This is a genomic window from Reyranella sp. CPCC 100927, assembly GCF_007859315.1.
Taxonomy (GTDB): domain Bacteria; phylum Pseudomonadota; class Alphaproteobacteria; order Reyranellales; family Reyranellaceae; genus Vineibacter.
Map to the genome: position 1 here is coordinate 56,545 of NZ_VOHA01000007.1, position 54,247 is coordinate 110,791.

Consider the following 54,247-nt stretch of genomic DNA (forward strand, 5'->3'; position numbering starts at 1 on the left):
ATCTCGCTGATGACTGAGTTCATCGGTCTGGCCTATTTCGCCGAGATTCCGGCGGTGATCATCAACGTGCAGCGCGGCGGTCCCTCGACCGGCATGCCCACCCGCACCCAGCAGGCCGACATCCTGTCGTGTGCGCTCGCCTCCAACGGTGACACGCGCCACGTAATGCTGTTCCCCGAAGACCCGAAAGAGTGTTTCGACTTCGGGGCGACGGCGCTGGATCTCGCCGACCGCCTGCAGACACCGGTCTTCGTCATGACCGACCTCGATATCGGCATGAACCATCGCTTGTGCGCGCCGTTCGAATGGGACGACTCCAGGGCTTATGACCGCGGCAAGGTGATGACGGCAGAAGATCTGCAAGCGGCCAGCGCCAAGTTCGGCCGCTATCTCGACGTCGATGGCGATGGCATCCCGTTCCGGACCTATCCCGGCACGCACCCGACCAAGGGCTCGTTCTTCACCCGCGGCACCACCAAGGACCGCTACGCCAAATACAGTGAGGAAGGGCCGGTCTACGTCGACAACATGGAGCGCCTGGTCCGCAAGTTCGAGACCGCCAAGAACATCGCGCCGCAGCCTGTCCTGCGGCCGGCGAAGGCGGCGACCCGGACCGGCGTGATCTATTTCGGCTCCACCAGCCCGGCGATGGCCGAGGCCCTGGACCGGCTGGAAGAGCAGGGCGTGCACATGAATGCCCTGCGGTTGCGTGCCTATCCGTTAAGCCCGGTCGTCGCCGACTTTGTCGAGGACCACGACACGGTGTTCCTGGTCGAGCAGAACCGCGACGGCCAGCTGCGCATGTTGCTGCTGAGCGACCTCGGTGCCGATCCGCGCAAGATCGTGCCCATCCTGCACTATGACGGCACGCCGATCACGGCGCGCTTCATCACCGATGCCATTCAAGGCCACCTGGCGCCCAAGCGCCTGGCGGCGGAGTAGGGTTGCGGAGTCCACGATGACCTACATCACCAAGCCCAAGCTGCATCATCCCTCCCTGCAGCGGAACAAGGCGGGCTACACGCGGCGCGACTATGAAGGATCGGTGTCGACCTTGTGCGCCGGCTGCGGTCACGACTCGATCAGTGCCGCCATCATCCAGGCCTGCTACGAACTCGACATCCAGCCGCACCAGATCGCCAAGCTGTCGGGCATCGGCTGCTCGTCGAAGACACCGACCTACTTCCTCGGCCATAGCCACGGCTTCAATACCGTGCATGGGCGCATGCCGTCGGTCATGACCGGTGCCAATCTCGCCAACCGCGACCTGGTCTATATGGGTGTGTCGGGCGACGGTGATTCGGCCTCGATCGGGTTGGGCCAGTTCGCCCACATCATGCGCCGCGGCGTGAACATGATGTACATCGTCATGAACAATGGCGTGTACGGCCTGACCAAGGGCCAGTTCTCGGCGACGGCCGACCGCGGTTCGGTCAGCAAGAAGGGCGCCGCCAATTCCGACTCGTCGATCGACATGGTGTCGCTGGCGATCCTGATGGGCGCTACCTTCGTGGCCCGCAGCTTCTCCGGCGACAAGCAGCAGCTCGTGCCGCTGATCAAGGCCGCCATCGATCACAAGGGCGCGGCGTTCCTCGACGTGATCAGCCCGTGCGTCGCCTTCAACAACCATGCCGGCTCGACCAAGAGCTACGAGTATGTGCGCCAGCACAACGAGGCGGTGAACCGGCTGGATTTCATCGAGACCCGCGAGGAGATCACGACGCAGTACGATCCCGGCACGATGCAGGAGGTGCAGCAGCACGACGGCTCGCTGCTGCGGCTGCGTAAGCTGGCGCCGGACTATGATCCCTGCGACAAGATCGCGGCCATGCAGTACATCCAGGCCGCCGAAGCCGCCGGCGAGGTGGCCACCGGCCTGCTCTATGTCGAGCCGATGCCGAAGGATCTGCACACCAACTTCAACACCGTCGACAAGCCGCTCAACCAGCTCAACGCACCGGACCTGTGTCCCGGCACGGCGGCGCTCGACAAGATCAACGCCTCGCTGCGCTAACGCTGCGTGCATCAGTCCAACCCGTGAGGCACCGGTCATGACGATCCCGCGCCGCACGGTGGCTGGTATTGCGCTTGTCCTGATGATGGGCGCCTGCGCCACGGCACCGCCGTGTCCGGCACCGGCAAAATCGGCGACCCAGGTCGACCTGTACTTCGGCCGCGATATCGGCGGTCGGGCCGAGGTGTCGGAGGCGCAGTGGACGCGGTTTGTCGACGAGGAAGTGACACCGCGGTTCCCGGCAGGCCTGACCGTGACGGATGCACGGGGGCAGTATCGCGACACCCAGACCGGCAAGATCGATCGCGAGCGCAGCAAGCGGCTGACCGTGCTTGTCGATGACCTGGCGGCATCACGACCCAAGTTCGAGGCCATCGCCACTGCCTATAAGCAGCGGTTCAAGCAGCAGTCCGTTCTGAAGATCGAAGCACCGATCTGCGCCGCCTTCTAAACCTGGAGCTACCGCCGGCCGCCGATACCAGCAGGGATGTCGACGCCCTAATGGTGTCAAGGAATTCTTGACAAACGCTATGTCAAGGAATACCTGACAAATTCTGGAGGGCCTATCATGTTCAAGTTCTCCCGCCAGAAACGGCTGTACTGTTCATTTTGCCGCAAACCAGAGAAACAGGTCGCGAAGCTCATCGCCGGTCCAGGTGTCTACATCTGCGACGCGTGCGTCGGGTTGTGTAATGACATTCTGGGTAACCGACCGACGCCCGGGTTTGCCGGGTGGGACTCGCTCAGCGATGACCAGTTGCTTGCGGCTCTGCCACCATCGGAGACCATGGTGGACAGCACGCGGGCCGTGCTTCAGACGCAGGTCGAGGTTTTGCGACAGCGGGGTATCAGCTGGGCCGCCATTGGAGAAGCGCTGGGCATTTCACGTCAGGCGGCGTGGGAGCGCTTTTCCTGAGGGGGCGAGCCCATGACGGGCGGATCGCCGTGGTGTCGCAAGCGTAAGGTTCGTTGCGCAGCGTCGGGAAACCGCTGCGCATGTTGTCTCAGAATGATCGCGTGCTGGCAGCCCAGCGGTGGGTAGGCTACGCTTTTCGCGCGTCCATCGGGTGGGACCGGACCAGGCATGGACGCATACTCAGACCACGTGTGGGAGGGCATGACCATGGCGGACGCGTACAAAGGGAAATGCTTTTGCGGCAACGTCGAGTTCGAGGTCAGCGGATCGCCCGTATTGATGGGCTATTGCCATTGCAAGGATTGCACTGGCTGGTTGGGCGCACCCATCCATGCCTTCAGCCTGTGGCCGAAGGATACTGTGAAAGTCACCAAGGGCGAGTCGGGCGTCGGCACTTTCAACAAGACCGAGAACTCGTACCGGAAGTTCTGCAAGAACTGCGGCGGCACGCTGATGGTTGATCATCCCGGCATGGGGGTGGTCGATGTGCCGCCGGCCGTCGTGGACGGCCTCAAGCATGTGCCGGCGGCGCACGTCTTCTACGCTACCAAGACGATCTCGATGAAGGACGGGCTGCCGAAGTTCAAGGATCTGCCCGCCCAGAACGGCGGGTCCGGCGAGACGCTGCCGGACTGACAGGGCGATCGTCTCGCATGACCGCGCGCCGCCAGGCCGTGGCGCGCGGTTCGAGCCCATGTCGGATGCAAACCAGTCATACTGTCGTGGCCGAACATCGGCGTCCCATGCCGGGTCCGGACGTGACAGTATGGCGGCCGCATCACCGCTCGAGGAGAGACCGGCATGGAATCGCGGATGGATGGCCGCGTTGCGCTGATCACCGGCGCGAGCATGGGATTGGGCAGGGCCATGGCGCTGAAGTTCGCGGCCGCGGGCGCGAACGTGGCGTTGCTGGCACGTCGGCCAGATGTGCTGGCCGAAGCCAAGGCCGAAATCGGCAAGGCCGGCACGAAGGTCGAGGCCTATAGCTGCGATGTGTCCGACAAGGCGGCGCTGGAGACGACGTGGGCGAAAGTGGTCGCCGACTTCGGCCAGGTCGACGTGCTGGTGAACAACGCCGGCGCCTCGGCGGCCAAGCCGTTCGAGAGCGTGACCGACGCTGAGTGGGAGGCCGACTTTGCGATCAAGGTCTGGCCGGCGATCCGCCTTTGCCGCCTGGCCTTCCCCGGCATGAAGCAGCGGCGCTGGGGCCGCATCATCAACGTGCTGAACACACATGCCAAGGCGCCGGCTGCCAACTCGGCGCCGACCAGCGTCTCGCGCGCCGCCGGCCTGGCGCTCACCAAGGTGCTGGCCAACGAAGGGGCCGAGCACAACGTGCTGGTCAACGCGTTGCTGGTCGGCCTCATCGACAGCGACCAGTGGATGCGTCGCTATAAGCAGAACCCCGGCACCAACACGTCGTACAAGGACTTCCTCGACGAATTCGCCAAGGCGCGCGGCCTTCGCATCGGCCGCATGGGCGAGGCGGAAGAGTTCGCCAACGCCGCCTGCTTCCTGGCGTCGAACTCGGGCTCCTACATCAATGGCGTGGCGATCAACGTCGATGGCGGCATGTCGCCCGTGGTGTAGCCGATCAGACCCTCCCCGTTGTCGCGCCCGCCAGGTCAGCATAACCTGTCGCCAACAAGAGATCGGAGGAAGTCATGCCCGTCATCGTCAATCCGATCACCGAAAGCTTCGCCGCCGAGATCGGCGGGCTCGATCTGCGCCGGCCCGTGGAGCGCGGCGACCTGCAGGTGATCGAGGACGCCTTCAACCGCTTTTCAGTCCTGATCTTCGTCGAGCAGGATCTGACCGATCAGCAGCAGGTCGATTTCAGCCTCAGTTTCGGCCCGCTCGAAACCAGCATGGGCACCATCCGCAAGGATACCCGGCAGCGGCTGCGCCCCGACCTGGCCGACGTCTCGAACCTGGATGAGAACAACGAGGTGCTGAAAGCCGACGATCGGCGCCGCATGTTCAACCTCGGCAACCAGCTGTGGCACACCGACAGTTCCTTCAAGCGCGTGCCGGCCAAGTGCTCGCTGCTCTATGCCAAGGCCATTCCGCCGATCGGCGGCTTCACCGAGTTCGCCGACCTGCGCGCGGCCTATGACGCCCTGCCGGATGACATGAAGCGCCGGCTCGAAGGGCTGGTGGCCGAGCATTCGATCTTCGTCTCGCGCGCCAAGACCGGCTACGGCAACTTCAGCCAGGAGGAGTACGACCAGCTGCCGCCGGTGCCGCAGGTGGTCGTGCGCACCCACGCCGGCTCCAAGCGCAAGACGCTGTACCTGGCCTCGCACGCCGGGCGCATCCTCAACATGGACGAGGGCGAAGGCCGGACACTGCTGGCCGACCTGATCCGCCACGCTACACAGCGGCAATTCGTCTACACCCATCGTTATCGGGTCGGCGACCTTGTGATGTGGGACGACCGTTGCACCATGCACCGCGGCCGGCCGTTCGACGATCTGGCCTATAAGCGCAGCCTGCAGCGCACGACCGTGGCCGATGTCGCGCCGACGGTGGAGCAGGAGGGCATCCGCCTCGTCGCGTGACGTCTCTCTGCCGGGCATCCATGGCGGACGATCGTTCAAGCCATCGCACCCCTGAGCGGCAGCGACAGGTGGATCTGGAACTGCGTGACCGGCTCGACCGCCGGCCGTTCGGCGCCGACTTGGCGACTGCGCTATGGTCGGCGCTGATGCGCCAGTCGCCGGGCAAGGGTGTGATCGTCGATTTTCACCGCGACTTCTGCGGTCAGGGCCTGATCCGCACCAGCGACGGCGTCATGCTGTGCGATATCCAGGATGCCGGCGCATTCACGGGGCCGGCCATCGCGGCCTGGCGGCAGCAGGAGACCTTCGTCGACTTCTTTGCCCGGCAGTCGGACTTCACCTGCAGCGGCTGGGATCCGGCTGAACCGGTGTTCGCCACTGACGATGCGTGGTACCGCAACAACCAGCGCCTGACACGCGCGGTCCTCGAGACGTTCCTGGGACGCCGCCGGCGCTGACGGTCGGCGGCCGCGCACCGTCCGTCCGCAAGCGTCCTACTGCGCTGACAGGGCCGATTTGCGCAATGACCGAGGAAGAATGCTACGGTCATGCCTGGAGGCTGTGATGGATATCAGCAAAATTCCGACCGGCAGGACGCCGCCCTGGGACGTCAATGCGGTCATCGAGGTGCCGCAAGGCGGGGAGCCGGTGAAGTACGAGATGGACAAGGTGTCGGGCGCGATGTTCGTCGATCGCTTCCTGCACACCGCCATGTTTTATCCCGGCAACTATGGCTTCATTCCGCACACCCTGTCGGGGGACGGCGATCCGGTCGATGTGCTGGTGGTCGGGCAGGTGCCGGTGGTGCCCGGCGCCGTCATCCGTTGCCGGCCCATCGGCGGGCTGATGATGGAAGACGAGGCGGGGCCGGATGAAAAACTGATCGCCGTGCCGGTCGACGTGTTGCACCCGTTCTACACCGGCGTCACCAGTCATGAGCAGCTGCCGCAGATCCTGCGCGACCAGGTCGCGCATTTCTTCCAGCACTACAAGGACCTGGAAAAAGGCAAGTGGGTGACCATCGCGCGCTGGGTCGATGCCGAGGCGGCCGCCAGGATGATCACCGACGGTATCGCCCGGGCACAGGCGGCGGGCTGAGGATTGTCATCCCGAGCGCAGCGAGGGATCTCCCCCCGAGGACGCACGGTGCGTCAATCGAGGGAGATCCCTCGCTGCGCTCGGGATGACGAGTTCCTAATACCTGAACTTCTCGATGCGGTCCGGGTCGCCGACATACTCTTCGTCGGCGAAGGCGCCGCCGATCACGCGCGGGCCCACCTTGTCGGGATCCTCGGGCGCTTCCTTGGCCAGGACCTCGACCGCGTAGTCCTCCGCACGGTCCTGCGGCCGGTAGCCGAGCTGGTAGGCGGTGGCGTTGTCGAACCAGGAGCGCTCGTTGTCCGAGACGCCGTAGACGATCTCGAAATGGATCTCGGGATGATCCAGCCCGATGCGCACGAGTTGCGCCAGGTCGCGCCAGCTGATCCAGATGCTGAGGCGACGCTTGTCGATCGGTTTGTCGTTGGCGTTGCCGATGCGAATGCACAGCGAGCCGATGCCGTACTTGTCGGCGTACATCGCCGCCACCAGTTCGCCGAAGGCCTTGCTGATGCCGTAGCGTCCGTCGGGGCGGAAGACGGTACGCGCGCCGACACGCCGGTTGCGCGGATAGAAGCCGACGGCGTGGTTGCTGCTGGGATAGATGATGCGCTTTACGCCGGCGCTGCGGGCGGCCTCATAGAGGTTATAGAGCCCGACGATGTTCTGGCGGTGCACCGTGTCCCAGTCGGCCTCGATCGATTGCCCGGCCATGTGGATCACGCCGTCAACGCCCTTCATGGCCGCATTGATCGCGCCGGCATCGGCGATATCCAGCCGATGAAACGACTCGCCCGGCCCGACATCGTTGATCGCCTTGATATCGGCCAGCCGCAACTCGCCGTAGACGCCCTTCAGTTCACGGCGCAAGGCAGACCCGATCGACCCGGCGGCGCCGGTCAGCAGCACAGTCTTCATGGATGACCTCCAAGGATGGGGACCATATTGCCAGTTCCCGGCGGGGGCGCGATAGTCACCCGACAGAATAAGCATTCGGGAGGAGGGCGCCATGCCCTGTGTGCTCAGTCCGGCGCAGGTCGCCGAATACAATGAACGCAGTTTCGTGATCGCGCGTGGCATGTTCAAGCCGGCGGAAATCGACCTGCTGGTGCGGGCGATGGAAGAGGACCCGGCGGTGCGCGGCCATGTTCTCGACCGGCTCGACGGCGAGGGGCGCTCCACGCGCATCGCGCTGTGGAATCGGGCCGGCGACAGCGTCTACGGGCTGGCAGCGCGCGCGGCGCGCATCGTCGACACCAGCGAGACGCTGTTGGGCGGCGCCGTCTATCACTACCAGTCCAAGCTCACGGCCAAGGATCCGGCGGTCGGTGGCGCCTGGGAATGGCACCAGGACTACGGCTACTGGTACTACAACGGCTGCCTGCGGCCGGACATGCTGTCGTGCATGATTGCGCTCGATCGCACGACCAAGGAGAACGGTTGCCTGCAGATCGTCGAGGGCAGCCACAAGCTGGGCCGCATCGATCATACGCCGTTGACCCAGGGTCAGAACGAGGTCGATCCCCAGCGGATGACCCATATCCTGGAACGCCATCCCGTCGTCCATTGCGAACTCGAGGTGGGCGATGTGCTGATCTTCCATGCCAACGCGATCCATCGCAGCGACGCCAATCGCTCCGACAAGCGCCGCTGGACCCTGCTTGTCTGCTACAATCGCGTCGACAACGACACGATCACCAAGGACGACGATCGCTACTACGTGCCGCTCGACAAGGTCGACGACGGCGCCATCCTGCGGGCCGGCCTTGCCTTCTCGCAAAGCGACCAGGAGCATTTTGCGTCCCGGCCGTACGTGCCGAAGCTGCCGACGGCGGCGGAGTAGCGGGCCACGCGTCGAGGGCGCACCATGCGTGCCGAGATCTTCCACCGCGACTTCAAGGCCACGCCGTGGTGGTGGGAGTGGTGGCATCCGTCCAACGACCTGTCGCAGGATCCTCCGCGCGCGACCGATGTCTTGATCGTCGGTGCCGGCTACGGCGGGCTGTCGACGGCCCTTGAACTGCGGCGCGGCGGGATCGACGCCGTCGTGCTGGAAAAGGGCGATTTCGGCGTTGGTGCCAGTTCGCGCAACGGCGGCATGGTGAGCGGCGGGGTGAATCTCGGCAAGGGCATCTCGGGCAAGAACCGCGACTCCGAAGCCTGGCAGGCGCACAAGCGAGCCCTGCTGGCCAGCGGCGTCGAATCAATGACGGCGATCGAGGACATCATCGCCCGCGAAGGCCTGCAGGCCCACTACATCAAGCACGGGCGCTTCCTGGGCGCGTTCACGCCGGGACACTATGCCGACCTGGCCAGCAAGGTCGATGACTTCAATGTGCTGGCCGGGGCCGGCGCCGAGATGCTGCCGCGTGAACGCCAGCGCGAGGCGCTGGCGTCGGACTACTATCACGGCGGGATGCTGATCGAACGGGCAGGGCATCTGCATCCTGCCTGCTACTACGGCAGCCTGCTGGCGGCGGCGCACAAGGCCGGTGCTGTCCTCTGCGCCCAAACCGAAGCGCTGGCCTACGAGCGGGTGCAGGGCGGCGGATTCGTCGTCAAGACCAGCAAGGGCGATATCAAGGCCCGCGAGGTCGTGGTGGCGACCAACGGCTACACCGGTGACGTCACGCCCTACCTGAAGCGCCGGCTGGTGCCGGTGGCCAGCCACATCATCGCCACCGAAGAGCTGGCAGAGGGGCAGGCGGAGGCATTGATCCCGCGCAGCCGTGCCGTCGCCGATACCAAGCGTGTGCTCACATACTACCGGCTGTCGCCGGACGGCAAGCGGCTGATCTTCGGCGGGCGGGCCCGCTTTACCCAGGCACCGCCTGAGGTCAGCGCGCCGGTGCTGTACCGCTACATGACCGACCGCTTTCCCCAGCTCAAGGGCGTGAAGATCACGCACGCCTGGACTGGCAACGTCGCGTTTGCCTTCGACTGGCTGCCCCATATGGGGCGTACGCCCGACGGGTTGCGCTATCTGATGGCATGCAATGGCAACGGCGTGGCCATGATGACCTATCTGGGGCGTGAGACCGCGCGCAAGATCCGGGGCGGATCCAATGCGCCGGCCAATGCCTTCGATACCGACGACTTCCCGACACGCCGCTTCTATGGCGGCGACCCAGCTTGGGCGTTGCCGTTCGTCGGTGCCTGGTACCGGTTCCGCGATTGGTGGGATCGCCGCGCCGCCTAGGCGGCGGTGTGTTGCAGTGCTCCCGCCTGTCGTGTGCAGGGCAGCATGAGCGGTCGCTCCCGGCTCCCGTATAGCTGGCATCCAAATTGCGTTGACGTATACTTAGTCAAACGTGCTGCTGCAGGGGGGATGGTATGAACGAAAAAGAACTACGTGGCCTGATCGACGACGTGAAGATCGGCAAGCTGTCGCGTCGCTCGTTTGTCAGTCGCATGGTGGCGTTGGGGCTGACCGCGCCATTGGCAAGTCAGATGCTGACCTATGCTGGCGTTGCGCAGGCGCAGACCAAATCGACCTACAAGCCGACCAAACGCGGCGGCGGCGGTGCGCTGAAGGTGCTGTGGTGGCAGGGCGCGACCCTGCTCAATCCGCATTTTGCCGTCGGCACCAAGGATCAGGAGGGCTCGCGCATCTTCTACGAGCCGCTGGCGGGATGGGATCCCAACGGCAACCTGGTGCCGATGCTGGCCGCCGAGATCCCCAACCTCGAGGACGGCACGCTGGCCAAGGACGGCATGTCGGTCACGTGGAAGCTCAAGAAGAACGTCGTGTGGCACGACGGCAAGCCCTTCACGGCCGACGACTGCGTCTTCACCTGGGAATACGCGCGCGATCCAGCGACGGCGACCTACACGATCTCGACGTACCAGGAAGTCACCGTCGAGAAGATCGATTCGCATACCATCCGGGTGAAGTTCCAGAAGCCGACGCCGTTCTGGGCCGATGCTTTCGTCGGCACGCGCGGCATGATCATCCCCAAGCACCTCTTCGAGGCGTACAAAGGGGCCGCATCACGCGATGCGCCGACCAATCTCAAGCCGGTGGGCACTGGTCCCTACAAGTTCGTCGACTTCAAGCCCGGCGACATGGTGCGCGGCGAACTCAACCCCAACTACCATGAGCCCAACCGTCCGTATTTCGACACCATCGAAATGAAGGGCGGCGGCGATGCCGTGTCGGCCGCGCGCGCGGTGATCCAGACCGGCGAATACGACTATGCCTGGAACATGCAGGTCGAGGACGAGATCCTTCTGCGCATGGAGAAAGGCGGCAAGGGTCGTGCCGAGATCACGCAAGGCGGCAACATCGAATATATTGCGGTCAATTTCACCGACCCGTGGACCGAGGTCGATGGCGAGCGCGCCAGCATCAAGACCAAGCATCCGTCGCTGTCCGATCCCGCCGTGCGCCAGGCGCTGGCCCTGCTGGTCGACCGCAAGTCTGTGCAGGAGCACATCTACGGGCGCACCGGCGTCGCCACTGGCAATTTCGTGAACGGACCGGAGCGCTTCCGGTCACCGAACACGAAGTGGGAGTTCAACATCGAGAAGGCGAACCAGGTCCTGGAGGAGGCGGGCTGGAAACGCGGCACCGACGGCATCCGGGCCAAGGACGGCAAGAAACTGAAGTTCGTGTACCAGACCTCGATCAACGCGCCGCGCCAGAAGACCCAGGCGATCGTTAAGCAGGCCTGCCAGAAGGCCGGCATCGATCTTGAACTGAAGTCGGTGACGGCCTCGGTGTTCTTCTCCTCCGATGTCGCCAACCCGGACACCTACACGAAGTTCTTCTGCGACATCGAGATGTACACCACCACCATGGTGCAGCCCGATCCCGAGCAGTTCATGCTGCAGTTCCTGACGGTCGAGGTCGCGACCAAGGAGAACAAGTGGCAGGGCCGCAACATCACGCGCTGGCGCAACGAGGAGTACGACAAGCTGCACCGCGCCGGCCAGGGTGAGCTCGACCCGGTCAAACGAGCTGCCCTGTTCATCAAGATGAACGACATGGTCTGCAACGACAACGCCGTCATCCCGGTGGTCTACCGTCCCCGCGTGGCGGCAATCTCCACCAAGCTGCAGGCCTCGATCAGCGGTTGGGACAACGATCTCTGGAACCTGAGGGACTGGTACCGGGACGCCTGAAGCCGCTGCGCGGATAGCGATATAGACTGGGTGCTTCGTGACCCACTACCTGCTGCGGCGCCTCATCATTGCAATTCCGAGCCTGCTCGGAATCAGCATCGTGTTGTTCACCGTGCTGGCGTTGGCGCCCGGTGATCCGTTTGACGAACTGGCGACCAATCCCGCGGTGCCACCGGAGGTACGGGCGGCGCTGCGTGCCAAGTTCGGGCTCGATGACCCGGTCTACCTGCGCTACCTGCATTGGCTCACGGCCATGCTGCAGGGCGACTGGGGTTTTTCCTTCGCCAGCCGCGTCGATGCCGATACGCTGATCCTGCAACGCCTGCCGACCACGCTGTTCGTGATCGGCTCGGCCCAGATCCTGTCGCTGCTGATCGCCTTGCCGGTCGGCGTCTACGCCGCGACGCGGCCGTACTCGATCTTCGACCAGATCGCCAACACGCTGGCGTTCGTCGGCTTCTCGCTGCCAACGTTCTTCACTGGCCTGCTGTTCATCCTGGTGTTCAGTATCTATCTCGACTGGCTGCCGTTCGTGTACAGCGACGTCACCGCCACCGGCTGGCGCTGGTACTGGGAGCATCTGCGCCAGGCGCTGATGCCGATCGCCGTGCTGGGCCTGTTTCAGGGTGCGTCCATGACGCGCTATGTCCGGTCCTCCGTGCTCGACATGATCCGCCTGGATCATGTCACCACGGCGCGGTCCAAGGGGCTGCCCGAAGGCACCGTGGTGGTGAAGCACGTCGTGCGCAATGCCATGATCCCGGTAGTGACCTTGGTCGCCCTGCAGATGCCGATCGTGTTCGGCGGCGCCATCGTCACCGAGCAGATCTTTCGCATTCCCGGCATCGGCTCGCTGCTGATCAGCGCGATCCTGGCCAACGATACGCCCGTGATCATGGCCGTGACGTTCGTGTTTGCGTGCCTGGTCATCTTCTTCAACCTGATTGCCGACGTGCTCTATGGCTGGCTCGACCCTCGTATCGCCTACCGCTAGCGCCCAGGCGCGGGCGGCCGGTCGCAAGCACGTTTCGCCCTGGCGAGAGGCGTGGCGCCGCTTCCGTCGGCATCGGTTGGCCGTGGTGAGCGTCGTTGTCCTGGGCTTGATGGTCCTGCTGGTGCTGTTCGGGCCGCTGATCTGGCGCGTGCCGGTAAACGAGATCGACTTTTCGGCGAAGCTGCAGGGACCAAGCTGGCAGCATCCCTTGGGTACTGACGATCTGGGCCAGGATCTGCTGGCGCGCATGCTCTATGGCGGTCGCATCTCGCTGGCGGTCGGTCTGGCGGCGATGACGGTCGCGATACTGGTCGGAGTCGTGATCGGCGCCATCGCCGGCATTTCCCGCGGTGGCGTCGATGCAGCGCTGATGTGGCTTACCGACCTGTTCCTGTCGCTGCCGCAATTGCCGCTTCTGCTGCTGGTGATCTACCTGTTCCGCGACAAGCTGAAGGATATCGCCGGACCGGAGTTCGGCATGTTCGTCCTGATCGTCATCGTCATCGGCGGCTTCCGCTGGATGCCGGTAGCGCGGCTGGTGCGGGCACAATTCTTCTCGCTGCGCGAGAAGGAATTCGTCGAGGCGGCGCGCGCGCTGGGCGCCTCGACGCCGCGCCTGGTGGTACGCCACATCCTGCCCAACGCCCTGGGACCGGTGATCGTCGCCGGCACGATCGACGTCGCCGCCGCCATCATCGCCGAATCGACCCTGTCGTTTCTCGGTCTCGGTTTTCCGCCCGACATTCCGACCTGGGGCCGCATCCTGTTCGATGCCAAGGACAATATCGACTTTGCGCCGCATTGGGTGCTGGCGCCCGGCATTGCGATCTTCCTGGCCGTGTTGACGATCAACTTCATTGGCGACGGCCTGCGCGATGCGCTGGACCCTCGCAAGGTGATGTAGAACGCATGAATATGCTGGGCCACCTGTCCTTTGGTGTCGAAGACCTCGAGCGGGCGGCGCGCTTCTACGACCATATCCTGGCGCCCCTGGGCTTTGAGCGCGTCTGGAGCAATGAGCGCGGTGCTGGCTTCGGCGAGCGGGGCAAGGGCGACAAGCTGGCGTTGTTTGCCAAGCCCGGGCAGGTCGTGGCGCCCGGTGCGGGATTTCATCTGGCGTTCGACGCGCCCGATCGTGCCGCTGTCGATGCTTTCCACGCCGCGGCTCTGGCAGCCGGTGGCCGGGATGCCGGTGCACCCGGCCTGCGGCCGCACTATGGCGCCAGCTATTATGCGGCGTTCGTGATCGATCTCGACGGCTACAAGCTCGAAGCCGTTCACCAATAAACGACAATGATCAGGGTGGTTTCATGGCCGAGCGTTTGCTCGAGATACGTGGGTTGAAAACGCACTTCGCCACCGATGACGGCATGGTGCACGCTGTCGATGGTGTCGATATCAGGATCGATCGCGGTGAGACGGTTGGCGTGGTGGGCGAGTCGGGATGCGGCAAGACGGTTACCGCGCTGTCGGCCCTGAAGCTGATTGCAATGCCGCCGGGCCGCATCGTCGACGGCCAAATCCTGTGGCAGGGGCGGGATCTGGTGCCGTTGCCCCCCGAGGAAATGCGCAAGATCCGGGCCAAGGAAATCGCCATCGTCTTTCAGGAGCCGATGACATCGCTCAATCCGGTCTACACCGTGGGTGACCAGATCGCCGAGGTGATCCGCCTGCACGAAGGCCTGGGCCGCAAGGCGGCGCTCGACCGGGCCGCCGAGATGCTGCGCGTGGTCAATATTCCCAATCCGCAGCGCCGGGTCCGCGACTATCCGCACCAGTTTTCCGGCGGCATGCGCCAACGGGTCATGATCGCCATGGCGCTGTCATGCAATCCCAAGCTGCTGATCGCCGATGAGCCCACGACGGCGCTCGACGTCACCATCCAGGCCCAGATCCTGGAACTGCTGGCCGACATGAAGTCCAGGTTCGGCATGGCGGTGATGCTGATCACCCACGCGATGGGCGTGGTGGCCGAAACCGCGCAGCGGGTCGTGGTGATGTATGCCGGCAAGGTGGTCGAGGAGGCCCCGGTCGGCGAGCTGTTCCGCGCACCGCGCCATCCCTATACGCAGGGGCTCATTCGTTCGATCCCGCGCATCGATACGGCATCCGTGAAGAAGACCCGCCTCGAAGCGATCGCCGGCGTGGTGCCGAGCCTGCTCAATCCGCCCGTCGGCTGCCGCTTTGCGCCGCGCTGCCGTCACGCCCAGCCGACCTGTGTCGAGGCCACCCCGCCGCTGCGCGAGGTCGGCCCCGGGCACAAGGTCGCCTGTATCCTCTGACGCTTCGCAAGGGAACGTGCCGATGACCGAGCCGCTGCTGCGCGTCAAGGATCTGGTGAAACACTTCTCGGTCAAGGGTGGCCTGTTCGCCCGCGAGGTCGATCGCGTGCATGCCGTCGATGGCGTCAGCTTCGAGGTCGGGGCGGGCGAAACATTGGGCCTGGTGGGGGAGTCAGGCTGCGGCAAGTCGACCACCGGACGCTGCATCCTGCGCCTGATCGAGCCGACCTCGGGTGAGGTGTGGTTCGAGGGCAAGGACGTGCCGGCGCTGGACAGGAGCGCGCTGCGCGCACTGTGCCGCGACATGCAGATCATCTTCCAGGACCCGTACGCCTCGCTCAATCCGCGCATGACGGTGGGCGCCATCATCGGCGAGGCGCTGACCATCCATAATCTGGCCAAGAACCAGCGCGAGTTCGAAGACCGTATCGTCCAGCTGCTGGAGACCGTGGGCCTGAACGCCGACCACATGCGGCGCTATCCGCACGAATTCTCGGGCGGCCAGCGGCAGCGCATCGGCATCGCGCGGGCGCTCGCGGTATCGCCCAAGCTGATCGTGTGCGACGAGCCTGTGTCGGCACTGGACGTATCGATCCAGGCACAGGTGATCAACCTGCTCGAGGACCTGCAGCAGCAATTCAATCTGACGTACGTGTTCATCGCCCACGACCTGTCGGTGGTTGAGCACATCAGCACGCGCGTTGCCGTCATGTATCTGGGGCGGATTGTCGAGATCGCATCGGCACGGGATCTCTATACGAGGCCGCTGCATCCCTATACCGAGGCCCTGCTGTCGGCGGTGCCGATTCCCGACCCATCGGTGAAACGCCAGCGCATCATGCTGCAGGGCGACGTGCCGAGCCCCCTGCGGCCGCCCTCGGGTTGCCATTTCCACACGCGCTGTCCGATCCGCCAGCTGCCTCTGTGCAGCACCGAAGTCCCCAAGCTCAAGGCTGGCCCCGACGGTCACCAGGTGGCCTGCCATTTGCGCGGATAGCTGCTCGACCGACGGCGCAGGACTGTCAGCCTTACGCAGTGGACCTCGTGCGCTACGCTCCGGACGATCAATGGTTCGGAGGAGGAAGCGATGTCCACGCACACCCATGTTCTCGTCGATGCGCCACGGGCTGGCGTCAGCCGGATCACTCTGAACCGGCCAGAGAAACGCAACGCGCTCAACAATCTCCTGCGAACCGAGATCTTCCAGACGCTCGAAGCCAATGATCGCGACCCGGACGTTCGTGTGACGGTCATCCGCGGCGCCGGTCCGGCATTCAGCGCCGGCTACGATCTGTCGGCGGACAACCGTGTCGACCAGCCGTTCCACACCGCTGGCGGGCTTGGACAGTGGCCACGGCATGTGGTCGACGGCTGGTTTCGCGTGTGGGACCTCGCCAAGCCGGTGATCGCCCAGGTTCACGGCTATTGCCTGGCCGGTGGCACGGAACTCGCGACCGCCTGCGACCTGGTCTATGTCGCCGAGGACGCCCAGATCGGCTATCCGCCCGTTCGACTGATGAGCCCGCCTGACATGCAGTTCCACCCCTGGCTGATGGGCATGCGCCAGGCCATGGAGTCGATGCTGACCGGTGATTCGCTGAGCGGTGCCGAGGCTGCCGCGCGCGGGTGGGCCAACCGTGCCTGGGCTGCCGACCAGCTTGAAGCCGAGGTGCTGAAAGTCGCCGAGCGTATCGCCAAAATCCCAAGTGATATCCAGCAGATCAACAAGCGCAGCGTGCATCGTGCCATGGAGATCATGGGCATGCGTGCGGCTATCCGGGCTGGTACCGAGCTTCAGGCTCTGTGCTTCAACACCGAGTCGAGCCGGGCCTACATGAGCCGCTTCCGGCGCGATGGCGAAAGCGTGTCCAAGCTGCTGAGCGAACGCGACGCGATGTTCGGGGACTATCGGGAACGCCAGAAGTAGGATTCCCGTACCCGAGCGCGCCACCCCGCCGGGTGGCGCGCTCGGTTAAACAATTTCTTATCAAGCCTTAAGTTATTCTCGGTGGCGAACCGGGCGGGAAGGGCAGACATCTTGGGTCACGCTGCACTGTAACGTTGGTGCATGGAGGACCTGATCATGCCCCTGGATGAGACCTCGCTGCTGGATCCTGGTGTTGTCGCCACGCTGCCGCACGTCGATGCCGATGTGCACTACCTGGCACCCATCGCCGAGCGGCCTCGCAACTATACCTTCGATCCGCCCGGCGGTGCGCCGCGCAGCAACACCGAGCCTGACACGCACCGGGTCGCTATCCATGACCTGCGGCCGATCGCCGACTCGATCTCGCTCGACAGCAACGGCTTCGCGCTGGTCCAGCACCAGAGCGCCGTGAGCGACTTCTACGACGATGCGGAGGTGCGCCGCGTCTACTACCCGGAAGTCGAGCGGGTGATCAAGGAAGCCACCGGCGCCGATCGGGTGTACGTCTTCGACCATGTCGTGCGCCGGCATGTCCCCAAAGCCGAGGATCGCGCGGTTGATGCGCCGCGCCAGCCGGCCTGGCGCGTGCATATCGATCATACCGTGCGTTCCGGCCCCCAACGCGCCCGCGACCTGCTGCCCGATGATGCGGACGAACTGCTGCGCGGCCGGGTCCAGGTGATCAACCTGTGGCGGCCGATCCGCGGCCCCCTGCAGGATGCGCCGCTGGCCGTGTGCGATGCGACCAGCATCAATGCCGAAGATCTGGTTCCCTCGGATCTTGTCTATCCGAGCCGGGTGGGCGAGACCTACTCGGTGAAGTACAACCCCTCGCATCGCTGGTTCTATGTGCCCCGGATGCAGCCCAGCGAGGCGCTGCTGTTGAAATGCACGGACTCCTCGACCAGCGTCGCTGCCCGGCATACACCGCACACGGCTTTCGTCGATCCGACGACCGCACCCGACGCGCCGCCGCGCGAGAGCATCGAAGTCAGGACCCTGGTGTTTCACAGCGCCTAGAAGCGGATCGACACGAGGATGATCGGACACCTTCCCTGCCGACGGGGAAGGTGTCCGCGCATATGGACATCGGCTGTCCAAAAGACGAAGAATCGCCCGCGCCGAGATCGATCCGCGCCGATAAGAGGTAAGATATGGCCAGCTCGCGTCAATTGCGTCTCGGCGCCTTCATGCGACCCGTCAGCATCCATACGGCTGCCTGGCGCTATCCCGGTGCCTATCCGGATGCCAATTTCAACTTCGCACACCTGAAGCGTTTCGCGCAGACCCTGGAGCGCGGCCGGTTCGACGCGTTCTTCATGGCCGATCACCTGGCCGTGCTGAACATGCCGATGGACGCGCTGAAGCGCAGTGCGACCGTCACCTCGTTCGATCCGCCCACCCTGCTGCCGGCGCTGGCGGTGGTGACGGAGCATCTCGGGCTGATTGCCACCGGCTCGACGACATTCGATGCGCCGTATCATCTGGCGCGCCGCTTCGCCTCGCTCGACCACCTGAGCGGCGGCCGTGCCGGCTGGAACATCGTGACCACGTCCAACCCGGATGCAGCGCTGAATTTCGGGCTCGATGATCATGTCGAGCATGACGAACGCTACAGACGCGCGCGCGAATTCTACGACGTCGTGACTGGTCTCTGGGACAGTTGGGCGGACGATGCCTTCATCCGCGACGTCGAGAGCGGCACCTATTTCGACCCCGACAAGCTGCACGTGCTCGACCACAAGGGTGAGCACTATTCCGTGCGCGGCCCGCTCAACGTGGCGCGCCCGGTCCAGGGCTGGCCGGTGATCGTACAGGCCGGTGCCTCCGAGGCCGGCCGCCAGCTGGCAGCCGAGACGGCCGAGGTGGTGTTCGCCGGCACCGGCAGCCTGGCCGACGGCCAGCGGCTCTATGCCGACATCAAGGGCCGCATGAAGAAGATCGGCCGCGACCCCGACCACCTGAAAATTCTGCCCGGCTGTTTCGTCGTCGTCGGCGATACTGCGGAGGAGGCGCGCCGGAAGCGGCTGCATCTCGACAGCCTCGTGCATTACGACAGCGCCATCGCGTCGCTCTCGATCGCGCTGGGCACCGATGCGTCGAAGTTCGATCCCGACGGACCGTTGCCCGAGATTCCTGAGACCAACGCCAGCAAGAGCGGGCGCGAGCGCGCGATTGCACTGGCCGCGCGCGACAACCTGACGGTGCGGCAACTCGCGCAACGCCTGGGCGGCTTTTCCGGTACGGCGATGGTCGGCACGCCCACCATGATCGCCGACCAGATGGAGGAATGGCTGCTCAGCGAAGGCAGTGACGGGTTCAACGTGATGTTCCCCTATCTGCCCGAAGGGCTCGACGACTTCGTCAATCGCGTGGTGCCGGAGCTGCAACGCCGCGGCCTGTTGCGGCGCGAGTATGAGGGCAAGACCTTACGCGAAAACCTCGGCCTGCCGCGGCCGGAGAACCGCTTCTTCCCCAAACAGGCTGATCGTCCCGCAGAGCGCGACGTCGCCTGAACCGTCACTGTCCCTGCCCAGGCGCGGGCGCGTATACAGTGCCTGGGTCTCGACAGGGATGACGTGACGATGCGGGTGGTTCAAGCGGATCGGCTGGATTCATTGGAAGAGTATGCGGCCATCGAGGCGCCGACGCCGACGCCGTCGGCGACCGAGGTGCGCATCAAGGTGGCGGCGTGCGGCGTCGGCTACGTCGATGCGTTGGTGGCGCTGGGTCGCTATCAGGTCAAGCCACCCTTGCCGCATGTTCCGGGCGCTGAGGTCGCCGGCCATATCGACGCGGTCGGCGCCGATGTCCGTGATGTCGCCGTCGGCGATCGCGTCATGGCACAGGTACGGGGTGGATTCGCCGAGTATGCGATCGCGCCGGCGGCTGCGGTGAATCGCATTCCCGACAACCTGACTTTCGAGCGCGCGGCGGGCTTTCGCACCAACTACCTGACCGCCCTGCATGGTCTGCGCGATCGGGCGCATCTGGCGGCGGGCGAGCGGTTGCTGGTGATCGGGGCTGCCGGCGGCGTCGGCCTTGCCGCCGTACAGATCGGCCGCCTGATGGGCGCCACGGTGATCGCGGTCGCCTCCAGCCCGGAAAAGCGCGCGCTGACCGTGCAGCATGGCGCGGATATCACCCTGGACCGCGAGGTCGACGGCTGGCGCGATCGGCTGAAGGCGGCGGCCGGCGGTGGTATCGATGTCGTCTTCGATCCGGTATGCGGTCCACTCTTCCAGCCTGCGTTCCGGTCGCTGAATTGGGGTGGCCGCCATCTCGTCGTCGGCTTTGTCGGTGGCCCCATCCCCGCATTGCCGGCCAACCTGCCCCTGATGAAGGGCGCGGCCCTGGTGGGCGTCGACGTGCGCCAGTTCGCGCAGGTCTTCGAAGCCGACAAGGCGAAGGCACAGGTGCAGGAACTGCTGGGCTGGGTGCGCGATGATCGGCTCGCGCCGCCGGTGGGGCGCGTCTTTCCATTCGCGCAATACCGTGAGGCGCTGAGCTTTGCCTTCAGCGGCCAAGGCGTCGCCAAGACGGTGCTTGCCGTCGGTTGATCCCGCTCTACAGGCCCTTGGTATCGAGCTGCGTCGCCAGGAAGTCGACGAAGAGACGCACCTTCGCCGATGGCAACCTGGTTGCCGGCCAGACCGCGTGGATCGGCACGGGAGGCGATTCGAAGGCGACCAGGATCGGTTCGACCACGCCCTGGTCGACCAGATCGCGGATCTGCCATAGCGGCGTGAAGCCGATACCCAACCCGCGCGCGACGGCGGCGTAGACGGCCGCCGTGTTGTCGGCTCGCAGGCGCCCGCTTACGCGGATGGTCTTGCGCTTGCCGCCGACGCGAAACGGCCATGTATCGGTATCGCCGTCGAAGGTCCGCACGACGCACTGATGCCGCACCAGGTCTTCGGGCCGTTGCGGCCGGCCGTGCTGCGCGAAGTAGGCGGGCGCGCCGAACACCACGCGCCGCAGCTTGCCCAGCCGCCTGGCCTTGAGCAGTGAGTCCGGCAAGTCACCGATGCGCACCGCCAGGTCGATGTTCTCGGTGATCAGATCGACGAAACGATCCGACAGCTTGAGTTCGACGTCGATGCGCGGGTAGCGCGCCATGAACGCGGCGACGGCTGGCACCAGGTAGGGCGGTGCGAACAACACCGGGGCGCTGATGCGCAGCAGTCCCGAAGGCTCGGTGCGCTGGCTGGCGGCTTCGAGCCGGGCATCGGCTATTTCCTGCAAAGCCGGTTTGACGCGCCGATGGAAGGCGAGCCCGGCCTCGGTTGGAGTCGACTGGCGCGTCGTGCGGCGCACCAGTTCGATACCGACGCCACGTTCCAGCGCCGCCAACGATCGGCTGACCGACTGTAGCGACCGGCGCAGGTGGCGTGCCGCGGCCGTGAGCCCGCCATGATCGACGATCGCCAGGAAGGCTTCTACATCCTCGAATCGCTGCACCGGTATTCTCCCGATAATCGGAAGAATATATCCGATTTCGCCTTAATTATCACGACTGTCGATAGGACGCATGTTGCGGCTCTACCTTGGAGGAGATCGCATGTCCCTATCGAATCCCGTCGTTTTGGTCGTGGGCGCCGCGGGCCGGGTTGCCGGTCTTGTCGTCCCGGAACTGGTGCGTCACGGCGCAGTCGTGCGTGGTTTTGTGCGTAGTGACACTAAGGTGGCTGCCGCACGCGACAGGGGCGCGAGTGACGTTGTCATCGGCGATCTGCGGGACCGGCGCAGCGTGGAAGCCGCGGTTCGCGGGGTCGATGGCGTGTTTCACATCGGCCCGGCCTTTTTGGAGGACGAGGCTGAACTGGGCGTCGGCGTGGTGGCAGCGGCCCGCCGTGCCGGTGTACGCAAGATTGTGTTCTCCTCGGCGATCCATCCGACGAACACCGTGCTGCAGAACCACGCATCCAAGCTGCCGGTCGAGCAGGCGATCTTCCAGTCCGGAATCGACTACACCATCCTGCATCCAGCGACGTTCTTCCAGAACATCGCCGCCGGCTGGAATACGGTCCTCGACACCGGCGTGTTCGGCGAGCCTTTCCCGGCATCGACCCGTATCGCCCGCGTCGACTACCGCGACGTGGCGGAAGCCGCTGCGATCGCGTTCACCACGGATCGTCTGGCGTATGGCACGTTCGAACTCTGCGCCGGCATGACCAGCCGCGACGACATCGTGGCCATCATGAGCGACGTCCTGGGGCGACCGGTCACGGCTGCGGCGCCACCGTTCGAGGCCTGGAGCGCCAGGCTGCCGCTCGATGCACGCCAGAAGGCGTTGCTGGCGAAGGTCCATGCGTCCTATGCCGCGTACGGCTCGGGCGGCAACAGTCTGGCGCTGCGCGCCATCCTGCAACGCGAACCGCGGACGCTGCGCCAGTACATCGAACTTCTGGCGGGCAGGGCGTGAGCGTCAAACCGTCACGACGATTTTGCCGAACTGTTCGTTCGACTCCAGGAAGCGATGCGCCTCGACGATCTGGTCGAACGGGAACGTTCTGGCAATGACGGGCCGCAGCGAGCCCGAGCCCAGTCCATCGAGCACGAACGCCACGGCCGCCGCGCGGCGCGTCGGATCACCGATGGTCTCGTGAACGACGTAGCCGCGCAGCGTCAGGCCCTTGCTGAGCACGGCAAACAGCGGGAAGGGAGTCACGTCGGCACTGAGGCCGCCATAGGCGACGAGGATGCCGCCGCGTGACATCGCGGCGGTCAGCGGCTCGAAGGATCGACCGCCGACCGGATCGAGGACGACGCGGACACCCGGTGCGCCGGCGATAGCCTTCAGCCGGGCTTCGAGATCTTCCTCGGCCGAGGCGATGACGTGCGTGGCGCCGGCTGCGAGCAGGGCCTGCTTCTTGCCGGATGTGCGTGTGACGGCGATGGGCGTTGCGCCGATCAGATTGGCGATCTGGATCACGGCCAGCCCGACACTGCTGGACGCTGCCGTGATGACAACGAAATCGTCCCGGCGAAGGCCGGCGATCTCGATCAACGCTCCGTAGGCGGTCAGGTACTGGACCCAGGTGGCCGCGGCTGCCTCCCAGTCCAGCGATGACGGGTGCTTGATGATGTGCTGGGCCGGAAAAAGAGCGAGTTCGCCGTAGGCGGGCCACCGGACCATCGACGGCAGCGGAATGACGCTGACGGCATCGCCGGGTACCAGGTCGGTCACGCCGTCGCCGATGGCGTCGACGATGCCGGCGGCTTCCAGGCCAAGACCGGACGGCAATATCGGCGTCTCGATGTTGGTGTTCTGCCGCAGCAATGCTTCGGCGCGATTGAGGCCCAGTGCCTTGACGCGCAGCCGGACCTCGCCCGGACCTGGCCTGGGAACATCGACAGTATCGATGCGCAGGACCTCGGGGCCCCCGATCCGGTGAAAGCGAATCACGCGTGCCATCGCTCCAACTCCAAAACAAGTGAATTGAATGAGCTATGGCAGGAGGAAAAAGGCGGATAAATAGCGGCCTGGGAAGAACAGTGGAAACGAATGGTTTCGAATATGGATCGTCTTACGAGCATGGCCGTGTTCGTCAAAGCCGTCGACCTGGGGTCGTTCGCGGCCGCCGCCGCGGCGCTCGATCTGTCCGGGCCGATGGTCGGCAAGCACGTGCGGTTTCTCGAAGAGCGCCTGGGCGTGCGCCTCATCAACCGGACCACGCGCCGCCAGAGTCTCACCGACGTCGGTCGTGCCTATTATGAACGCTGTCGGGCGGTGCTGACGGAAGCCGATGTTGCCGAGGCATTGGCGGCCGATCAACGCGCCGAACCCAGCGGCAGGCTGCGTGTCTCGATGCCCGTGCATTTCGGCCGCCGCTGCGTGAGCCCCGTCCTGTTGGCCCTGGCGCAGCGCTATCCCGCCCTGGAGCTGGATCTATCGTTCAACGACCGCATGGTCGATCTGGTGGAGGACGGCTTCGATCTGGTCATCCGGAGCGGCGATCTGGAGGACAGGGCCGGGGTGATCGCGCGGCGCGTGGCGCGTCAGCGCATGGTCGTCTGCGCATCGCCATCCTACCTCAAGAAGCATGGCCGACCGCGACAGGTCGATGATCTCGCCCGGCATGACGGCGTGATCTACCGCCAGTCAGGCCGTATCCGCCCGTGGCTGTTCCCGAGTCCTGATCAGCCGGTCGCGGTCACGCCCGTCAATCGGCTGCGGCTCGACGACCTCGATGCCATCGCCGACGTGGCGAGCGCCGGCATGGGGGTCGCCTGGTTGCCGTACTGGCTGGTGCGCGACCGTGTCCAGGCCGGCGCGCTTGTCCTGCTGCTGCCGAAGCAACCGGAATTCCTCTACGACTGCCACGCGCTCTGGCTGCAGACGCCGCACCTGCCCACGAAGGTGCGCCTTGCCGTCGACGCGCTGGCCGCTCGACTGCCCACGTTCATGGCGTGACGTTCGGGGTTAAAGGGCCAGCGCGGTCCGCGTCGTCGGTTGAGCGCCCGGGTCTTTGCCGGCGATCGCCTCGCGCACGGTTTGGACAACGATGGTGGCCAGCCGGGCGGCCGGCGGAGCGAGATCGGCGGTTGCCTGGTGCAGGGCCAGGGTGAGGCGGGGCAGGGGCGGCAGGCCCAACTCCCGCGGCGCCAGGGCGCGCACGCGTGGCGGCAACCCCAGCGGGGTGCGGATGCTGACTCCCAGCCCGGCCGCTGCGGCGGCCCACAACCCGCTGAGGTTGGGGCTGGTGAACGCCACCCGCCAGGGGATGCCGGCGCGATCGAGGGCTGCGGTGGCGGCCGTGCGGAACAGGCAAGGTGCCTCGAACGCCAGCAGCGGCAGCGGCGCGCTCTGCGGCTCCGTCCATGCCAGCTCTTCATCAGCAGGGCCGATCCAGCGCAACGGCAGTTCCGTGACGGTCTCGCCGTGGCCACCGCCATCGCGGCCGCCCCAGGCGAGGGCCAGGTCAAGGCGGCCGGCGCTGACGCGCTCCAGCAGGTCGGCATTGCGGGCAACCCTGGCTTCGATCTTGACCTTGGGGTGGGCGCGGGCGAAGCGTCCGAGGACTGCCGGCAACAGGGTTTCGCCGAAATCCTCCTGCAGGCCGAGCCGGATCCAGCCTTCCAGGTCCACGCCGCGCACCGCGGCGGCGGCTTCATCGTTGAGGTCCAGCAGGCGACGGGCATAGGCCAGCATCGTTTCGCCGGCGTCGGTCAGCGCCAACCCGCGGCCCGCCTTGCGCAGCACCGGTGCGCCGACCTGCTCCTCGAGCTTGCGCAGTTGGGCACTGACCGCCGACGTGGACCGGCCCAGCCGGTCGGCGGCTTTGGCGAAACTGCCCAGCTCCACCCCCAGGGCGAAGCTGCGCAGGACGTCCAGATCGAATGTGCGCATCAAAAATAGTCCTGATTTTTCGAACTATCAGTTTAATATTTCCTGATTTTCGGGATCATCATGCGCCCTTATATGAAGGCAGATCAAGGCCCGTACATCGGGCTCCACCAGAGGATCTCGCCATGCCCTTCGCCCGCATTTCGCTCCTGAAAGGCAAGTCGCCCGAGTACATCCGGGCCCTCTCCAACAGCGTCTATCAGGCCATGGTGGACGCGTTCGACGTGCCGGCCGACGACCGGTTCCAGGTCATCCACCAGCACGAGCCGGGTGAACTGGTGTTCGACCGTAACTACATGGGCGGTCCGCGCTCGGACGACTATGTCCTGATCTGCATCACGGCCGGCAAGCCGCGCAGCACCCCGGTCAAGCAGGCGTTCTACAAGCGCCTGGTCACGCTGCTGGAGCAGGCGCCGGGCATCCGGCCGCAGGACGTGATGGTGATCATCACCACGACCCAGTCCGAAGACTGGTCCTTCAGCGGCGGCGACGCCTGGATCAGGAACGCGCCGGTCGCGGCATAAGCGCCGGGCCGTCGGCGACACGACGCCAGACGCCGGCGTACTCGGTCGGCAGTCCGTCGGCATCGACGTCCACCAGCGCTTCGAAGCCGCTGGTAAGGCTGCGATAGCGGTAGCGCGTCTCGGCGGTTCGTTCGTAGGACTGCCGCGCCGGAACGATCTGAAGGCTCGGGAAGCGCACCCAGGCGGCGCGGATGAGCTGCGCGCCGCCGATCGCCAGCCGCAGCCGGTTGACCGGCAGGGCGTTGGTGGACGGGCTGACACCGAGGTCGACATCGGTGCAGCCGTCGAGATCGGGTGCCGGCTGGCCGCCCACCGTCCAATGGCCGGCCCCATCGTGAGTCAGCCGCAGGGTCCGGCGTTCGCCCTGGTGTGCCTGCTCGACGTCCACCGACTCTGTCTGCCACGCCGAATCGCAGGTGATCCGGTAGTCGATCCGCAGCGGCGCGCCGGCTTCGGCGATCAGCACGACTCCGCGCAATTCAGGGCCGGCGGCCGTGCGCTGCAACTGCGCGTGTTCGAAGCTCAGATCATCCATGATGCGCCGCCACATGATCTCGCGGCCTGATAGATCGGTCATCGTCGCACTCCGTCGGTTAGCGAAACGCCGCGAAACAACCGCGCAACCACGCAACGACGGCCTGCGCTGCCTGATCGCGCTTCAGATGGTTCTGCGCCAGGAGCCAGATCGGCCGCATCTCCCGCAGTCGCGTGGCGATGAGTGCCGGGTTGCTGCGCAGATCGGCACAGAGATACTCCGGCAGGATGCCCATGGCGTTGCCTGAGGCGACAAGGGCACGAATGATGCGGACGCGGTCGGTGACAAGGCGGGCCGTTCCCTGCAGGCCGGCGGCATCGAGGTGACGGCTCTCGGGGGTGAAGGCCAGGTCATCGGGGTAGGCGCACACGATCGGCGGGTTGCCATCGGCGCGATGGCTGGGCTTGAACGACCACAGCCGATACTCGCCGAGCTTGCTGATGGTGAAATCACCGCGTTGCGGTTGGCGCAGCCGCAACGCGAAGTCCGCCTCCCACCGGGAGAAATTGACGTTCTCACTCGCGGTGACCACCTGCAGCCGGATGCCCGGATGCTGGCGCAGGAAATCCCCGGTTTGCGGCGCCAGGATCTCTTCGGCCAGCGATGCCGTGGCGGCGATGCGGAAATTACCGCCAAGACCTTCCTGCGTCTGGCCGATGCGCCGGATTTCACCGATCTGCCGGGCGACGGTCTCGATGCGGTTGACGATCGCGGCGCCCGCCGATGTCGGTCGCCGCCTGCCATCGACGGCCTCGAACAAGGTCACGCCCAGGGTCTTCTGGGCCCGGGCGATGCGGCGGGCCACCGTCGTCTCGTCGATGCGCAGGCTGCTGGCGGCGGCCGCATACGTGCCGCCGTCGCGAACCGCGAGGATGATCCGCAGGTCGTCCCAGTTCATGGCCGTGATCCTAGGCGCGGCGCGGGTGGACCTGCAAGAATGCAGCCCACCGCCGCGAAGTCTCGGCGTGAATGCAGGACCAGGATCAGGCATTGCCGGATGGGCGTTGTCCTTTCCAGCACGGGAGTTCCGACATGGCCAAGACCCTTCTGCAGCTCGCCAATGCCGACCTCACGCCCGCCAAGGTGGGTGAGGCAGCTATCGTGCTGATCGACATCCAGAACGAATATCTCGAAGGGCCGATCGCGCTGCCCGACGCCCAGCCGGCGGTCGCGGCGGCGCGCCGCCTGCTTGATCTTGCCCGTCGCGCCAACGCCCCGATCTTCCACATCGCCCATCGTGGCCGGCCCGGGAGTCTGTTCGACCGCGAGGGCAAACGCGGCCAGATCGTCGACGAACTCGCACCACTCGCAGGCGAAGCGATCGTGGAGAAGGGACTGCCCAACAGCTTCGCCGACACCAACCTGCATGCGCTGCTGAGCGCGAGCGGCCGCAAGAACCTGATCATGGCCGGCTTCATGACCCACATGTGCGTCAGCTCGACGGCCCGCGTGGCCGTCGATCTCGGCTATCGCGTCACCATCGACGCGAGCGCCTGTGCGACCCGCGATCTGCCTGGCCTCGGCGGCAAGATCGTGCCTGCCCGGATCCTGCACGAGGTCGCGCTGACGGAATTGGCCGACCGCTTCGCCATCATCGCCAACGGCAGTCACGAATTGGCGTGAACGCTAATGTGCCCTGATCGCGACAGCGATGGTCAATGCGATCAGCCCAACCGCCGATAGACCCGCGCGCGCGACATGGGAATATTCCCAACGGTCGCGCAAACGGATCCACAGGCGCGCTGGATCTGTGTCCGGCTGCACAGGCCCTCGCCGCGATCCGAAAAAGCGGGCGCCGAGTGCCGGCAAGTCCTGATCCTTCAGCCAGAACCGGTTCACCGGATGCGTGACGATCCAGTACGTGGCGTGATTGGCGGCGAGCGCAGCAAGGCCGACCAGCGTCCATGCGAACGCAGGGACGTCGACCGGCGTTTGTAACAGAAGCGCGAGCGCGGCCATGATGCCCAGGCCTTCGGCCATGCCGCCAAATGTGAAGCCAGGGTAGTAGATCGGCTGCACGGCGCAGTAGGTCGCCTTGTCCAGCCGCAGCTTTCCGGGAAGCTCGAGCGCGTGTGCCAGGGCCAGCGACATGGTCACGGCCGCCAGGAAAATGCCGAGGACCTGCGTGATCAGCAACATGGGATTTCCCGAACTTTCCGGGATCAACAATATGATCGGCGCAAAGTTCCGCGACTGCCGGTCACGACTTGGACGTACCATGGCGAGAGGGTCGCGTGCCTCCATGCTGTCGGTGCAACCCAGATCTCTCCAAATGTTTCGAGCAGAGGAGGCCGGCGTGGACCCTGAACAGGGTTACGTCCCGTGCGTTGACAAAGCCGAAAGGAACAATCCGCCGTCTTTTGCGGGAGGATGAAGCGGCCGCTGACGTCCGCCGGTTGCGCCGCGTGGAGCCCTGCACTGATGCCAATGTCGATAGGGCGTCCTCGGCCGTGGATTTCCCGGAGCGTGTTCACGCGCGAGCCGGGGCGTGCCGAAGTATCTACTGACGGTTGTCCAAGGTGCCAGGGAGGTCTTGGCGGCGGCTGGCGCAGCGTCGCTGTCGTGGCCCAGGCCGCTTCTGTTCCTCCGTCACAACCGGAATGAACGAGATTGAGCGCTGGCGCTTTCAATGTCGATTTCAAGACTGTAATAGAGAGGTTCCAACTCCACCCTGCAGTTCGAACAATGTGTGGTGGTCGGCTCGCCTGACTCCGAAGGAGGCGGTGCGGTCGAACCTCGCGTTGTTTGCTGCATGAATTCGGACGTCCCGGCCGAAGAACTGCTCGAACATTGCCGCCACACTCAAACGCACAACATTCGCCACAAGGCGTCGTGTTCAGCGACGTCCCGCGCGGGAACCGGGGCGGTGCCCCATGAGCGCCGCGGCGCCGTTGCTGGAGGTACGTAATGTGGCGCGCCGCTACGGCGGTGTGACGGCGATCGCCAACGTCGACATGACCGTGGATGTCGGCGAGATCACCGGCGTGATCGGCCCGAACGGCGCTGGCAAGACGACCCTGTTCAACGTCATCAGCGGCTTCACGCCGCCGTCGGAAGGGCAGGTGTTCTGGAAGGGCAAGCCGATCGTGCGGCTGAGCACGCATCGTATCGCTCAGCTCGGCATCGGCCGCACGTTCCAGAACCTGCGTGTCTTTCCCAACATGACCGTGTTCGACAACGTCTGCGTCGGCGCATTGGGGCGCGTCGGGTTCCCCGCCTGGCGCGCGCTGATCCCGGGCGCAGGCCGGCCGCGCACGCAGGCGATCATCCGCAAGACGTGGGATGCGCTCGATACGGTCGGCCTTGCCGATCGCGCCGGCGAACTGGCGGCAAACCTGTCCTACGGTCGCCGGCGTTATCTCGAGATTGCGCGCGCGTTGGCGACGGCGCCCGAATTACTGATTCTCGATGAGCCTGCCGCCGGCCTCAACGACTCGGAGACCGCCGAACTGGCCGACCTGATTCGCCGGCTGAACGGCAGTGGTGCCACCATCCTGCTGGTCGAGCATGACATGACGTTGGTGATGGGCGTCTGTCATCGCGTTGTCGTACTGGCGGCCGGCCGCAAGATCGCCGACGGGCCACCGGCCGTCGTCCAGGAAGACGCCACCGTTCGTCAGGCCTACCTGGGAGCCAGCGATGACGGCGCTTGAGGTCCGCGATCTCCACCTGCCGATCGGCGGTCAGGAGATTCTCAAGGGCGTCAACGTGACGGTGGCGGCCGATGGTATCGTCTGCATTCTCGGCAGCAACGGGGTGGGCAAGACCACGCTGATGCGCACCATCGGCGGCGTCTATCGCAATGCGCAGGGCAGCGTGCGTGTCGCCGGCGTGGATATTACCAACCGGCCGCCGCACGAGATCGTGCGCGCCGGCGTTTCGCAGGCGCCCGAGGGCCGCCACATCTTCGGCTCCATGACGGTCGAGGAGAACCTGCGCATCGGCGCGCTCTCGCGCCCGGCAGGCGAGCTGCGTCAGAACGTCGATCGCGTCTGCAGCCTGTTTCCGATCCTGCGCGAGCGTCTGCGCCAGAAGGGCGGTTCGCTGTCGGGCGGCGAGCAGCAGATGCTGTGCATCGGCCGGGCGCTGATGGCGGGGCCGAAGCTCCTGATGCTCGACGAACCATCGCTGGGCCTGGCGCCCATGGTCGTGCGCACGATCTTCGCCCTGCTGGAGGAGATCAGGCGCAGCGGCACGGCGATCCTGCTGGTCGAGCAGAACGCCAACGCAGCCCTGCGCATCGCCGATTACGCCTACGTGATGGAAGGTGGGCGCATCCAGCTCGAAGGCGCGCCGGCCGATCTGAAGGCCGACGAAAGAATCGTCGCGGCCTATCTGGGAGGCCAGTCTCAGCGCACGCCAGCACCAGGCGATGCGCCGGCATAGGAGGAGAGTGATGCACTTGGGGAAGAAGATACTCGTGGCCGCCGGACTGGTCCTGGCGACGATCGGGGCCGGCAATGCCGTAGCCCAGGACAAGACCTATACGATCGGCTGCTCGCTGCCGCTGTCGGGCCGGCTGGTCGGCTTCGGCGAGCCGATCAAGCGCGGCATGGACCTCGCCATCGAGCACTACAACGAGCGCAAGACGATCGCCGGTGCCCGCTTCGAACTCGCCTGCAACGACAGCAAGGGCGATGCGAAGGAGACCGTGAACATCGGCCAGAAACTGGCGGATAACGCCGCCGTGCTGGCCTCGATCAGCGATTTCAGCTCGACCGCCACCATGGCTGCGGCCGAGACCTACAGCAAGGCCGGCCTGGTGCAGATCACGCCGTCGGCGTCGCATCCCGAGCTCACGAAGGTGAACAAGTGGATGTTCCGCGCCAGCGAGACGGTGCCGGTCTATGTGCAGCCCATGGCCGACTTTGCCGTCAAGACCCTCGGCAAGAAGAAGGTCGCCGTCATCCAGGTGCAGACCGACTGGGGCGTCAGTGTCGGCAACACCTTCATTGCCCATCTGAAGAAGATCGGCGGCGAGCTCACCACGCATGAGATCTACAACGAGGGCACGACCGATTTCCGCGGCGTGCTCAACAAGCTGCGCCGCTCACCGCCGGATGCGATCTACATCGCCATGCTGGAAGAGGAGGCTGCCAACTTCATGAAGCAGCGCAAGCAGCTGGGCATGACCGCCATCCCCGTCGTCGATTCTGGCGTCGGGTTGACCCAGCGCTCGCTGAAGCTTGCCGACGATGCCTTCGAGGGCATGTACTCCATGAGCATCTTCAACCCGACGCGCGACACCGCCGAGGTGAAGGCCTTCGTGAAGGAGTTCGAGGCGAAGTACGGCAAGATCCCCGACGTCTGGTCGGCCTACGGCTACGACGCCGCGTCGCTGGTCATGAATGCCATCGGCAAAGCCGGCCCGTCACCGACTCGGGCGGCGGTGCGCGATGCACTGGCCGCGACCGGACGCTATTCGGGCGCCAACGGGCCGATGTCGATTGATCCCGAGACGCGCGAAGTCGTGCGCGACGAAGTCACCAAGGTCCAGGTCAAGGACGGCAAGGTGACGTTCCTGCCTGCCAAGCAGTAACCGCTGCCTGTCAGCCCGAGCGCAGCGAGGGATCCAGGCCTTGCGTTGCCGGACCCTCGCATCACTCGGGATGACAGCGGCGCTGCGGTGACATCAACGTAGAACAATCGTGACGGGGTGATCATGGATGCCGTCCTGCTGCAGGGCATCGTCAACGGCCTGAGCCTCGGCCTGTGCTATGCGCTGATCGCCATCGGTTTCACGTTGATCTTCGGCGTGCTCAACGCCGTGAACTTCGCGCATTCCGAAGTCTACATGCTGGGCGCCTTCGCCGGGCTGGTCATCATCCAGGCCTTCGCCCCGCCGTTCCTGGCCGTGGTGTTCGCGGTCGCCGCGGTCGGTGCGCTGCTGGGCTTCGGCCTGGAGCGCATCGCGTTCCGGCCGTTGCGGCGCGCGCGCGACGAGGCGTCCCTGAAGTCGCGGGCGCTGCGCGAAGCCACGCTGATGTCGTCGCTGGCCGTTGGCATCCTGGTGCGCGAGTTCGCCGAACTGCGCTTCGGCGGCGATATGCAGCCCATTCCCTCGGGCGCCATGCTGAACACGCCGATCGCGCTGGGGCCCGTCATCCTGACCACGGGCGACTTCTACATCTTCGGCATGGCGGCGGCGATGTTGCTGCTGCTGCAGTTCCTGCTCTATCGCACCAAGATCGGCCTCTCGATCCGGGCGCTGTCGGACGATCTGATCGGGGCGCTCTATGTCGGCATCAACACCGACCGGGTGATCGTCTGGACCTTCATGATCGGCTCCTCGTTCGGCGCCCTGGCGGGCCTGATGGTGGGCCTGTACTACGGAACGATCTTTCCCTACATGGGCTTCGCGCCGACCTTGAAGGCGTTCATCGCCATGCTGATGGGCGGCCTCAACAACATTCCCGGCGCCGTGCTGTGCGCGCTGCTGATCGGGCTCAGCGAAAGCTTGGCGCCGGAGATCATGCCGACGCGTTGGGTCGACCTGATCGCCTACGTGTTCCTGCTGGTGACCCTGATCTTCTTCCCGGCCGGTATCTTCGGCCGCAAGGCGGAGCGCGTCTGATGGCCGCCATCCTCGCCCGCGCGCGACCCTACGGGGTTGTCATCCTGCTGGCGTTCGTGCTGGGCGTCGTGCCGGCGCTGCTGGCCGCGGTCAACCTCGGCTATCCTTTCCGCCTGGCCCAGCTGACGATGATCTTCATCATCCTCGCGGCCAGCCTCAACCTGGTCTCCGGCGTCGCCGGCCTGCTGTCGCTGGGCCACGCGGCATTCTACGGCGTGGGCGCCTATACGGCGGCACTGCTGTCGGCGCGCTTCGGTACCGATCTGGTGGTCAACCTGGTAGCCAGCGCCGCCGTTGCCGGCGGTATCGGTTTCCTCGTCGCTATCCCCACGATCCGCCTGGTCAAGATCTTCTTCGCCGTCGCCACCTTAAGCGTCGGTGAGATCATCATCCTGGTGATCACCAACTGGTATGACCTGACACGCGGTCCGATGGGGGTGCGCGATATCCCCGGCTTCGTCGTGCTGGGCATGGATCTCGGCAGCCCGCTGCGGTCCTACTATGTCGTGGCGGTTGTCACCCTGGTATGCATCTGGATCGTGCACCGGCTCAGCCACACGGTGTATGGCAATGCGTTGCGCGCCCTGCGCGAGGACGATCAGGCCGCCGGCGCGATGGGCCTGAACGTCGGCATGATGAAACTGGTGATCTTCGCCATCAGCACGGCACTGGCCGGTGTCGCCGGCGCGCTGTTGGCGCACAGCACCAACTTCATCAGCCCCGACATGTTCCGCCTGCCCGAGTCAATTCTGATCCTGACCATGGTGGTGGTGGGTGGCCTGGGCAGCCTGCCGGGCGCCGTCCTCGGCGCCATCGTCCTCATCATCCTGCCGGAACTGGGCCGTGACTTCGGCCAGCTGCGCATGGTGCTGGTCGGTGCCGTGCTGTTCCTGTCGATCCTGCTGATGCCGAAAGGCCTCATCGGCGAGGTCACCGCCTTCGACCTGCTGCGCGGCAAGCCAAGCCGCTGAAGCGGTCTAGGGCAGGGTTCACGCGGTAGCGACATGGGGGGCGCTGTGAGTGTACAATGCACCAGAAGGTCGCACATGCTGCCGTGAATGAGCATTGAGAGTGGAAGCATGCGCCGCGCGATCGTTCGTTCGGTATCTGCCGTGCTCAGTCTGTTTGCTGGTGGGGCCAAGGCCATTGACCTTTCCACGCCAGAAAAGGCCGTGGCGTCCTTCTACGGAGCCTATGCACGGCAAAATGTTGACGAGGTTGTTGCTGCTCGAGATTTTGAATTTGAGGCCCGCGAGCAGCTTGGTTCCGCGGCAGACGATGAAGTTGTAAGGCAAACGGCCCGTCGCCTGGAAGCTGATTTCAGGGAAGAAATTCGATCCAGGGGCTTCCCAAAGGGTTCGCCGTCCAACTGCCATGCTATCAGCCACCGGATGCTGCGGCATGATTTGGTGCAGGTCTTTTGGGAATGCCCGGGTCCGGGCAACGGCAGCGTCTTCGTCCCAATTTACGCAGCGAGGAACGAGACTGGGTGGCGTGTCGCGTTGTTGCGCCGGCCGCCAAGGTAGTTGCCGGGAAACCTTAGGGGACCGAAGCCGACGGCACATCATTCGGCTGACTTCGGTCCGGTCAACGAGCGGCTACAGCCGGTCCAGGTACTGCTTCACGAAATCGCAGCCCACGGCGGCGATATAGGCGTCGGTCAGGCGCTGGGTGATGGGGCCGGGGACCTTGCCGTCGCCGACCTTCTGGCCGTTGAAGCTGCGCACCGGCAGGATGCACAGGCTGGTCGAGGTCAGGAAGATCTCATCGGCGTTGGCGGCATCGAACAGGTCGATGTCGCGCTCCTCGCAGGGAATGCTCAGCCGGGCGGCAAGGTCCATGGTCATCTGACGGCTGACGCCGGGCAGAACGTACTTCTCGCGCGGCGTCTGCAGGCGGCCGTCGCGCACGACGAAGATGTTGCTGCCCAGTCCCTCGGCCAGGTTGCCGTTGACGTCCAACAGCACGGCCCAGGCATTGGGATTCGCGGTCTTCACCGGCTGCTCGGCCACGATCATGTTGAGGTAGTTGTGGGTCTTGGCGCGCGGGCTCAGCATGTCGGGCGCCGTGCGGCGCACCGGCGGGATGACGACGTCGGCGCCGTCGCGGAAGTGGCGGGCGCGTTCCTTCAGCGGCAGCGGGATCACCTCGACGACGACGTTCGGCCCGGTGTGTTCCCAGCCTTCGTCGCCCACGGCATCGACGCCGCGGCTGACGCGCTGGCCGACCCACCAGTCGCCGTGCTGCCCGCGCAGGTGCTCGTTGCGGGCCACGATCTCCTCGCTGACGGCCAGCATTTCCTTGGGCGACACGCCGGGATCGATCTGAAGATAGCGCAGCGAGCGATAGAAGCGGTCGATGTGCTCCTTCAGCCGGAACGGCTTGCCCTCGAAGGTACGGGTCATGTCGAAGGCGCCGTCGCCGTACTTCCAGCTGCGGTCGCGAAACGGGATCATGACCTGGGCTTCGGGCATGAAGGTGCCGTTGAACCAGGCGACGCGTGTATTCGACAGGGCAGTCATGATGCGCTCCGGGTGACTTCAGGCGTTTCCTGGGCCAAGCTAGCGCAGATCGGCCGGCACAGCTACGCGATGTGCCATGCGCTGTCGTCGTAGCCAGAATGCGGAGTACTTGAATCATGAACCTGCCCAAGCGCGTGCGACTGGTCGAGGTGGGCCCGCGTGATGGCCTGCAGAACGAAGCCAAGCCGGTACCGGTCGAGGTCAAGGTCGCGCTGATCGACCGGCTGACGGCGGCGGGTCACACGGCCGTCGAATCCGGCAGCTTCGTGTCACCCAAATGGGTGCCGCAGATGGCCAGCACCGATGCGGTGATGGCGCAGATCAAGCGCAAGCCGGGCGTGTCCTATCCCGTGCTGGTGCCCAACAAGCAGGGCATGAACGGCGCCATCGAGGCCAAGTGCGAGGAGGTGGCGGTCTTCACGGCCGCGTCCGAGGCCTTCTGCCGCAAGAACACCAACTGCTCGATCGACGAGAGTTTCGAGCGCTTCGCGCCGGTGATCGAGGCGGCGCAGAAACACGGCATGCGGGTGCGCGGCTACATCTCGACCGTGATCGCCTGTCCGTATGACGGTGACGTCGCGCCGGCGACGGTGGCGGACCTGGCCGAACGGCTGTTGCGCATGGGTTGCTACGAGATCTCGCTGGGGGACACGATCGGCGTCGCCACGCCGGCCAAGTGCGTGGCCATGGTCGATGCGGTGGCCCAGCGCGTGCCGCGCGAGAAGCTCGCGGCGCACTTCCACGACACCTACGGCCAGTCGCTGGCCAACATCCTGGCGGTGATGGAGCGCGGCATCACTGTGTTCGATACCGCCGTCGCCGGCCTGGGCGGCTGTCCCTACGCCAAGGGCGCGTCCGGCAATGTCGGCACCGAGGACGTGATCTACATGCTGAACGGACTGGACGTCACGCACGGCGTCGATCTCGACGCCATTGCCGACACCGGCCGCTTCATCTGCGCCGCCCTGGGGCGTGAGCCGGCCTCCAAGGTGGCCCAGGCGCTGAAGGCCAAGTGCGCGGCGTGATGTGACCTCTCCCCACCGGGAAGAGGTGAATACCTCACTGGCCGAACATGGTGCCGGGCAGCCAGGTGGCGATGCCCGGCACGGCGATGATCAGCAGCATGAACAGGCCCATCATCACCATGTAGGGGATCGCGGCGCGGTCGATGTCCTTGAGCGGCGCGCCGGTGATCGACTTGATGACGACCAGGTTCATCGCCACCGGCGGCGAGATCAGCGCCAGCTCCAGGTTGATGGTCAGCAGCACCCCGTACCACACCGGCTCGATGCCCAGCGCCTTTAGCACCGGCAGCACGATCGGCGTGGTGATCAGAATGATGGAGATCGACTCCAGCACCAGCCCCAGCACGAAGATCAGGGCCATCATGGCGATCAGGAACGGGTATTTGCCGATATCGTGCCGGACGACCAGCTCGACCAGCTCCTGGGGGATGCGCAGCTTGGTCAGCATGTAGCCGAACAGGGCGGCGCCGATGATGATCATGAACAGCATCGCCGTGGTGCGGGCGGCTTCCTGGGCGCCGGCCCACAGGTCACGCCAGCCCAGGGTCTTGTAGATGACGGCCGCGATCAGCAAGGCCCACAGCGCCCCGGTACCGGCCGCCTCGGTAGCGGTGAAGACGCCGAAATAAATGCCCAACAGCACGAAAGGCGGCAGGGTCAGAGCCCAGAACGAGCGGCGCAGCGCAGTGCCCATCTCGGGACCGCTGGCGCGCGCCGGCCGGACGTAGGCCGGGCCCAGTCGGCGCTCGCGGCGCCCTTCGGTCACCATGCAGTACACGGCGAAGATCGCCGCCAGCAGCAAGCCGGGCACGACACCGGCCATGAACAAGGCGCCGATCGAGGTGTCGGACACGAAGCCGTAGAGCACCATGGGCGCCGAGGGCGGGATCAGGATCCCCAGGGTGCCGCCGCCGGCGACGACACCATAGGCGCCCAGCCGGTCGTAGTTGTAGCGCAGCATCTGCGGGATCGCGACCTTGCCGACGGTCAGCGCGGTGGCGACGCTGGAGCCCGAGATGGCGGCGAAGACGGCGCAGGCGAACACCGTGGCAATGCCCAGGCCGCCCGGCAGGTGGCGCACCAGGGTATGGGCGGTGTCGTACAGGTCGTCGACGACCTTGCCGCGCACCATGAAGTGCGCCATCAGCATGAACAGCGGGATGGCGACCAGCAGGTAGACGTTGAGCTTCTCGAAGACGAACTCGCCCAGCGTGCCGACATTGCCGAAGAAGTAGAGCAGGACGGCGCCGGAAAACAGGAACATGCCCGAAAACATCGGGATTCCCGTGTAGAGCAGCGCCAGCAGGAGCAGCAGGACGATGACGAAGGTCACTCGTGCCGTCCCGGTCCGCCGGCTTCCGTTTCGACCGGGGGCAGTCCCGCCGCCCAGCGCAGGAGCTGGGCCAGCGCCACCACCAGCATCAGGCCGGCGCCGATCGGCACCAGGGCCTGGATCGCCCACAGCGGCACGTCGGGCAGGGCATTCGATTTCACCCCCATCATGACCGTGAAGCGGACAGTCTCGACGCCCTCGTAGATCAAGACCGCGCAGACGACCGCCACCGACAGGGCGCCCAGGCCCAGCACGGCGTTGCGCCGGGCGCCCGTCCAGCGGTCGACCAGCCAGTCGACGCCGATATGCTCGCCGCGACGCTGGGCTTCGGCCACCGCGAACATCACGGTGGCCACGACCAGCCAGCCGACGACTTCATCGCTCCACGCCTGGGGCCGGTCGAAGAAGTACCGGGCGGCCACGGCGACGCTCACCAGCGCCAGGCAGCCCAGGCAGGCCGCGGCCGCCAATCCCTGCGCCAGGCGCGCAATCACCGCCGCCAGCCGGTCCACCGCCAACACGAACCGGCGCATGTCAGCGGGGAGCGCGGGCGTCCCGCCCGCATTCGCCTGTAGCGCGACCAGAGGGCGACGCGTTCATCCCTCGGCGCTGACGCGCCGATGCGGGCAGGATGCCCGCGCTCCCAGGTGAGGCGGTGTGTTGCCGCCACAGGGCCAGCGGTCGGCTCACAGCTTGCCCAGCAGGTCGATCAGCGCCGGCCCACCCTCCGGGGCCGCCTTGATGAAGGCATCCATCACCGGCTTCTGCATCGCCGCTTTCCAGGTCTCGATCTGGCCGGGGCCATGGACGGTGAGCTGCATGCCCTTGTCCTGCAGCTGTTTGAGCGCCTCGGCCGCGGTCGCCTCGGTGATGGTGATCGCATCCTGCTCGGCCTTGCGGGCGGCCGTCTCGAGGATGGTTCGATGCTCCGGCTTCAGCCCAGCCCACCAGCGCGGATTGACATAGAGGTGGAAGTAGACGGTCAGCGACGGCGTCACCGTGCCGTACTTCTGTACCTCGTAAAAGCGCCTGGAGTAGGCGGCCGACAGGTCGGTCAGGCCGGCATCGAGCACACCGGTCTGCAGGGCGTTGTAGACCTCGGGCCCGGGCATGGCCGAGGGTGCGGCGCCCAGCGCCTCCAGGGCGGCATCGGCGATCCGGTTGAAGCCGCGGATCTTCAGGCCTTTGAAGTCGGCAGGCTCCAGGATCGCCTTCTTCTGCGACGTGTAGATGGCCTGGCGGGTGATGTAGAACCAGGCGAGGTGCTTGACGCCTTTCTCCTCGATCTTCTTTTCGAGCCGATGGGCGGCCTCGGAGCCGACGAATTTCCGGATCTTGTCGAGCTCGCCGAACAGGTAGGGGATCACCACCACCTGCATTTCCGGAATGGTATTGCCCCATTGCTGATTGACCGACAGGGCGGCCTCGACGACACCGCGGGCCACCGCGGGATGGTTCTCGCCGGCCTTGTGCAATTGCTCGGCCGGGAAGAGCTGGACGTCGATGTCGCCCTTCGCCGTGTCCTTCACGTATTGCTGGAAATTGAGCAGCATCTTGTGCAGGTGGTGCGCCGTCGGGACCTGATGGCTGATGCGCATGGTCACGGTTTGCGCCATGGCCGGCAGGGTCCATGCCATGGTGCCCATCGTCGTGGCGCCCACCGTCAGGGCACTCATCGCCAGTGCCGCCAGAGCAGCCCGTCGCAGCCTCATCCGTTCCCCCCGCCCAAGCCTTGTTGGTGCGCAGGATCATGGTCACGCTGCGTCGCGTCAAGCATTGCCGGGCCTGTCGCGTTCCGCGCATCGCGGGCTATGGTGCCGGCCGCAATCGATCGGGAGGAATGATGACCACTGCCACTGCTGTCGCCCCACGGCCGACCTGGCGCGAACTGCTGGCGCGCGAGCGGCCGCTGGTACTGCCGGGTGCCTACGATGCGCTGTCGGCGCGGCTGATCCAGCGCGCCGGTTTTCCGGCCTACATCATCGGTGGCTACCCCGTGGTGGGCGCACGCTACGGCCTGCCCGATGTCGGTCTCTGCGGCCTGGGCGAGATCTCGGCCGGTATCCGCGACATCATGGATGCCTGCACCTTGCCGGTGCTGATCGATGCCGACGACGGCTACGGCGACGTCAAGAACGTGACGCGCACCATCCGCACCTATGAGCGCATGGGCGCCGCCGCCATCTTCATCGAGGACCAGGTCTCGCCCAAGCGCTGCGGCCATATGGAAGGCAAGGACGTGGTGCCGGCCGAGGTGATGGAGCGCAAGATCCGGGCGGCGGCGGCAGCCCGCGAGAACAAGGAGACCTTCCTGATCGCGCGTACCGATGCCCGCGCCATCGAGGGCCTTGATGGTGCGCTGCGGCGGGCCGAGCGCTATGTGCGGGCCGGGGCCGACGGCATTTTCGTCGAGGCGCCGCTGAGCGTGGCGGAACTGGAGCGTATCGGCCGCGAGATCGACGTACCCCAGTTCTGCAACATGCTCGACGGCGGCAAGACGCCGATCCTCAGCAACCGCGAGCTCTACGAGATGGGCTTCGAGATGGTGGTGCTGGGGACCACGCTGATCATGCGGGTGGCACGACTGCTGCGCGATACCCTGGCCGATCTGCGCCAGGATCAGCTGTCATGGACAGGAACCTCGGTCACCTTCGACGAGTACAAGGACATGGTCGGCTTTCCGGCGTGGACGGATATCGAGACCCGCTTCAGCTGATACAGCGATCCTTGCCTGTGCATTGTCGTGCAATGCCATCGATGTTGTGTGAGTCGCGGGATGTCGCGCGATGAATCGCGAGTAGTGAACAGTCTTCGATGCGCACGCGAGTTGACTTCCCAACGCGGCGCGATACTCTGCTTTCAAATGAGAACGAGAACGAATGCGATGCGGGGAGTTCGGTGACGGCGCATGCTGCTGTTGATCGGGTGACGGCATCGTCTCTCCCGGCCAATCAGCGGATCAATGACCGGCACCGAAGAATGTCTGTAGCAGAGAGCCGTGCCGATGTATTTGCAGCGGTCCGGTCCTTGCTAACTCCCCTTGGGCCAGTGGGCCGGCGGTCAGGGATGCCATCGGCTTGATTGGATCGGCCCGGCACCTCCGATGATGGTCATCGGTTGCCGTGGCTGAAGCGGGTAGGGCGCCGGCCCGACTCTCGGCGCAGCGGTGGTGGCTTCGGCTCCCAGTAGGGAGGAGTGGATGATTGTGGAATCAGGCAATCTCGACGACAGCGGCGGCCCTAATCCTTACACCCCGGCAATCGGCGCAGACCCCGATTCGCCCATGGAGTTGCCCGGCGTGCCGGTCGCGGCCCCGCCACCTGCTGTGCCTCGCCCCCGGCGGGCGGCCGCCAAGAAGAAGGCGGTGAAGAAGGCGACAAAGAAGGCCGTGAAGAAAGCCGCGAAGAAGGCTGCCAAGAAGGTCGCGAAAAAGGCCGTCAGGAAGGTCGCTAAAAAGGCGGGCAAGAAAGCGGCCAAGAAGAAAGTCGCGAAGAAAAAGGCAGGCAAGAAGGCAGCCAAAAAGAAGGCGGCCAAGAAGAAGAGCTAGATCGTCATTCGCGACGCCCACCCGCCGCGGCTGGGCGTTTCATACGGCATACGGACGGGACGTCTCCATCGTCCTGCGTGACGCAAAGGCTCTGCGGTCGCTGGCTGCGGGTGGTGCCGATGATCGGCGCCACGGTTGCTCGCCATGGCAGGGCCTTTCGCCGCGCAAGAGTGGCGTGGGACGAGACCGTGTAGCAGCCCGATCCGCGCTGCGGAGCAAGCCTCTTGCCTTGCGATTGCAGATGGTTACGGTGCGATAGCATCCACTTGCCGAGCGCCCATGTCCGTTTTCAGGTCCTCCCTCGACACCCGTTCCACCGCCTTCAAGGATAACGTCGCCGCCATGCAGGGGCGCGTCGACGAACTTCGGGCCAAGGTGGAGGAGGTGCGGCGTGGCGGCGGTGAGGCGGCCCGCGAGCGCCATATCAAGCGTGGCAAGCTGCTGCCGCGCGAGCGCGTACGGACGCTGCTCGACCCGGGCGCGCCGTTTCTCGAGCTTTCCCAGCTCGCCGCCTATGAGATGTACGACAACGCCGCGCCGTCGGCGGGGGTGATCACCGGCGTCGGCCGGGTGTCCGGCGTCGAATGCGTCATCGTGTGCAACGATGCCACGGTGAAGGGCGGCACCTATTACGCGATGACGGTCAAAAAGCACCTGCGGGCGCAGGAGATTGCGCTGCAGAATCGCCTGCCGTGCATCTATCTGGTCGACTCCGGCGGCGCCAACCTGCCGGAATGGCCCGACGTCTTCCCGGACCGGGACCATTTCGGCCGCATCTTCTACAACCAGGCCAACCTCAGCGCGCAGGGCATCCCGCAGATCGCAGTGGTGATGGGCAGCTGCACCGCGGGCGGCGCCTACGTGCCGGCCATGAGCGACGAGACCGTGATCGTGCGCCGCCAGGGGACGATCTTCCTGGGCGGTCCGCCGCTGGTGAAGGCGGCCACCGGCGAAGTGGTGAGCGCCGAGGATCTCGGCGGCGCCGACGTGCACGCCCGGACCTCAGGCGTGGCCGACCACTATGCGCTGGACGACACCCACGCGCTGGGCATCGCGCGTCGCATCGTGGCCAACCTCAACTGGCGCAAGCAGCCGACCCTGCTGGTGCAGGCGCCGCGCGCGCCGCTCTATCCGACCGAGGAGCTCTACGGCATCATCCCGACCGATCCGCGCATTCCCTATGATGTGCGCGAGGTCATCGCGCGTCTGGTCGACGGCAGCGAACTCGACGAGTTCAAGCAGCTCTACGGCACCACCCTGGTGTGCGGCTTCGCCCACATCCATGGCTATCCCGTCGGCATCGTGGCCAACAACGGCATCCTCTTCAGCGAGTCGGCGCTGAAGGCGGCGCATTTCATCGAGCTGTGCGGCCAGCGCGGCATTCCGCTTCTGTTCCTGCAGAACATCACCGGCTTCATGGTCGGGCGTAAATACGAGGCCGGCGGCATCGCCAAGGATGGCGCCAAGATGGTGACCGCCGTGGCGACCGTGCAGGTGCCGAAATTCACGGTCGTGATCGGCGGCAGCTACGGGGCCGGCAACTATGGCATGTGCGGCCGTGCCTACAGCCCGCGCTTCCTGTGGATGTGGCCGACCGGCAAGGTGGCCTTGATGGGCAGCGAGCAGGCGGCCAGCGTGCTGGCCACCGTGCGCCGCGACAATATCGAGGCCAAGGGCGGCGCCTGGCCGGCCGACGAGGAAGAGGCTTTCAAGAAGCCGATCCGCGATCAGTTCGACGACCAGAGCCGGCCGTATTTCGCCACCGCCCGCCTGTGGGACGACGGCATCCTCGACCCGCTCGATACCCGCATGACCCTGGGACTGGCCATGTCGGCCACGCTCAACCAGCCGATCGGCCCGACCCGGTTCGGCGTGTTCCGCATGTAGTACCTCCCCGCGCCGTGGGGAGGAAGGCAACTGAAATGCCCAAGCCGCGAACACTAAAAGCCGCGACGCCCGCCGTCACGATCAAGGTCCAGCGCAAGGCGGCCCGCAAGGACCTGCAGTTCGTGTGGCGGGGGCTGCGTCGCTTCAATCGCCAGGCCCTCGGCGGCAACCAGCGATACGCCCACTTCCTGGTCGAGGCGCGTTCGCCGCGCGGTGCGCTGCTGGGTGGGCTGCAGGGCATGGTCTATTACGAGTGGCTGTTCATCGCCAACTTCTTCCTGTCCGAGCGCATCCGCGGCGGCGGCGTCGGGGCCAGGCTGATCGCTGAAGCCGAGCGGCATGCCCTGAGCCTGGGGTGCCACGGTGTCTGGCTCGATACCTTCGGCTGGCAGGCGCGGCCATTCTACGAGAAGCAGGGCTACCGCGCGTTCGGCGGCCTGCCCGATTATCCCACCGGCCATAGCCGGTGGTTCATGATGAAGCGACTGCGTCCAACCCCGGCGAAGGCTACAAATCCGCCCCGACGGCCTGCGACACCGACGAAAACCCGTCGCGCTTCAGCAGGGCGGCCAGCTCGGTCTTGATCGAGCGCACGAGGCCGGGGCCGTCGAACACCAGCGCCGAGTAGAGTTGCACGAGGGTGGCGCCGGCACGGATCTTGGCATAGGCATCGGCGCCGGTGGCGACACCGCCACAACCGATCAGCATCAGGCGGCCGCGCACCGTGCGGGCGGCGCGGCGCAGCACCGTCGTGGACAGGTCGAGCAAAGGCAGGCCGCTCAGCCCGCCGCCTTCGGTCCGGCGCGGGCTGCGCAGATCCGGCGGCCGCGACACCGTGGTGTTGCCCACGATCATGCCATCGACACCGGCTTCGAGCGCGGCGCCAGCTACGTCCTCGACATCGCCCTCCGACAGGTCGGGCGCGATCTTCACCAGCAGCGGCACGTCGCTGTGCTGGCCGCGCGCCGCCAGGGCATCCTGCAGCAATCGCAATAGCTCCGCCCGGCCCTGCAGGTCGCGCAGGCCCGGCGTGTTGGGCGACGAGACATTGCACACCAGGTAGTCGGCCCACGGCGCCATGGCGGCGACGCAGGTCGCGTAGTCGGCCGCCCGGTCGGCACTGTCCTTGTTGGCCCCGACATTGACGCCGACCAACCCCACGCGCGGCCGTGCCTTCAGGCGTCGCAGCACGGCCTCCAGGCCCTCGCCGGGGAACCCCATCCGGTTGATCACGCCGCGGTCCTCGGCCAGGCGGAACAACCGCGGCCGCTCGTTGCCGGTCTGCGGGCGCGGCGTCACCGTGCCGATCTCAACGAAGCCGAAGCCGGTGCGCAGCATGGCATCCGGCACCTCGGCATTCTTGTCGAAGCCGGCGGCCAGGCCGACCGGGTTGGGGAAGGGATGGCCCCACGCCGTCGTGGCCAGCACCGGGTCGTCGACGCCACGGTCGGCCGGCACCAGGCCGATACGCAGGGCATTGATGGCAAGCCGGTGCGCGCTTTCTGCATCGACGCGCGCCAGCAGGGGATCAACAAGACGATACCAACCGCTCATGTCGATTGGTTAGCAGACGGCTTATGCGGGCGTCACGCGTTCTCTGCCGCTCCCGCGTCAGCGCCGGCGGCCGCGACGGTTATCACCGTCGTGCAGCGGGTTGCGCAGCGGAAAGAGTACCGGGAACAACTCGGTGAACATCTGGCGGAAGGCCGGATCATCGATGCTTGTTGCGCTGGTGCGCGCAATGGCGCGGCTCATCAGGTCGTCCTTGCGGCAGAACGTGGCCGACACTTTCACCTCGCCGACCGCGACGGGCTCGAAGCGCGCCTTCTCGACGCCGCGGCACTGGGTCTCGAACGCCAGGTTCCGTGCCGGCCCGAATACCAGCACCAGCCGATACGCGGGATCGGCATTGGCGCTCAGCGGCCCGGTGGTGAACTGCGCTGCCGGATGGGACGGACGCGCGCGCATCAGCACGGCCATCAGCGCCTGGTTGAACGCCTCCTGGCTCATCCCGGCGAACGGCACGCCACGCACCTCGACCAGGAACTCCCGTCCATCGGCGGCGGCGGAATACTCGCTGTGATAGTAGGGGCCCTCGACACCTTCGGATGTGATGACCGCGGCCGACGCGGGAAGCGTCGGCAGAGCGGACAACGCCAGTGCCAGGCCAATCGCAGTGCGCTTCATCGTGGTCTCCTCACCGACGTGCCATCGGCATGGACACGCCGCCGCCTATGGATATTCCGCGCCCGCCTGTTTGGTTTTACGTCGCCTGATCACAAATTGGGGACGTCGCTAGTCCCAGCTCTGCATCGGTCCTTCGATGAATGGATTGCGCGGCGGGAACATCACGGGGAACAGCTCGACGAACATCTGACGGAACGCCGGATCATCCACGCTCGTCGCGCCGGTACGGGCCACGGCCTTGCTCATCAGGTCGTCCTTGCGACAGAACGCGATCGAGACGCGGACCTGTCCTGCGGACGCCGGACCGGGCTGCACCGAGTCGAGTGCGCGGCATTGCGTTTCGTGCGCCAGGTTGCGCGGCGGATTGAACACCACCACCAGCCGATAGGCTGGCACCATGCCGGGTCCGCCGCGGCGGGTCGTGAAGTTGGCGGCCGGTCGCACGGGGCGGGCCGAGCGCATGACCGCCATCAGCGCCGGATCGAAGGTTTCCTGCGACATGCCGGCGAATGGCAGACCGCGCACTTCGACCAGGAAGTCGCGGCCGTCGGCGGCGGCCACGTATTCCTGGTAGCTGTAGGGCGACTCAGCACCGTCCGACGTGATGGTCGTGCCCTGCAGGGTGCACGCCGTCAGGATCGAGAAGGCGAGGGCGCCGATGAGCGGCCGCATCGTGGACGCCCCCGCGCGAAGGTGCCGAGGTCTCACGCACTACGCTCCAGGTTAGAGCGGCATTCTGAGCGCAAACGCGGGCATTGTCAAAATAAAAGCGAGCATTCATTCACAATATGAATGCCGTCCCGTGCTCGTTCGGTCCAGCCGCGCAGGCCATCTCATCCGTTTGGCGGAAGCACAGGCTCCGATCGCCCGGCAGAGTCCATTCGTAGACGCTACGAAGGGAGGCGGCCTTGGGTTTACCTGCAGCAGTCATCATCGGTATCGCGGGCGGATACGGCGCCCTGCAGATCCTGGAACGGATGTCAGGCCATTCGCTCACGTTGGCTGAGGAAGCCTACTACGCGACCCATCCGATGATCTTCCGTGACGTCGTCAACACGGCCAAAACAGCGTACGCGCAGGAGGCGGAGTTCTTCGGAGAGAACAGCGACGACGACGAGGGGGACGCTTTCCGGCACTGCTATTGGAGCACGCTTCTCACCGGCAAGATCGGCGCGAAGGACTCGGGTTTCGTGACCTCTTTGCATGAAGAGATCGATGGAAATCCACCCGCACGCAAGGAGATGGACCTCTGGAACAACGCCATCGGGCGCAACCAGATCAAGTGGTACATGAGTAACCAGTACAAGGTCGTTCAAACCTTGAAACACCTGGTCGAGGGCAGACTGAAAGTGATTCGACCCAACTCCGCCAAGCTCGCGCGGGCGAAGGAGGAGTTCGCTGCCCAGGGCCAGCGTTACTCTACGGACGCGTAAGGCCACAGCGACCGGACGTCGGCCGAACAGGCCGCACAGTTGCTATCCAGGCCGCGCTTCCGCCTCAGCAGCCTGACGGATGGTTTCCCAGACCGTGGCAACATGCTCCGCCTCGGTCGCCAGGGCACCAATGGACACCCGTACCATCCAGCGTCCATCGATCACCGCCGGCGTCAGGTAGGCAGCACCGGACCGGTTGATCCGCTCGGCCCAGCCCAGCGTGTGGCGATCCAGGGCATCGCCGGTGACACCAGCCGGCTCATGGCGCAGGCAGACCGTCTGCAGGTGCACCGGGGCCAGGACGCGCCAGCCTGGCGTCGCGGAGACCTTGTCCGCCAGCCAGGCGGCATTGGCCATGTCGCGGCGCAGCCGCGCCTGCAGGCCCGCAACACCCTGCTCGCGGATGACGAACCATAGCTTCAGGGCGCGGAAGCGACGGCCCAGCGGGATACCCCAATCGCGCAGGCTCTTGACCTGCCCGTCCACCGACGTCTGCAGGAAGCTGGGGTTGGTCGACATCACCCGAATGAGGTGTTCGGGATCGCGCACGTAGTACAGCGAGCAGTCGAAGGGAACGCCCAGCCATTTGTGGGTATTGATCACCAGCGAGTCGGCGCCCTCGATGCCGTCCCACATCCAGCGGCACTCGGGCAGGATCATCGCGCTGCCGGCCATCGCGGCGTCCACGTGCAGCCAGAGGCCATGCCGGCGCGTCACGTCGGCGATGCCGCGGATCGGGTCGATCGCGGTGGTGGCCGTGGTCCCGACGGTGGCCACGACGGCGCAGGGGCGGATGCCGGCGGCTAGATCCTCGCGGATGAGCGCCTCCAGCGCGTCGGGCCGCATGGCGTACGCATCGTCGATCGGCACCAGGCGCAGGTTGGCGCGCCCGAAGCCGGCCAGCAGCGCCGCCTTGTCGACCGAACTGTGGCTGTGGGCCGAGACGTAGATGGCCAGCGGCGCGGCTTCCGCCTGCAACCCGCCGCGCGAGAGCGCATAGCCGGTGGTCCGCTCACGCGCCGAGATCAGCGCCACCAGCGTACTGCTGGAGGCCGTGTCCTGGATGACGCCGCTCCAGTCCTCACCCAGGCCGACCATGCGGCGGACCCAGTCGGTCACCACTTCCTCGACCTCAGTCACGGCCGGGCTCGACTGCCACGCCAGGCCCAGGACACCCAGCCCGGTGCTGGCGAAGTCGCCCAGCACGCCGGCAAGCTCGGCGTTGCTGGGGAAGTAGCCGAAGAAGTGGGGATGCTGCCAATGCGACAGGCCGGGCAGCACGATGCGCTCCAGGTCGCCCAGCATGGCGTCCATCGGCTCGCCGTGATCCGGCGGCGCTGCCGGCAGCTGCTTCTTGATGTCGCCGGGCTGCACCGGCGACATCACGGGGCGCTGCTTCAGGCCGGTGTGATAGTCGGCGAGCCAGTCGATCAGCTGATGGCCGAAGCGGCGGAATTCCTCGGGTGTCATTGCGTCGTCCCTCCGGGGCCCCGCGGCGCGGGCGGCGAGGGGCGTTCAGCTCAGACGTCCAGGTCCTGTGCGAACTTGGCGTTTTCCTGGATGAAAGCGAAGCGCTTCTCGGGCTTGCGGCCCATCAAATCCTCGACCAGGGTCGACGTGCGCATGGCATCGCGGCGATCGTCTTCGGTGGCCGCCATCGGCACCGTCACGCGCAGCAGCGTACGGCGCTTGGGATCCATGGTCGTTTCTTTAAGTTGGACCGCAGGCATTTCGCCTAACCCCTTGAAGCGGCTGATTTCCACTTTGCCGTTGCCGGTGAAGGCCGTGCGCATCAGCTCGTCGCGATGGGCATCGTCGCGGGCATACTCGATGCGGCCCCCACGCGAGAGCCGGTACAACGGGGGTTGAGAGAGAAAAAGATGACCATTTTCAATAAGTTGTGGCATTTCTCTATAGAAAAATGTCATCAACAGGGAGGCGATGTGGGCACCGTCGACGTCGGCGTCGGTCATGATGATGACGCGCTCGTAGCGCAGCCGATCCTCGCTGTAGTGGCTGTTGGTGCCGCAGCCCAGCGCCTGGATCAGGTCTGAAATTTCCTGGTTTTCCCGCAGCTTGTCGGCCGAAGCGCTGGCGACGTTGAGGATCTTGCCGCGCAGCGGCAGGATGGCCTGGGTCTCGCGGTTGCGCGCCGATTTGGCCGAGCCGCCGGCCGAATCGCCCTCGACCAGGAAGATTTCGCTGTCGTCGCGCTTGGACGAAGCGCAGTCGGCGAGCTTGCCGGGCAGGCGCAGCTTGCGCGTGGCGGTCTTGCGCTGCTGCTCCTTGTCCTGCTTGCGCCGCGCGCGCTCCTCGGCGCGGGCGATGAAGTGCTCGAGCAGGACGTTGGCCGACTCCTTGTCGCCCGTCAGCCAATGGTCGAAGTTGTCGCCAACCAGTGACTCGACCAGGCGTGTCGCCTCGACGGTGACCAGCTTTTCCTTGGTCTGCCCCTGGAACTGCGGTTCGTGAATGAAGACGGAGACCAGTCCGGCCGATCCGTCCATGACGTCCTCGGCCGTGACCTGCGCCGCCTTGCGGTTGTTCACCAGCTCGCCATAGCGCTTGAGCGAACGCACCAAAGAGCTGCGGAAACCGCTCTCGTGCGTGCCGCCCTCAGGGGTCGGCACGGTGTTGCAGTAGGATCGCAGGAAACCTTCCTCGTCCTGCGGCCACCAGATTGCCCACTCGACACGCGCTTCGTGGCCGTTGAGCTCGGTCTTGGCGGTGCCGGCGAACGGCGCTGGCGTCAGCGTCCCGCGCTGGCCGATCTCGGACTCCAGGTACTCGCGCAGGCCGCCGGCGAAGTGGAACGTATCCTCGGCAGGAACCGAGCCGTCCTTGGGCAACAGCGTCGGATCGCATTTCCAGCGAATCTCGACGCCGCCATAGAGATAGGATTTCGACCGCGCCGCGCGGTAGAGGCGTTCGGCCGAGAACTTGGCCGCGCCGAAGATCTGCGGGTCGGGACGGAACGTGATGGTCGTGCCGCGCCGGTTGGGGGCGGCGCCCAATGACTTCAGCTTGGTCGTCGGCTTGCCGCGCGAATAGCTCTGCGTCCAGGCCTCGCGGTCGCGCGCCACCTCGACGACCAACTCGTCCGACAGGGCATTCACGACCGACGCACCGACACCATGCAGACCACCGGCAGTGGCGTAGCTCTTGCCGCTGAATTTGCCGCCCGAATGCAGCATCGTAAGGATCACCTCGAGCGCCGACAACTTGGGAAATTTGGGATGCGCATCGATCGGCATGCCGCGACCATTGTCGCGGATCAGGATCCGGTTGTCCGCCATCAGCTCGACGGTGATGGTATCGGCATGGCCTTCGACGGCCTCGTCCATGGCGTTATCCAGCACCTCGGCCACCAGATGGTGCATGGCCCGCTCGTCGGTGCCGCCGATATACATGCCGGGGCGCTTGCGGACGGGCTCGAGGCCTTCGAGGATCTCGATGTCCTTGGCCGAGTAGCCGTTGCTCTTGCCGTTGCGGTTGCCCGAGCGGTCGAACAGATCGTCGTTTTTTGCCATGTTCTTGTCCGAATCATTGCAACGACCGCCGAGGAGGGGACCCGGGTGGCCGCACAGTCATTGGTATGGTAGGAAACCCCGATAAAAGCAACCACATCAGGGTCAGGCTTCCCCCCAATGGCAGAGACCGACGCGGCGTCGTCCAAGCCCTCCCGTTCGCCCGATTTCGCGCGGGAACCCATCCTGCGCACCGTGCCGCAGCCTGCCGACATGAACGGCAATGGCGACATCTTCGGTGGCTGGGTGCTGGCACAAATGGACATCGCCGGCGGGGTGCTGGCATCGCGCAGCGCCCAGGGACGAACTGCGACCGTCGCCATCACGGCGATGGAATTCGTGCAGCCGATCAAGATCGGCGATCTGGTGAGCGTCTATGGCGAGGTCACGCGCATCGGCAACACGTCCATTACCGTGAAGATGGAGACGGTCGTGCAGCGCCGGCTCGACCCCACCCCGATCCGGGTCACCGAGGGCACGTTCGTCTACGTTGCCATCGACGACAACGGCAAGCCGCGCCAGGTGCCGAAATGAGGGCGGCAGTGCTGCTGGGCGGACTGCTGTTGCTGTCGCCGCCTGCTCTGGCTCATCCGCACGTGCTGATCGACCAGGTCGTGCGCTTCGTCGAGAGCGACGGCGCGTTCACCTATGTCGAAGTCGAATGGCGCTTCGATCCGATGGCAAGCGAACTGGAGATCGCGGCCGCCGATGAGAATCGCGACGGCCACCTGTCGCCGAAGGAGGTCAAGGCGCTGTCCGAACTGGCGCTGTCCGAGCTCAAGGAGCTCGGCTACCTGACCTGGGTCAACACCGGCGACAAGGATTTCCGGCCCAAGGCGCCCACGTTCAATGCGCGCATCGCCGATCCGGCCATCTTCATGCCGCAGGACTGGGCGCCGACACCGGATGCGCCGGGCGGTCCGACGCCGGCGCCGGGCAATGCCGCGAAGAAGCCGACGGACAAGAACGCCAAGCCCAAGCAGGGGCCGCGCAACCTGGTCTATACGTTCCGCTACGCGCTGCCCAAGCCGGTCAAGACCGTGGCCGTGAGCGCGGTCGATCCCGAGGACTTCGTACGCATCGAGCTCGACAAGAAGGCGCCATGGGAAATCGTCGGCGGCAACGCAACCTGTGCCGTCGACAAGAACAACAGCGTGAAATCCGAATACTGGCCCGGCAATCCGTTCTTTGCCGACCGGGTGACGTGCAAGCTGCCGTGATGGCGTTGGGACAGGAGTTGTTGGCGTGATGTCCGTGATGTCCAAACGTATGTCCGGCCGCGCCGCGTGGCTGTGGATCGGCGCCACCGTCGTGGTGCTGACCCTGCTGGCGCTGGCGTTCGGCGACCTCAGCGCCCAGGTCGGCCGCATTGCCGCCGAGTGGCAGGCGCGGCTGAACCGCGAAGTCACGCAGCAGCTGCGGTCGTTGGGCGGCGAGGGCGGTACCGCGGCGCTGTGGGCCCTGATCGCAACAGGCTTCCTCTATGGCATCGTCCACACGCTGGGACCGGGCCATGGCAAGGCGGTCGTGGTGGCATACTTCCTCGACGGCACACGCAAGCGCGGCTGGATCGACGGCATCTTCGCCGGTGCCTGGATCGCCATCACGCATACGGCCGCGGCGCTGGTGCTGGCCGGCATCCTCGCCGCCATGGGCCGCATGCGGCCGCTCAGCGCCCAGAGCCAGGTTCGTACCGTCGAGCTGATATCGTATGGGCTGATTGTCGCCATTGGCCTGTGGCGCCTGCACGCCGGCCTGACCGGGCGGCTGCACAACCATGACCACGATCATCACGATCATGATCACGGCCATGCCGGGCATGCACACCATCACCACCACGGTGACGACTGTCAGCATCATCATCACGACGGACACGCGGCCACACCGCCGGCACGCTGGCGGCAGTTCCTGCGGCTCGATGCCGGGCTTGGCCTGCTGACCGCCGCTGGTGTGGCGCCCTGCGCCGGTGCGGTGGTGATGGTGCTGATCGCCTCGGTGTTCGGCGTCCTGTGGGCCGGCCTGCTGGGCGTGCTGGCCATTGCCGTCGGCATGGCCGGAACCCTGGCCGTGGTGGGCATCGCGTCGATGGCGGCGCATCGGTTGCTGATCGGGGATCGCGCGTCGGACACGATCGGTCGGCTGACCACGATCGCGGCGGCGCTGATCGTGATCCTCACCGCCGGCTTCCTGCTGTTGGGTGCCGTTTACCGGATGGTTGCCGCCGGCTGAGCTTCCTCCTCTCGCAGCGCCGTCTCCAGCGGCTGGCGCAGGTCGCCTTTCAGGCCGGCCTGGCGCCAGCGCCGTAGCCATTTGTCCTCGATCGCCGTGATCTCGCGTAACGCCGTCTTCACGACCTGGCGGCCCGCCGGGGTGAGGCGGACCAGGCGGGCGCGACCGTCGGACGGATCGGCGATGCGCTCGACATAGCCGCGCCGCTCCAACTCGGCCACGACTTCGCCCATCGACTGGTGGGTGAGGTGGGCGCGTGCGGCCAGCACCGTAAGTCGTGTACCGGCCGGATCGATGTTCTCGAAGATCGGATGGTAGGCCGGCGGCAGGTTGGCGAAGCCCGCGGCCTCCAGGCGTTCGGTGATCTCGTCGACCATCAGCTGTGACGTCCGCCGGAGCAGGGAAATCAACGTGACGATCCGTTGCGGTTGCTGGGACATGCGCATTCTTGACTTATGCAGGTTGCCTGCCTATATTAGGCAGGTAACCTGCATAATAGCACGTTGATCCGCCAAGGGATACAGGAGGAGGCGAAATGTCGGAAACGGAACAGCTGCGCCAGGCTGTGCGGGCGGCGATCGCGGACAACACGTTCTGCACGCTGGCGACGTCGTCGGCCGCGAACCGACCGCATGTCGTGGGCGTTCTCTACGTGGCGGTGGATGGCGTGCTCTATGTCAGCACATCGGACACCAGCATCAAGGCGCGCAACATCGGGCAGAATCCGCATGTGGCCGTGTGCATTCCGCTACCGCCGCAGCCCGGGCTGCCGCCGCTGTGCGTTCAGTTCCAGGGCACGGCCGAAGTCTGCGCCCTGCAGGATCCGCGCATGGTTGCCTTGCTGGGCACGGGGCAGCTGGATGCGATCACCGGTCATGGTGCGCTCGATGTGCCGGGCAGCTGTCTGCTGCGCATCACCCCGGGCCGCCGCGTGGCGACCTATGGTGTTGGCGTGCCGTTGGACGAACTGATGCGCGATCCCATGCACGCCGACCGCAGCGTGGTGCTGTCATGATCAGTGGCGGCGTGCTGTTCACGTTGACGCTCGTCACGGCGCTGGGCTGCGGGCTGGTGGCGGGAATCTTCTATGCGTTCTCGACCTTCGTGATGGGTGCGCTCGCGCGGCTGGTGCCGGCGCAGGGCATCGCGGCCATGAATTCGATCAATGTCGTGGTGATCAATCCGTGGTTCGGCGGCGTCTTCTTCGGCACGGCGGCGGCATGCGCGGTCCTCGCCGTGGCGGCGCTGCTGATGTGGCACAAGCCGGGAAGTACCTACGTGATCATCGCCGCGCTGCTTTATATCGTCGGCGCTCTGGGGATCACCATGGCGTTCAATGTGCCGCGCAACAATGCGCTCGCGGCCGTCGACCCGGCGAGCGCCGATGGCGCCCGCCTGTGGGCCGACTACGTCGTCACCTGGACCTTCTGGAACCACGTGCGCACAATCGCGCCGTTGCTGGCAACGGCGCTGCTGATCCTGGCGATCTGGGTGGGGCGCGACAGCCAGGTCGCGCCCTGAGTGCAGGACCCAGCCGTCATCCCGAGCGCAGCGAGGGATCTTTCGATGCAGGCACACCTGTGCGTTACCGGCAGAAGATCCCTCGCTGCGCTCGGGATGACGGCTGGGTCAGTGACGCGTGATTCCGGTTACTGGTC

At 65.7% G+C, this 54,247-nt stretch carries 58 protein-coding genes and 1 pseudogene (1 of these 59 cut by a window edge); 42 read left to right on the forward strand and 17 right to left on the reverse strand.

Features of this window, described 5'->3' with window-relative positions:
• The 9 genes and pseudogenes from FQU96_RS19895 to ppa form a co-directional block, all read left to right on the forward strand.
• Positions 1 to 942 carry the 3' portion of a 2-oxoacid:acceptor oxidoreductase subunit alpha gene (locus FQU96_RS19895; RefSeq protein WP_146543081.1) on the forward strand. 891 nt of this gene lie to the left of the window's left edge, so the window shows 942 of its 1,833 coding nt (coding positions 892–1,833); the start codon falls outside the window, past its left edge; its stop codon occupies positions 940 to 942.
• Positions 943 to 958: 16 nt separating this feature from the next.
• Positions 959 to 2,014, forward strand: coding sequence for a 2-oxoacid:ferredoxin oxidoreductase subunit beta (locus FQU96_RS19900; RefSeq protein WP_146543082.1), 1,056 nt, complete (start codon positions 959 to 961; stop codon positions 2,012 to 2,014).
• 37 nt (positions 2,015 to 2,051) lie between these two features.
• Complete coding sequence (locus FQU96_RS19905) at positions 2,052 to 2,465, forward strand: DUF3574 domain-containing protein (RefSeq protein ID WP_146543083.1); 414 nt, start codon at positions 2,052 to 2,054, stop codon at positions 2,463 to 2,465.
• A gap of 117 nt (positions 2,466 to 2,582) precedes the next feature.
• Positions 2,583 to 2,717: pseudogene (locus FQU96_RS42730) on the forward strand (ClpX C4-type zinc finger protein); the annotation flags it as partial.
• A 420-nt stretch (positions 2,718 to 3,137) separates the two neighbouring features.
• Positions 3,138 to 3,566: a GFA family protein gene (locus tag FQU96_RS19915; RefSeq protein WP_370461381.1), complete on the forward strand. Its 429-nt coding sequence runs from the start codon at positions 3,138 to 3,140 to the stop codon at positions 3,564 to 3,566.
• A 165-nt stretch (positions 3,567 to 3,731) separates the two neighbouring features.
• Positions 3,732 to 4,520, forward strand: coding sequence for an SDR family NAD(P)-dependent oxidoreductase (locus tag FQU96_RS19920; protein ID WP_146543085.1), 789 nt, complete (start codon positions 3,732 to 3,734; stop codon positions 4,518 to 4,520).
• Positions 4,521 to 4,594: 74 nt separating this feature from the next.
• Positions 4,595 to 5,491 (forward strand): TauD/TfdA family dioxygenase, encoded by an 897-nt coding sequence (locus FQU96_RS19925; RefSeq protein ID WP_146543086.1) that lies wholly within the window; start codon positions 4,595 to 4,597, stop codon positions 5,489 to 5,491.
• A gap of 68 nt (positions 5,492 to 5,559) precedes the next feature.
• On the forward strand, positions 5,560 to 5,949 hold the full coding sequence (locus FQU96_RS19930; RefSeq protein WP_146543087.1) for a hypothetical protein: 390 nt from the start codon (positions 5,560 to 5,562) through the stop codon (positions 5,947 to 5,949).
• A gap of 106 nt (positions 5,950 to 6,055) precedes the next feature.
• Entirely contained in the window at positions 6,056 to 6,589 is a 534-nt protein-coding gene (ppa, locus tag FQU96_RS19935) for an inorganic diphosphatase (protein ID WP_146543088.1), read from the forward strand.
• A gap of 96 nt (positions 6,590 to 6,685) precedes the next feature.
• Here ppa and FQU96_RS19940 read toward each other — a convergent pair whose 3' ends face one another.
• Positions 6,686 to 7,507, reverse strand: coding sequence for an NAD(P)-dependent oxidoreductase (locus FQU96_RS19940; RefSeq protein WP_146543089.1), 822 nt, complete (start codon positions 7,505 to 7,507; stop codon positions 6,686 to 6,688).
• Positions 7,508 to 7,598: 91 nt separating this feature from the next.
• Between FQU96_RS19940 and FQU96_RS19945 the strand changes: the two genes are divergently transcribed.
• The 12 genes from FQU96_RS19945 (at position 7,599) to FQU96_RS20000 (ending at position 20,476) form a co-directional block, all read left to right on the forward strand.
• Positions 7,599 to 8,432 (forward strand): phytanoyl-CoA dioxygenase family protein, encoded by an 834-nt coding sequence (locus FQU96_RS19945; protein WP_146543090.1) that lies wholly within the window; start codon positions 7,599 to 7,601, stop codon positions 8,430 to 8,432.
• A 24-nt stretch (positions 8,433 to 8,456) separates the two neighbouring features.
• Positions 8,457 to 9,788, forward strand: coding sequence for an FAD-binding oxidoreductase (locus FQU96_RS19950; protein ID WP_146543091.1), 1,332 nt, complete (start codon positions 8,457 to 8,459; stop codon positions 9,786 to 9,788).
• A 134-nt stretch (positions 9,789 to 9,922) separates the two neighbouring features.
• Entirely contained in the window at positions 9,923 to 11,713 is a 1,791-nt protein-coding gene (locus tag FQU96_RS19955) for a peptide ABC transporter substrate-binding protein (RefSeq protein ID WP_146543092.1), read from the forward strand.
• Between the two features lie 37 nt (positions 11,714 to 11,750).
• Positions 11,751 to 12,707: an ABC transporter permease gene (locus FQU96_RS19960; RefSeq protein WP_146543093.1), complete on the forward strand. Its 957-nt coding sequence runs from the start codon at positions 11,751 to 11,753 to the stop codon at positions 12,705 to 12,707.
• On the forward strand, positions 12,673 to 13,611 hold the full coding sequence (locus tag FQU96_RS19965) for an ABC transporter permease (protein ID WP_146543094.1): 939 nt from the start codon (positions 12,673 to 12,675) through the stop codon (positions 13,609 to 13,611). Before FQU96_RS19960 ends, FQU96_RS19965 begins: the two co-directional genes overlap by 35 nt.
• Positions 13,612 to 13,622: 11 nt before the next feature.
• Entirely contained in the window at positions 13,623 to 13,994 is a 372-nt protein-coding gene (locus tag FQU96_RS19970; protein WP_146543372.1) for a VOC family protein, read from the forward strand.
• A gap of 23 nt (positions 13,995 to 14,017) precedes the next feature.
• Positions 14,018 to 14,989 carry an ABC transporter ATP-binding protein gene (locus FQU96_RS19975; protein WP_146543095.1) on the forward strand — a complete coding sequence of 324 codons (972 nt, stop codon included), beginning with the start codon at positions 14,018 to 14,020 and terminating at the stop codon, positions 14,987 to 14,989.
• Positions 14,990 to 15,011: 22 nt separating this feature from the next.
• Positions 15,012 to 15,986 carry an ABC transporter ATP-binding protein gene (locus FQU96_RS19980; protein ID WP_146543096.1) on the forward strand — a complete coding sequence of 325 codons (975 nt, stop codon included), beginning with the start codon at positions 15,012 to 15,014 and terminating at the stop codon, positions 15,984 to 15,986.
• 90 nt (positions 15,987 to 16,076) lie between these two features.
• Complete coding sequence (locus tag FQU96_RS19985; RefSeq protein ID WP_146543097.1) at positions 16,077 to 16,916, forward strand: enoyl-CoA hydratase/isomerase family protein; 840 nt, start codon at positions 16,077 to 16,079, stop codon at positions 16,914 to 16,916.
• 156 nt (positions 16,917 to 17,072) lie between these two features.
• Positions 17,073 to 17,936: a CmcJ/NvfI family oxidoreductase gene (locus FQU96_RS19990; protein ID WP_146543098.1), complete on the forward strand. Its 864-nt coding sequence runs from the start codon at positions 17,073 to 17,075 to the stop codon at positions 17,934 to 17,936.
• Positions 17,937 to 18,070: 134 nt separating this feature from the next.
• The gene (locus FQU96_RS19995; protein WP_146543099.1) at positions 18,071 to 19,432 is read left to right on the forward strand and encodes an LLM class flavin-dependent oxidoreductase; all 1,362 of its coding nucleotides are present in this window, start codon (positions 18,071 to 18,073) and stop codon (positions 19,430 to 19,432) included.
• A 69-nt stretch (positions 19,433 to 19,501) separates the two neighbouring features.
• Positions 19,502 to 20,476 carry an NADPH:quinone oxidoreductase family protein gene (locus FQU96_RS20000; protein ID WP_146543100.1) on the forward strand — a complete coding sequence of 325 codons (975 nt, stop codon included), beginning with the start codon at positions 19,502 to 19,504 and terminating at the stop codon, positions 20,474 to 20,476.
• A 7-nt stretch (positions 20,477 to 20,483) separates the two neighbouring features.
• On the opposite strand, the gene FQU96_RS20005 is transcribed toward FQU96_RS20000, so the two are convergent.
• Positions 20,484 to 21,377: a LysR family transcriptional regulator gene (locus FQU96_RS20005; protein ID WP_146543101.1), complete on the reverse strand. Its 894-nt coding sequence runs from the start codon at positions 21,375 to 21,377 to the stop codon at positions 20,484 to 20,486.
• A 100-nt stretch (positions 21,378 to 21,477) separates the two neighbouring features.
• Here FQU96_RS20005 and FQU96_RS20010 point away from each other — a divergent pair, with 100 nt between their 5' ends.
• Positions 21,478 to 22,341 (forward strand): NmrA family NAD(P)-binding protein, encoded by an 864-nt coding sequence (locus tag FQU96_RS20010; protein WP_146543102.1) that lies wholly within the window; start codon positions 21,478 to 21,480, stop codon positions 22,339 to 22,341.
• 3 nt (positions 22,342 to 22,344) lie between these two features.
• Here the strand turns inward: FQU96_RS20010 and FQU96_RS20015 are convergent, their stop codons facing one another.
• Complete coding sequence (locus FQU96_RS20015; RefSeq protein ID WP_146543103.1) at positions 22,345 to 23,334, reverse strand: zinc-dependent alcohol dehydrogenase family protein; 990 nt, start codon at positions 23,332 to 23,334, stop codon at positions 22,345 to 22,347.
• Positions 23,335 to 23,436: 102 nt separating this feature from the next.
• Here FQU96_RS20015 and FQU96_RS20020 point away from each other — a divergent pair, with 102 nt between their 5' ends.
• Positions 23,437 to 24,333 carry a LysR family transcriptional regulator gene (locus FQU96_RS20020; RefSeq protein WP_146543104.1) on the forward strand — a complete coding sequence of 299 codons (897 nt, stop codon included), beginning with the start codon at positions 23,437 to 23,439 and terminating at the stop codon, positions 24,331 to 24,333.
• Between the two features lie 9 nt (positions 24,334 to 24,342).
• Here FQU96_RS20020 and FQU96_RS20025 read toward each other — a convergent pair whose 3' ends face one another.
• Positions 24,343 to 25,269, reverse strand: a complete 927-nt coding sequence (locus FQU96_RS20025; protein ID WP_370461382.1) for a LysR substrate-binding domain-containing protein — start codon at positions 25,267 to 25,269, stop codon at positions 24,343 to 24,345.
• Between the two features lie 122 nt (positions 25,270 to 25,391).
• On the opposite strand from FQU96_RS20025, the gene FQU96_RS20030 reads away from it, so the two are divergent.
• Complete coding sequence (locus tag FQU96_RS20030) at positions 25,392 to 25,790, forward strand: tautomerase family protein (protein ID WP_146543106.1); 399 nt, start codon at positions 25,392 to 25,394, stop codon at positions 25,788 to 25,790.
• On the opposite strand, the gene FQU96_RS20035 is transcribed toward FQU96_RS20030, so the two are convergent.
• Entirely contained in the window at positions 25,765 to 26,367 is a 603-nt protein-coding gene (locus FQU96_RS20035) for a putative glycolipid-binding domain-containing protein (protein ID WP_146543107.1), read from the reverse strand. The two genes, FQU96_RS20030 and FQU96_RS20035, sit on opposite strands and share 26 nt — an antisense overlap.
• Before the next feature lie 16 nt (positions 26,368 to 26,383).
• Positions 26,384 to 27,223 (reverse strand): LysR family transcriptional regulator, encoded by an 840-nt coding sequence (locus FQU96_RS20040; protein WP_146543108.1) that lies wholly within the window; start codon positions 27,221 to 27,223, stop codon positions 26,384 to 26,386.
• Positions 27,224 to 27,357: 134 nt separating this feature from the next.
• Between FQU96_RS20040 and FQU96_RS20045 the strand changes: the two genes are divergently transcribed.
• Positions 27,358 to 27,948 carry a cysteine hydrolase family protein gene (locus FQU96_RS20045; RefSeq protein WP_146543109.1) on the forward strand — a complete coding sequence of 197 codons (591 nt, stop codon included), beginning with the start codon at positions 27,358 to 27,360 and terminating at the stop codon, positions 27,946 to 27,948.
• A gap of 3 nt (positions 27,949 to 27,951) precedes the next feature.
• Here the strand turns inward: FQU96_RS20045 and FQU96_RS20050 are convergent, their stop codons facing one another.
• A complete protein-coding gene (locus tag FQU96_RS20050; RefSeq protein WP_146543110.1) occupies positions 27,952 to 28,464 on the reverse strand; it encodes a DUF1772 domain-containing protein in 513 nt (170 codons plus the stop codon).
• Between the two features lie 734 nt (positions 28,465 to 29,198).
• Between FQU96_RS20050 and FQU96_RS20055 the strand changes: the two genes are divergently transcribed.
• From FQU96_RS20055 to FQU96_RS20080, 6 genes are all read left to right on the forward strand, one after another.
• A complete protein-coding gene (locus tag FQU96_RS20055; protein WP_146543111.1) occupies positions 29,199 to 29,978 on the forward strand; it encodes an ABC transporter ATP-binding protein in 780 nt (259 codons plus the stop codon).
• On the forward strand, positions 29,965 to 30,711 hold the full coding sequence (locus FQU96_RS20060; protein ID WP_146543112.1) for an ABC transporter ATP-binding protein: 747 nt from the start codon (positions 29,965 to 29,967) through the stop codon (positions 30,709 to 30,711). The genes FQU96_RS20055 and FQU96_RS20060 overlap by 14 nt, the downstream gene beginning before the upstream one ends.
• 10 nt (positions 30,712 to 30,721) lie before the next feature.
• Positions 30,722 to 31,864, forward strand: a complete 1,143-nt coding sequence (locus tag FQU96_RS20065; protein ID WP_178130601.1) for an ABC transporter substrate-binding protein — start codon at positions 30,722 to 30,724, stop codon at positions 31,862 to 31,864.
• 123 nt (positions 31,865 to 31,987) lie between these two features.
• The gene (locus FQU96_RS20070) at positions 31,988 to 32,899 is read left to right on the forward strand and encodes a branched-chain amino acid ABC transporter permease (protein ID WP_146543114.1); all 912 of its coding nucleotides are present in this window, start codon (positions 31,988 to 31,990) and stop codon (positions 32,897 to 32,899) included.
• On the forward strand, positions 32,899 to 33,870 hold the full coding sequence (locus tag FQU96_RS20075; protein WP_255468418.1) for a branched-chain amino acid ABC transporter permease: 972 nt from the start codon (positions 32,899 to 32,901) through the stop codon (positions 33,868 to 33,870). Before FQU96_RS20070 ends, FQU96_RS20075 begins: the two co-directional genes overlap by 1 nt.
• 108 nt (positions 33,871 to 33,978) lie before the next feature.
• Positions 33,979 to 34,425 (forward strand): hypothetical protein, encoded by a 447-nt coding sequence (locus FQU96_RS20080; protein WP_146543115.1) that lies wholly within the window; start codon positions 33,979 to 33,981, stop codon positions 34,423 to 34,425.
• A 72-nt stretch (positions 34,426 to 34,497) separates the two neighbouring features.
• On the opposite strand, the gene FQU96_RS20085 is transcribed toward FQU96_RS20080, so the two are convergent.
• Positions 34,498 to 35,421 (reverse strand): aminotransferase class IV, encoded by a 924-nt coding sequence (locus tag FQU96_RS20085; RefSeq protein ID WP_146543116.1) that lies wholly within the window; start codon positions 35,419 to 35,421, stop codon positions 34,498 to 34,500.
• Between the two features lie 116 nt (positions 35,422 to 35,537).
• Between FQU96_RS20085 and FQU96_RS20090 the strand changes: the two genes are divergently transcribed.
• Positions 35,538 to 36,446: a hydroxymethylglutaryl-CoA lyase gene (locus FQU96_RS20090; RefSeq protein WP_146543117.1), complete on the forward strand. Its 909-nt coding sequence runs from the start codon at positions 35,538 to 35,540 to the stop codon at positions 36,444 to 36,446.
• A 34-nt stretch (positions 36,447 to 36,480) separates the two neighbouring features.
• Here the strand turns inward: FQU96_RS20090 and FQU96_RS20095 are convergent, their stop codons facing one another.
• From FQU96_RS20095 to dctP, 3 genes are all read right to left on the reverse strand, one after another.
• On the reverse strand, positions 36,481 to 37,779 hold the full coding sequence (locus FQU96_RS20095) for a TRAP transporter large permease (RefSeq protein WP_146543118.1): 1,299 nt from the start codon (positions 37,777 to 37,779) through the stop codon (positions 36,481 to 36,483).
• Positions 37,776 to 38,312: a TRAP transporter small permease gene (locus FQU96_RS20100; protein ID WP_146543119.1), complete on the reverse strand. Its 537-nt coding sequence runs from the start codon at positions 38,310 to 38,312 to the stop codon at positions 37,776 to 37,778. The genes FQU96_RS20095 and FQU96_RS20100 overlap by 4 nt, the downstream gene beginning before the upstream one ends.
• A 153-nt stretch (positions 38,313 to 38,465) precedes the next feature.
• A complete protein-coding gene (gene dctP, locus FQU96_RS20105) occupies positions 38,466 to 39,491 on the reverse strand; it encodes a TRAP transporter substrate-binding protein DctP (RefSeq protein ID WP_146543120.1) in 1,026 nt (341 codons plus the stop codon).
• Positions 39,492 to 39,622: 131 nt separating this feature from the next.
• On the opposite strand from dctP, the gene FQU96_RS20110 reads away from it, so the two are divergent.
• The 4 genes from FQU96_RS20110 (at position 39,623) to FQU96_RS20125 (ending at position 43,797) form a co-directional block, all read left to right on the forward strand.
• Positions 39,623 to 40,495 (forward strand): oxaloacetate decarboxylase, encoded by an 873-nt coding sequence (locus FQU96_RS20110; protein ID WP_178130602.1) that lies wholly within the window; start codon positions 39,623 to 39,625, stop codon positions 40,493 to 40,495.
• A 483-nt stretch (positions 40,496 to 40,978) separates the two neighbouring features.
• On the forward strand, positions 40,979 to 41,326 hold the full coding sequence (locus FQU96_RS42230; RefSeq protein ID WP_178130603.1) for a hypothetical protein: 348 nt from the start codon (positions 40,979 to 40,981) through the stop codon (positions 41,324 to 41,326).
• Positions 41,327 to 41,605: 279 nt separating this feature from the next.
• Positions 41,606 to 43,213 carry a carboxyl transferase domain-containing protein gene (locus FQU96_RS20120; RefSeq protein ID WP_146543123.1) on the forward strand — a complete coding sequence of 536 codons (1,608 nt, stop codon included), beginning with the start codon at positions 41,606 to 41,608 and terminating at the stop codon, positions 43,211 to 43,213.
• A gap of 35 nt (positions 43,214 to 43,248) precedes the next feature.
• Positions 43,249 to 43,797 carry a GNAT family N-acetyltransferase gene (locus tag FQU96_RS20125; protein ID WP_146543124.1) on the forward strand — a complete coding sequence of 183 codons (549 nt, stop codon included), beginning with the start codon at positions 43,249 to 43,251 and terminating at the stop codon, positions 43,795 to 43,797.
• Here FQU96_RS20125 and FQU96_RS20130 read toward each other — a convergent pair.
• The 3 genes from FQU96_RS20130 to FQU96_RS20140 all read right to left on the reverse strand — a co-directional run bounded on the left by FQU96_RS20130 (position 43,721) and on the right by FQU96_RS20140 (position 46,072).
• On the reverse strand, positions 43,721 to 44,767 hold the full coding sequence (locus tag FQU96_RS20130) for a quinone-dependent dihydroorotate dehydrogenase (RefSeq protein ID WP_146543125.1): 1,047 nt from the start codon (positions 44,765 to 44,767) through the stop codon (positions 43,721 to 43,723). The genes FQU96_RS20125 and FQU96_RS20130 overlap by 77 nt on opposite strands.
• Before the next feature lie 57 nt (positions 44,768 to 44,824).
• On the reverse strand, positions 44,825 to 45,400 hold the full coding sequence (locus tag FQU96_RS20135) for a hypothetical protein (RefSeq protein WP_146543126.1): 576 nt from the start codon (positions 45,398 to 45,400) through the stop codon (positions 44,825 to 44,827).
• Positions 45,401 to 45,508: 108 nt separating this feature from the next.
• Complete coding sequence (locus FQU96_RS20140) at positions 45,509 to 46,072, reverse strand: hypothetical protein (protein ID WP_146543127.1); 564 nt, start codon at positions 46,070 to 46,072, stop codon at positions 45,509 to 45,511.
• A gap of 236 nt (positions 46,073 to 46,308) precedes the next feature.
• On the opposite strand from FQU96_RS20140, the gene FQU96_RS20145 reads away from it, so the two are divergent.
• Complete coding sequence (locus tag FQU96_RS20145; RefSeq protein ID WP_146543128.1) at positions 46,309 to 46,833, forward strand: hypothetical protein; 525 nt, start codon at positions 46,309 to 46,311, stop codon at positions 46,831 to 46,833.
• A 42-nt stretch (positions 46,834 to 46,875) separates the two neighbouring features.
• On the opposite strand, the gene FQU96_RS20150 is transcribed toward FQU96_RS20145, so the two are convergent.
• Both FQU96_RS20150 and parE read right to left on the reverse strand, forming a co-directional pair.
• Positions 46,876 to 48,303 carry a pyridoxal-dependent decarboxylase gene (locus FQU96_RS20150; RefSeq protein WP_146543129.1) on the reverse strand — a complete coding sequence of 476 codons (1,428 nt, stop codon included), beginning with the start codon at positions 48,301 to 48,303 and terminating at the stop codon, positions 46,876 to 46,878.
• Between the two features lie 50 nt (positions 48,304 to 48,353).
• Positions 48,354 to 50,363: a DNA topoisomerase IV subunit B gene (gene parE, locus FQU96_RS20155; protein WP_146543130.1), complete on the reverse strand. Its 2,010-nt coding sequence runs from the start codon at positions 50,361 to 50,363 to the stop codon at positions 48,354 to 48,356.
• A 117-nt stretch (positions 50,364 to 50,480) separates the two neighbouring features.
• Between parE and FQU96_RS20160 the strand changes: the two genes are divergently transcribed.
• Genes FQU96_RS20160 through FQU96_RS20170 form a run of 3 tightly spaced genes read left to right on the forward strand, consistent with a single transcriptional unit; the run spans position 50,481 to position 52,589 of the window.
• Positions 50,481 to 50,894: an acyl-CoA thioesterase gene (locus tag FQU96_RS20160; RefSeq protein WP_146543131.1), complete on the forward strand. Its 414-nt coding sequence runs from the start codon at positions 50,481 to 50,483 to the stop codon at positions 50,892 to 50,894.
• Entirely contained in the window at positions 50,891 to 51,580 is a 690-nt protein-coding gene (locus FQU96_RS20165) for a DUF1007 family protein (protein WP_146543132.1), read from the forward strand. The genes FQU96_RS20160 and FQU96_RS20165 overlap by 4 nt, the downstream gene beginning before the upstream one ends.
• 37 nt (positions 51,581 to 51,617) lie before the next feature.
• Positions 51,618 to 52,589: a hypothetical protein gene (locus FQU96_RS20170; protein ID WP_178130604.1), complete on the forward strand. Its 972-nt coding sequence runs from the start codon at positions 51,618 to 51,620 to the stop codon at positions 52,587 to 52,589.
• Here FQU96_RS20170 and FQU96_RS20175 read toward each other — a convergent pair.
• Positions 52,565 to 53,029, reverse strand: a complete 465-nt coding sequence (locus FQU96_RS20175; protein WP_255468419.1) for a MarR family winged helix-turn-helix transcriptional regulator — start codon at positions 53,027 to 53,029, stop codon at positions 52,565 to 52,567. The two genes, FQU96_RS20170 and FQU96_RS20175, sit on opposite strands and share 25 nt — an antisense overlap.
• Before the next feature lie 95 nt (positions 53,030 to 53,124).
• Here FQU96_RS20175 and FQU96_RS20180 point away from each other — a divergent pair, with 95 nt between their 5' ends.
• Both FQU96_RS20180 and FQU96_RS20185 read left to right on the forward strand, forming a co-directional pair.
• A complete protein-coding gene (locus tag FQU96_RS20180; protein WP_146543134.1) occupies positions 53,125 to 53,604 on the forward strand; it encodes a pyridoxamine 5'-phosphate oxidase family protein in 480 nt (159 codons plus the stop codon).
• Entirely contained in the window at positions 53,601 to 54,110 is a 510-nt protein-coding gene (locus FQU96_RS20185) for a DUF1772 domain-containing protein (protein ID WP_146543135.1), read from the forward strand. The genes FQU96_RS20180 and FQU96_RS20185 overlap by 4 nt, the downstream gene beginning before the upstream one ends.
• Positions 54,111 to 54,247: the final 137 nt, after the last annotated feature.

Excerpts from the sequence above, each read along its gene's own strand:
- FQU96_RS19900 (WP_146543082.1), top strand. The coding sequence starts at position 959 with ATGACCTACATCACCAAGCCCAAGCTGCATCATCCCTCCCTGCAGCGG.
- FQU96_RS19905 (WP_146543083.1), top strand. The coding sequence starts at position 2,052 with ATGACGATCCCGCGCCGCACGGTGGCTGGTATTGCGCTTGTCCTGATG.
- FQU96_RS19915 (WP_370461381.1), top strand. The coding sequence starts at position 3,138 with ATGGCGGACGCGTACAAAGGGAAATGCTTTTGCGGCAACGTCGAGTTC.
- FQU96_RS19920 (WP_146543085.1), top strand. The coding sequence starts at position 3,732 with ATGGAATCGCGGATGGATGGCCGCGTTGCGCTGATCACCGGCGCGAGC.
- FQU96_RS19925 (WP_146543086.1), top strand. The coding sequence starts at position 4,595 with ATGCCCGTCATCGTCAATCCGATCACCGAAAGCTTCGCCGCCGAGATC.
- ppa (WP_146543088.1), top strand. The coding sequence starts at position 6,056 with ATGGATATCAGCAAAATTCCGACCGGCAGGACGCCGCCCTGGGACGTC.
- FQU96_RS19940 (WP_146543089.1), bottom strand. The coding sequence starts at position 7,507 with ATGAAGACTGTGCTGCTGACCGGCGCCGCCGGGTCGATCGGGTCTGCC.
- FQU96_RS19945 (WP_146543090.1), top strand. The coding sequence starts at position 7,599 with ATGCCCTGTGTGCTCAGTCCGGCGCAGGTCGCCGAATACAATGAACGC.
- FQU96_RS19950 (WP_146543091.1), top strand. The coding sequence starts at position 8,457 with ATGCGTGCCGAGATCTTCCACCGCGACTTCAAGGCCACGCCGTGGTGG.
- FQU96_RS19955 (WP_146543092.1), top strand. The coding sequence starts at position 9,923 with ATGAACGAAAAAGAACTACGTGGCCTGATCGACGACGTGAAGATCGGC.
- FQU96_RS19965 (WP_146543094.1), top strand. The coding sequence starts at position 12,673 with ATGGCTGGCTCGACCCTCGTATCGCCTACCGCTAGCGCCCAGGCGCGG.
- FQU96_RS19970 (WP_146543372.1), top strand. The coding sequence starts at position 13,623 with ATGCTGGGCCACCTGTCCTTTGGTGTCGAAGACCTCGAGCGGGCGGCG.
- FQU96_RS19975 (WP_146543095.1), top strand. The coding sequence starts at position 14,018 with ATGGCCGAGCGTTTGCTCGAGATACGTGGGTTGAAAACGCACTTCGCC.
- FQU96_RS19980 (WP_146543096.1), top strand. The coding sequence starts at position 15,012 with ATGACCGAGCCGCTGCTGCGCGTCAAGGATCTGGTGAAACACTTCTCG.
- FQU96_RS19985 (WP_146543097.1), top strand. The coding sequence starts at position 16,077 with ATGTCCACGCACACCCATGTTCTCGTCGATGCGCCACGGGCTGGCGTC.
- FQU96_RS19990 (WP_146543098.1), top strand. The coding sequence starts at position 17,073 with ATGCCCCTGGATGAGACCTCGCTGCTGGATCCTGGTGTTGTCGCCACG.
- FQU96_RS19995 (WP_146543099.1), top strand. The coding sequence starts at position 18,071 with ATGGCCAGCTCGCGTCAATTGCGTCTCGGCGCCTTCATGCGACCCGTC.
- FQU96_RS20000 (WP_146543100.1), top strand. The coding sequence starts at position 19,502 with ATGCGGGTGGTTCAAGCGGATCGGCTGGATTCATTGGAAGAGTATGCG.
- FQU96_RS20010 (WP_146543102.1), top strand. The coding sequence starts at position 21,478 with ATGTCCCTATCGAATCCCGTCGTTTTGGTCGTGGGCGCCGCGGGCCGG.
- FQU96_RS20015 (WP_146543103.1), bottom strand. The coding sequence starts at position 23,334 with ATGGCACGCGTGATTCGCTTTCACCGGATCGGGGGCCCCGAGGTCCTG.
- FQU96_RS20020 (WP_146543104.1), top strand. The coding sequence starts at position 23,437 with ATGGATCGTCTTACGAGCATGGCCGTGTTCGTCAAAGCCGTCGACCTG.
- FQU96_RS20025 (WP_370461382.1), bottom strand. The coding sequence starts at position 25,269 with ATGCGCACATTCGATCTGGACGTCCTGCGCAGCTTCGCCCTGGGGGTG.
- FQU96_RS20030 (WP_146543106.1), top strand. The coding sequence starts at position 25,392 with ATGCCCTTCGCCCGCATTTCGCTCCTGAAAGGCAAGTCGCCCGAGTAC.
- FQU96_RS20035 (WP_146543107.1), bottom strand. The coding sequence starts at position 26,367 with ATGACCGATCTATCAGGCCGCGAGATCATGTGGCGGCGCATCATGGAT.
- FQU96_RS20040 (WP_146543108.1), bottom strand. The coding sequence starts at position 27,223 with ATGAACTGGGACGACCTGCGGATCATCCTCGCGGTTCGCGACGGCGGC.
- FQU96_RS20045 (WP_146543109.1), top strand. The coding sequence starts at position 27,358 with ATGGCCAAGACCCTTCTGCAGCTCGCCAATGCCGACCTCACGCCCGCC.
- FQU96_RS20050 (WP_146543110.1), bottom strand. The coding sequence starts at position 28,464 with ATGTTGCTGATCACGCAGGTCCTCGGCATTTTCCTGGCGGCCGTGACC.
- FQU96_RS20055 (WP_146543111.1), top strand. The coding sequence starts at position 29,199 with ATGAGCGCCGCGGCGCCGTTGCTGGAGGTACGTAATGTGGCGCGCCGC.
- FQU96_RS20060 (WP_146543112.1), top strand. The coding sequence starts at position 29,965 with ATGACGGCGCTTGAGGTCCGCGATCTCCACCTGCCGATCGGCGGTCAG.
- FQU96_RS20065 (WP_178130601.1), top strand. The coding sequence starts at position 30,722 with ATGCACTTGGGGAAGAAGATACTCGTGGCCGCCGGACTGGTCCTGGCG.
- FQU96_RS20070 (WP_146543114.1), top strand. The coding sequence starts at position 31,988 with ATGGATGCCGTCCTGCTGCAGGGCATCGTCAACGGCCTGAGCCTCGGC.
- FQU96_RS20075 (WP_255468418.1), top strand. The coding sequence starts at position 32,899 with ATGGCCGCCATCCTCGCCCGCGCGCGACCCTACGGGGTTGTCATCCTG.
- FQU96_RS20080 (WP_146543115.1), top strand. The coding sequence starts at position 33,979 with ATGCGCCGCGCGATCGTTCGTTCGGTATCTGCCGTGCTCAGTCTGTTT.
- FQU96_RS20085 (WP_146543116.1), bottom strand. The coding sequence starts at position 35,421 with ATGACTGCCCTGTCGAATACACGCGTCGCCTGGTTCAACGGCACCTTC.
- FQU96_RS20090 (WP_146543117.1), top strand. The coding sequence starts at position 35,538 with ATGAACCTGCCCAAGCGCGTGCGACTGGTCGAGGTGGGCCCGCGTGAT.
- FQU96_RS20100 (WP_146543119.1), bottom strand. The coding sequence starts at position 38,312 with ATGCGCCGGTTCGTGTTGGCGGTGGACCGGCTGGCGGCGGTGATTGCG.
- dctP (WP_146543120.1), bottom strand. The coding sequence starts at position 39,491 with ATGAGGCTGCGACGGGCTGCTCTGGCGGCACTGGCGATGAGTGCCCTG.
- FQU96_RS20110 (WP_178130602.1), top strand. The coding sequence starts at position 39,623 with ATGACCACTGCCACTGCTGTCGCCCCACGGCCGACCTGGCGCGAACTG.
- FQU96_RS42230 (WP_178130603.1), top strand. The coding sequence starts at position 40,979 with ATGATTGTGGAATCAGGCAATCTCGACGACAGCGGCGGCCCTAATCCT.
- FQU96_RS20120 (WP_146543123.1), top strand. The coding sequence starts at position 41,606 with ATGTCCGTTTTCAGGTCCTCCCTCGACACCCGTTCCACCGCCTTCAAG.
- FQU96_RS20125 (WP_146543124.1), top strand. The coding sequence starts at position 43,249 with ATGCCCAAGCCGCGAACACTAAAAGCCGCGACGCCCGCCGTCACGATC.
- FQU96_RS20130 (WP_146543125.1), bottom strand. The coding sequence starts at position 44,767 with ATGAGCGGTTGGTATCGTCTTGTTGATCCCCTGCTGGCGCGCGTCGAT.
- FQU96_RS20135 (WP_146543126.1), bottom strand. The coding sequence starts at position 45,400 with ATGAAGCGCACTGCGATTGGCCTGGCACTGGCGTTGTCCGCTCTGCCG.
- FQU96_RS20140 (WP_146543127.1), bottom strand. The coding sequence starts at position 46,072 with ATGCGGCCGCTCATCGGCGCCCTCGCCTTCTCGATCCTGACGGCGTGC.
- FQU96_RS20150 (WP_146543129.1), bottom strand. The coding sequence starts at position 48,303 with ATGACACCCGAGGAATTCCGCCGCTTCGGCCATCAGCTGATCGACTGG.
- parE (WP_146543130.1), bottom strand. The coding sequence starts at position 50,363 with ATGGCAAAAAACGACGATCTGTTCGACCGCTCGGGCAACCGCAACGGC.
- FQU96_RS20160 (WP_146543131.1), top strand. The coding sequence starts at position 50,481 with ATGGCAGAGACCGACGCGGCGTCGTCCAAGCCCTCCCGTTCGCCCGAT.
- FQU96_RS20165 (WP_146543132.1), top strand. The coding sequence starts at position 50,891 with ATGAGGGCGGCAGTGCTGCTGGGCGGACTGCTGTTGCTGTCGCCGCCT.
- FQU96_RS20170 (WP_178130604.1), top strand. The coding sequence starts at position 51,618 with ATGTCCAAACGTATGTCCGGCCGCGCCGCGTGGCTGTGGATCGGCGCC.
- FQU96_RS20175 (WP_255468419.1), bottom strand. The coding sequence starts at position 53,029 with ATGTCCCAGCAACCGCAACGGATCGTCACGTTGATTTCCCTGCTCCGG.
- FQU96_RS20180 (WP_146543134.1), top strand. The coding sequence starts at position 53,125 with ATGTCGGAAACGGAACAGCTGCGCCAGGCTGTGCGGGCGGCGATCGCG.
- FQU96_RS20185 (WP_146543135.1), top strand. The coding sequence starts at position 53,601 with ATGATCAGTGGCGGCGTGCTGTTCACGTTGACGCTCGTCACGGCGCTG.